Raw genomic sequence first — 57,671 nt, forward strand, 5'->3', positions numbered from 1 at the left:
GCTCCGTACATCGCGGATGTACATCGCGGATGTACGGAGCCCGGCCGCGCGGCCGTCCCCGGCGAGGGGGCCATCTGGCGGTGGCACGGACGACGGTCGTAGGGTCACGGACAAGCCCCCGGATGAGAAGGACCGAAAAACATGGAGCTCGACCACGAATTCACCGTCCCCGTACCGGTGGATCAGGCCTGGTCGGTGCTGCTCGACGTGGAGCGGGTGGCGGCCTGCATGCCGGGCGCCACGCTGGACTCGGTGGACGGCGAGGAGTACGCGGGTCGGCTCAAGGTGAAGGTCGGCGCGATGACCATCACCTATCGGGGGACCGCGCGCATCACCGCGGCGGACGAGAAGGCCGGCACGGTCACGCTGGAGGCCTCGGCGAAGGAGGCCCGCGGGTCGGGCACGGCGGCGGCGACCGTGGTGTCGCGGCTGCACGACGAGGGCGGCTCGACGCGGGTGACGGTGCACACGAAGCTGAACGTGACCGGGCGCCCGGCGCAGTTCGGCCGCAACATCCTGTCGGAGGTCGGCGGGAAGCTCATCTCGCGGTTCGCCAAGGCGCTCGCGGAGGAGCTGGAGAACCCCGCGTCCGCCGCCGCGGACACCGCGCCCGCGGACGCGGCGGCCGCCGGCACGGCCCCGTCCGACACCACGCCCGCCGACACGACGGCTCGCGACCCCAAGCCCACCGACACCGCGGCCACCGACACGGCGGGCACTGACACGGCGGGCACTGACACGGCGGGCACTGACACGGCGGGCACTGACACGGCGGGCACCGACGACGTCGTGAAGGCGGACGCGGGCGACGCGGCGCCGGGCGAGATCGCGGCGGCCGCCGCCGCGCCCGCCGAGCCGCCGTCGATCGCGCCGAAGGTGCCGCAGCAGCGGCCCGCCAGCCCGATCGAGTCGACGGCCGCGCCGGACGCCGTGGTCTCGCCGATCCGGCCGCGCCGGGACGCGGGCGACGACGACGCGATCGACCTGCTGGAGGTCGCGGGCCCGTCGGTGGCCAAGCGCGCCGTCCCGGCGGCCGGCGCGCTGCTGCTCCTGGTGCTGGCGATCCGCTTCCTCGTCCGGCGGCGCCGCAAGGGCTGACCAGGCGGAACGCGGGCGGAGCACGGGCGGCGGCCGGATCATGCGGACCGGCCGCCGCCGATGCGAAACGCAGGAAAAGGACCGGTCAACGATCCGATCGCGACCGGCGCAGCGACTGGCCCCGCGCGCCCGCGATGCAATCGGCTGTTCCCCGTGGACACGATCGAGATTCAGCGGATCGTCGAGGTCGAGGACGACAACTGGTGGTACCGCGAGCGCCGCCGCATCGTGGCCCGCGAGCTGCGCCGGACCGGCGGCCGCGGCCTGGCCGTCGACATCGGCGCGGCGGGCGGCGGCAACACCCGCGTGCTGAAGGACCACGGGTGGCGGGCCATCGCCGTCGACTCCTCCGCAACCGCCGTCGACCTCTGCCTGGCGCAGGGCATCGAGGCGTTCCACGCCGACGCGTGCTACCTGCCGCTGCCGTCCGGAGAGCAGGACCTGGCGCTGGCGCTGAACGTCCTGGAGCACATCGACGACGACCGCGCCGCCGTCGGGGAGATCGTCCGGGTGCTGCGGCCCGGCGGCGCCGCGCTGGTCGCCGTGCCGTGCGACATGGCGCTGTGGTCGGCGCACGACGTGGCGCTCGGCCGCGTCCGCCGCTACTCCCGCCGGGCGCTGACCGACCTGCTGGAGGAGGCGGGGCTGGTCGTCGACCGGATGTGGAGCTGGAACGTGCTGCTGCGGCCGCTGGTGCGGCTGCGCCGGCACCGCACCGCGCACTGCGAGGACATGGCGCACCTGCACCCGTACCTGAACGAGGCGCTGCACCTGGTGACGGCGCTGGAGCGGCACCTGCCGGTGAGGTCGTGGCCGGGCGTCACGCTCTTCGCCCGCGTCACCCGTCCCTGAGAAGCCGGACGCGGCGCGCACCCGGAGGTGTGCGCCGCGTCCGTCAGGCGGTCCGCCGTACCGTCAGGTGGCGGCGCGCGCCGCGACCGCCTCGGCGGGGTGGCCGGACGACTGCGGCGGCAGGTCGAAGCCGAAGTTGACCCGGCGGCCGGCCGCGAAGCGCCGCGCGCCCTGCCAGAACCGGAAGATCAGCGCGAGCTCGAACAGGAGCAGCATCCCGCCCGCGATGGCGACGGCCGGGATGACCTGGCCGGTGAGCGGGCCGATGATGAACGCGGCCATCTGGAACTCGATGCCGCTGATCAGGTGCATCCGGATCCGGCGGCGCAGCAGGAACGCGCGGATCCGCGCGTACCGGCCCCGCGGCCGGGGAGCGGGCTCCGGCCCGGCGTCCGCGTCGTTCTCGGCCTCCGCGTCCGCCTCCGCCTCGGCGTCGGCCTCCGCTTCGGCCTCGATGGCCGGGCCGGCGTCCGCGGCGCGCAGCACGATGTCGGGCGACTCCTCGGCGAGCGCCGCGGCGGCCTGCCGGGCGGCCTTCTGGCGCTCGGCGCGCATCGACCGGCGCGCCTTGGCGACCTGGGAGCTGTTGAGGTAGCGGAACATGTCGAGGCCGAGGATCGCGAAGCCCACCCACAGGTAGGCCTCCTGCCCGGTGGCCGAGTACATGCCGACGGCCAGCGCGATCGCGCACACCGCGTCCCGGACCCGGTCCAGCATGAAGTCCAGCCAGCCGCCGAACGGCGAGCCCAGCCCCTTGAGCCGCGCGATCTTACCGTCGCAGCAGTCGAGGACGAACCCCACGTGGTACAGCAGCGCCCCGGCGACCAGCCACCAGGTCGAGGCCTGGGCGAAGCAGACGGCCGCGCCGATACCGAGCGCGAACGCGACCATCGTGATCTGGTCGGGGGTGATCCGGGTGGCGGCCAGCCACCGCGTCAGGCGGATCGCGAAGGGATCCACGAGCAGCACGGTCCACCACGCGTCGCGCTCCTTGCAGACGGCTCGGACTTCATCCAGAGAGAACCTGCCCATGCGCGCCAGCATGGTGAGAAATCTTACTCGTACGGGTCCGCATCGCGCCTTACGGACCATTGCGAGACACAGACTTGACCTTCGCGTGATGCGGTCCCCGGCTACAAGATCGTCACTCGCCGCGACCGCGTACCCGCACTTCCGTCGCCGAGTCGCCGTCCACGGCGCTCCTTACCACGGCCGCCAGCGCCTCGAACTCGGCGGCGCGCGGCGAGCTGGCGCGGTAGCCGAGCCCGATGCGGCGGTACGGCGCCGGCGCCGCGAACCGGTGCGCCTCCAGTCCGGGCGCGCGGCGGGTCTCCACCGGCAGCGCCGTCTCTGGCACGAGCGTCACGCCGAGCCCGCCGGAGACCAGCTGGACGAGCGTGGCGAGGCTGGTGGCGTACGTCGCGGCGGCCGCGCGGGCGCCGACCTGGCGGCAGACGTCGAGCGCCTGGTCGCGTAGGCAGTGGCCCTCGTTGAGGAGGATCACGTCGAGGTCGTTCAGCGCGGTCCGGGGAAGGACGCCGGGCAGCTCGTACGAGCGCGGCGCGACCAGCACGAAGTCCTCGTCGTACAGGGTGAGTTCGGTCACCCCGGGGACCGGTGAGGGGGGCGCGAACACCACCACGTCGAGGCGGCCGGCGACCAGTTCGGCGATGATCGCGTCGGTCTGCTCCTCGTGCACGGTGAGCTCCAGATCGGGGAACTCCGCGGCCAGCCGGGGCAGCACGACGGGCAGCAGGTAGGGCGCCACGGTGGGGATCACGCCGAGCCGCAGCGGGCCGACCAGCGGGCCGCCGGCGGCCCGCACCTCCTCGACCAGCCGGTCGAGTTCGCCCAGTACACGCTCGGCGCGGCGGGCCACGCGCTCACCCGCCGGAGTCAGCAGGACCCGGCGTGTCGTACGCTCCACCAGCCGCGTGTTCAAAGTCTCCTCAAGAGCCGCCACGGCCCCTGACAGGGCGGGTTGACTCATCCGCAACGCGGCGGCGGCATCCCTGAAATGAAGGTGCTCCGCGAGGGCGAGAAACGCTCTGAGCTGGGCGACCGTCGGTCTACTGATAGCAAACCCCTATCACTCTCAGGAGATAGATCGATTTCTCATTTCACGCTACCCCGTGCCAACGTGATCTCTGCGCGGCCCCGGACACCACCCTCGTCCCGCCCGCGCCCCCGCCACAAGACCCATCACTCACGACACTCTTAGGAGCATGCGTGCTTACCGTCGGTGACCAGTTCCCCGAGTACGAGCTGACCGCCTGCGTCTCCCTGGACGCGGACAACGCGTTCGAGACGATCAACCACAAGTCCTACGAGGGCAAGTGGCGTGTCGTGTTCTTCTGGCCGAAGGACTTCACCTTCGTCTGCCCGACCGAGATCGCGGAGTTCGGCCGACTGAACGAGGAGTTCGCCGACCGCGACGCGCAGGTGCTCGGCGCCTCCGTCGACAACGAGTTCGTCCACTTCGCGTGGCGCAAGGACCACCCGGACCTGCGCGAGATCCCGTTCCCGATGCTGTCGGACCTGAACCGGGAGCTCAGCGAGGCCCTCGGCATCCTCACCGCGGACGGCGTCGCCCAGCGCGCCACCTTCATCGTCGACCCGAACAACGAGATCCAGTTCTCCATGGTGACCGCCGGCTCCGTCGGCCGGAACGTCAAGGAGGTCCTGCGGGTCCTGGACGCCCTCCAGAGCGACGAGCTCTGCCCCTGCAACTGGAACAAGGGCGAGGACACCCTGGACGCCACCAAGCTGCTGGCCGGCGCCGGCGCCTGAACGGGCTCCCGGGCCTCCTGGGGAAGAAGCACGACGGCGGCCGGTCGCACGCGCGGCCGGCCGTTCCGCATGAAGGGATGAGAACGTGAGCGTCGACGCGCTGAAGGACGCCCTCCCGGGCTACGCCAAGGACACCAAGCTGAACCTCGGCTCGGTGACGAGCACCTCCCAGCTGTCCGACCAGCAGCTGTGGGGCACCGTCCTGAGCTGCGCCATGGCCACGGGCAGCGCCCGGGTCATCGCGGAGCTGGCCGAGGAGGCGGGCGACTACCTGTCCGCCGAGGCGTTCGAGGCCGCCAAGGCCGCGGCGTCCATCATGGCCATGAACAACGTCTACTACCGGGCCACCCACCTGATCGGCGACGACACCTACGCCACCCTCCCGGCCAAGCTGCGGATGAGCGTCATCGGCAAGCCGGGCGTCGAGAAGATCGACTTCGAGCTGTGGTGCCTGGCCGTCTCGGCGATCAACGGCTGCGGCCGCTGCCTGGAGTCGCACGAGAAGGTGCTGCGCGACGGCGGCATGTCGCGCGAGCTGGTCCAGGAGGCGCTCCGGATCGCCGCGGTGGTGAACGCCACCGCCGCCACGCTGGAGGCCGAGGCCGCGCTGGCCCCCGCCGGCGTCTGAGCCGAGGGAAAGGCCCGGGTGGAGGACTCCACCCGGGCCTTCGCGCGTCCCTACCGGGGACTCACTCCCACTCGATGGTGCCGGGCGGCTTGCTGGTGACGTCCACCACGACCCGGTTGACCTCGCGCACCTCGTTGGTGATCCGGGTGGAGATCCGCTGCAGCACCTCGTACGGCAGCCGCGCCCAGTCGGCCGTCATCGCGTCCTCGCTGGTCACCGGGCGCAGCACGACCGGGTGGCCGTACGTGCGGCCGTCGCCCTGCACGCCGACCGAGCGGACGTCGGCCAGCAGCACCACCGGGAACTGCCAGATCTCCCGGTCCAGCCCCGCCCGGGTCAGCTCCTCGCGGGCGATCGCGTCGGCGTCGCGGAGGATGTCCAGCCGCTCGCGGGTGACCGCGCCGATGATCCGGATACCGAGGCCCGGCCCCGGGAACGGCTGCCGCCACACGATCTCGGCGGGCAGCCCGAGCTGCTCGCCCAGCGCCCGCACCTCGTCCTTGAACAGCGACCGCAGCGGCTCCACCAGCTGGAACTGGAGGTCGTCCGGCAGGCCGCCGACGTTGTGGTGCGACTTGATGTTGGCCGCGCCGGTGCCGCCGCCGGACTCCACCACGTCCGGGTAGAGGGTGCCCTGGACGAGGAACTCCACCGGCTCGTCGGCGGCCTCGCCCACGACGGCGCGGGCGGCCTCCTCGAAGACCCGGATGAACTCCCGTCCGATGATCTTGCGCTTCTCCTCGGGGTCGGTGACCCCGTCCAGCGCCGCCAGGAACCGCTCCTGCGCGTCCACCACGTGCAGGTTGACGCCGGTCGCGGCGACGAAGTCCTTCTCGACCTGCTCGGCCTCGCCCTTGCGCAGCAGCCCGTGGTCGACGAAAACGCAGGTCAGCTGGTCGCCGATGGCGCGCTGGACGAGCGCGCCCGCGACCGCCGAGTCCACGCCGCCGGACAGCGCGCAGATCGCCCGCTTGTGCCCCACCCGCGCCCGGACGGCCTCGATCGACTCCTCGGCGATGTTGACCATCGTCCAGTTCGGGCGGCAGCCGGCGCCCTCGTACAGGAACCGGCGCAGGATCTCCATCCCGTGCTCGGTGTGCAGCACCTCGGGGTGGAACTGGACGCCGTAGAAGCCGCGCTCGCGGTCCTCCATGCCGGCCACCGGGGTCACCTCGGTGCTGGCCGTCACGGTGAACCCGGCCGGGGCGCGGCTGACGAAGTCGCGGTGCGACATCCACACCGCCTGCTCGCCCGGCAGCCCGGCGAACAGCATCCCCGGCGCCGTCACGGCCACCGTGGCGCCGCCGTACTCGGCCACGTCGGAGTTCTCCACCGTGCCGCCGAGGGCCTGCGCCATCGCCTGGTGCCCGTAGCAGATGCCGAACGTGGGAACGCCCAGGTCGAACAGGCCGTCCGGGACGATCGGCGCGCCCTCCTCGTACACCGAGGCGGGCCCGCCGGACAGGATGATGGCCTTGGGCTTCTTCGCGAGCATCTCCGCCGCCGGCATGGTGGACGGCACGATCTCGCTGAACACATGGCACTCGCGTACCCGCCGCGCGATCAGCTGCGCGTACTGCGCGCCGAAGTCGACGACGAGAACGGTGTCAAAGGACTGGTCTACGGCCACCAAGAACGCCTTTCGCGGGACCTGAATCGGTGGAGAACCTCCAGTCTATGGGCGTCCCGACCCTGCTAGAGGAACCCCCTCTGCCTGCGGTGATGCAAGACACGCCCGCGCGGCGGTCACATTTTGCAACCGACCGGTAACGGTCCGCCTGCTTTTCGCCTGTCGGGGAACACGAGGCCGTGTCGTTCTGATACCAATCAGTCACGTTCTGTGTCCGCCATCTGCCCGCCACCTTTCCGGGAGTGCCGTGAAGCCGCTCGTCGCCGCCACGCTGATCGCCGCCCTAGCGCCCGCCGTACCGGCCACCGCCGCCGCTCCCGAGCCCGCCCCGGCACCCGCCGCCGCGCGGGTCGCGGGCCCGGACTGCCCGCCGGCCGCGGCCCGCGTCCGCCCAGGGTCCCACGTGCGCGAACGCAACGAGCTCACCCCCGCCGAGGCCCTCGGCGTCGAGCGCGAACTCCGCGCCCTCCTGGACCGGCTGGGCCTCTCAGCACCCGAGGCCCCCGCGCCCCGCGACCCGTCGCCGCGCCGGCCGTACCGCAGCGCCGGCCGGGTGAACGTCCCGGTCTACTTCCACGTCCTCCACGACGGCGCGTCCGGCAACGTGTCCGGCGCCGCCGTCAGGCGCCAGATCGAGGTCCTGAACCGTGCGCACGCGGGAGGGAGCGGCCGCGCCGCCCGGACCGGCTTCACGTTCACGCTCAGGGGCGTCACCCGTACGAACAACGCCGCCTGGTACCGCGACCCCGAACGCTACGAGTCCACGTTCAAGCCCCGCCTCCGCAAGGGCGGCGCCCGCACCCTCAACCTCTACAGCGCCGACATGGGCGAGGACCTGCTGGGCTGGTCCACGTTCCCCTGGAAGTACCGCGCCGAGCCGAAGATGGACGGCGTCATCGTCCACCCCGGCAGCCTTCCCGGCGGCACCATCCAGAACTTCGACCGGGGCCACACCGCCACCCACGAGGTCGGCCACTGGCTCGGGCTCTACCACACGTTCCAGGACGGCTGCGGCGGCGAGGGCGACCGCGTCGCCGACACCCCGGCCGAGCGCGACCCGGCCAACGGCTGCCCCGAGGGCAAGGACACCTGCCCCTCCCCCGGCAAGGACCCGATCCACAACTACATGAACTACTCCCACGACAGGTGCATGAACCAGTTCACCCGGGGCCAGGCCACCCGAATGCACCAGATCTGGACCGCCTACCGAGCCACCAACGGCACGGTCTGACGAGGATCTGACGAGGCTTGGTATGACCACGGTATGACCCCCGGGAGTACACTGTGAGCATGACCAAGAAGATCGGCATCTCCCTCCCCGACGACCTCCACGCCTGGATCGTCGGGGAGATCGAGGACGGCCGGGCCGATTCCGTGTCCGGCCTCATCGCCGACGCTCTTGAGGCCCTGCGCGGGCAGGACGCCCTCGAACAGCTCGTCAGCGGCATGGAGGAGGAGATCGGCGAGCTCGGCCCCGAGGAACGGGCCGACGTCGACGCCTGGATGGAAGAGGCCGGGCGTGCCGCGGAGGAAGCACGGCGCCGGCGCGAATCCCGCGAGCGGGAGAGCTCCCGTCGACCCGGCGAGGCCGCGTGAAGCCGTCGTCCCGCTCCGGCGGGCTCGACGGCTACACGCTCGACGCCGGGGCGCTCATCGCCCTCGAACGGCGGAGTCCCCGGATGCTCCGGCTGCTCGATCAGGCGCGGCAGGGGAAGGCGGAGATCTCGATCCCCCGTTCCGTCATCGCCCAGGTCTGGCGCGGCGGCCCCAAGCAGGCCCACCTGAGCAGGCTCCTCTACGCCGCCGGCACGCCGCATCCGCGAGTGGCGATCGACGAGCTCACCGCCGATCGGGCCCGGCAGATCGGCCGCACGATCGGGGAGAGCGGCCACTGCGACATCGTGGACGTGCACGTGGCGCTCCTCGCCCGAGAGCGGGGCCACGTGATCATCACCTCGGACCGGGGCGACATCGGCAAGGTCGATCCCATGCTTCCGCTTCTCCAGATCTGAAGATCTGACCGGCCGCCGGGCCGGCCGCCGGGGTTAGGCGATGCCGGCGATGGGGAGGTGGAGGGCGCCCGGGGCGTCGGCGGGGACGGCCGGGTGCTTCGGGGCCACGGCCGGGATCCGCCGGTACGCGGCGCCCGGTTCGGGGCGGGTGTCCTCGCCTCCCTTGTTGGGCCAGAACGACATCGCCCGCTCGGCCTGGGCCGTGATGGTCAGCGACGGGTTCACGCCCAGGTTCGCGGAGATCGACGAACCGTCCACGATGTGCAGGCCGGGATGGCCGTGGACGCGGTGGTACGGGTCGATCACGCCCTCGTCCGGGGATTCGCCGATGACGCAGCCGCCGAGGAAGTGGGCCGTCAGCGGGATGTCGAACAGGTCGCCCCAGGCGCCGCCCGGCATGCCGCCGGTCTCCTCGGCCAGCAGCCGTACGGCCTCGTGGCCCTCGGGGATCCAGGTGGGGTTCGGCTCGCCGTGCCCGCGGGTCGCGCGGACGTCCCAGCCGAAGGGACCCTTCTTCGGCTCCAGGGTGATGGAGTTGTCGCGGTTCTGCATGACGAGGGCGATGACGGTGCGTTCCGACCAGGTGCGCATGTCGAGGAGCTGCAGGAGGTCCTGCGGGCGGCGCGCGATGTGGCCGGCGAACTTCAGGATGCGCGGCCGGTGCTTCTCGCCTGGGCGGTCGCCGTCCACGAGGAGGGTCTGCAGCATCGCCATCAGGTTGGAGCCCTTGCCGTACCGGACGGGCTCGATGTGCGTGTCGGGCGCCGGGTGGAACGACGAGGTGATCGCGACGCCCCGCGAGAAGTCCGGGCCGGGACGGCCGTTGCGGCGGCCGGCGCCGAGGATCGCCTCGGAGTTGGTACGGGTCAGCGCGCCCAGGCGCGGCGACAGGTTCGGCAGCCGCCCGGTCTTGCGGAGCTTGTGGAGGAGCTTCTGCGTGCCGTACGTCCCGGCGGCGAAGACGACCTGCTCGGCCGTGAGCGTCTTGCGGTTCCGGCCGAACGACCCGGTGCGGACGATCTCGACCCGGTAGCCGCCCTCCGGCAGCGGCGCCACGTCCGTGACCCGGCTCAGCGGCATGATCCGGGCGCCGGCGCGTTCGGCCAGGTAGAGGTAGTTCTCGGTGAGCATGTTCTTGGCGCCGTGCCGGCAGCCGACCATGCACTCGCCGCACTCGGTGCAGCCGCGGCGGCGCGGCCCGGCGCCGCCGAAGTACGGGTCGTCGCTCTCGACGCCCGGCCCTGCGCCGAAGTGCACGCCGACCGGGGTGCGGACGTAGGTGCCGCCCTTGCCCATCCGCTCGGCCACCCGCTCGATCGCCCGGTCGGCGTCGGTGGTGGTCGGGTTCTGGACGACGCCCAGCATGCGGCGGGCCTGGTCGTAGTACGGGGCGAGCTCGTCGCGCCAGTCGGTGATGTGCGCCCACTGCCGGTCCTTGAAGAACGGCTCGGGCGGCACGTACAGCGTGTTGGCGTAGTTGAGGGAGCCGCCGCCGACGCCGGCTCCGGCGAGCACCATCACGCGGCTGGACTTGGCGCCGCGGATCAGGTGGATGCGCTGGATGCCGGTGAGGCCGAGGGCGGGCGCCCACACGTACCGGGAGATCTTCCAGTTGGTCGCCGGGAGGCCGGGGTGGCGGGCGCCGGGCCCGGTACCGGGTCCGGGCGTGTCGTAGCGGCGGCCCGCCTCGATCACCCCGACCCGGTAGCCCTTCTCGGTCAGCCGCAGCGCGGTGACGCTGCCGCCGAACCCCGATCCCACGACCAGGACGTCGAAATCGGTCATTTGATGCGCAGCCGCTTCATGGCCTTGATGCTCGACGCCATGACGTCGGCGAACTTCTCGTAGGACAGCGAGCCGGGCGGCTCCAGGTCCGCGATGTGCTGGCTGGCGATGGTCTGCGGCTCCGTGAACTTCAGCAGGCCCTCGGCTCCGTGCCGGCGGCCGACCCCCGACTGCTTCATCCCGCCCATGGGGGCGTCGTAGGAGGCGTACGCGGCGCCGAAGCCGTCGTTGACGTTGACGGTACCGGCCTGGATGCGAGCGGCGACGCGGCGGCCGCGGGCGGCGTTCTTCGTCCACACCGAGGCGTTGAGGCCGTACTCGGTGTCGTTGGCGCGCTCGATGGCCTCCTCGTCGGAGGCCACCTTGTAGATCGCCACGACGGGGCCGAACGTCTCGTTCGCGCACAGGTCCATGTCGCCGGTGACGTCGGTGAGGACGGTCGGCTCGTAGAACAGCGGGCCGAGGTCGGGCCTCGCCTTGCCGCCGGCGAGGACGGTCGCGCCCTCCTTGACGGCCTGGTCGACGTGCCGGGTGACGGCCTCCAGCTGGCGCGGGTACGTCAGCGAGCCCATCTCGACGGCGAAGTCCAGCTCCGTGCCGAGCCTCATGTTCCGGACGAGTTCGGCGAAGCGCGGGACGAACCGGTCGTAGATCGCCTCGTGCACGTACATCCGCTCGATCGAGATGCACAGCTGGCCGGCGTTGGTGAAGCAGGCCCGGATCGCGCCGCGGGCGGTGCGCTCCACGTCGGCGTCCGCCAGAACGATCATCGGGTTCTTGCCGCCGAGCTCCAGCGAGTAGCTCACCAGGCGGGGCGCGACCTTCGCGGCGATGGCCCTGCCGCCCCGGGTGGACCCGGTGAACGAGACGTAGTCGGCCTCCTCGATCAGCGGGTCGCCGATCTCGGCGGGCTCGCCGACGACGATCTGCCACAGGTCGCGCGGCAGGCCGAGCGAGACCAGCAGGTCGAGCACCCACAGGCTGGACAGGCACGTCTGGGTGTCGGGCTTGTGGATGACCGCGTTCCCGGCCATCAGCGCGGGGGCGATGTCGCTGGCGCCGAGCGCGAACGGGTAGTTCCAGGGCGCGATCAGGGCGACGACGCCCTTGGGGTGGCGCAGCTCCTGGACGCGGGTGAGGCCGGGCATCATGCCCTGGCGCCGCTTCGGCTTCAGCAGCCCGCTCGCGCGGCGCGCGTAGTACAGCGAGCACAGTGCGACGTCGAGGAACTCCTCCAGCGCGTGCCTGCGGGCCTTGCCGGTCTCGATCTGGATGATGTCGAGGATCTCGGCGCGCCGCTCGACCAGGGCGTCGGCGAGCCGCAGGAACGGCTTGACGCGCTCGCTGACCGGCAGCCTCGCCCAAGCGCGCTGCGCCTCCCGCGCGCGCTCGTGGGCGCGGCGCACGTCGTCGGCGCTCGACAGCGGGACGGTGGCGAGGTCCTCGCCGGTGAACGGGGTGGGGATCGTGGTGGTCTGGCCGCCGCCCGCGACGATGTGGGAGGTCAGCCGCTCGATCAGGGCCTGGGGAAGGCTGTGCGCCGCCGCGCCTCGGGCGGGGACCGTGGGGGATGCCATACCCGGCAGACTATGACCCCCCGGCCATTCATGACTACCCACCAGTAATACGGCACTTGCCGTGATGTGGGTCACCCGAGATTCGGCAAAGTTCCGGACTGACCATGCCCTGCCGGTGTATTCCGGATTGTGACGGAGACCAGCGCCGCCACCGCCGCCTTCCCCGGGCCCTCGCTGCCGCGTGCCCGGGCGGCCGGCGGAGGGCGCGCACGAGAGAGGTGACTTCATGATCGACGCCCAGAGCAAGGGCGCCGACCCGTACGAGGGCGGCAGCGGTGAGGACCACCACCGGAGGGCGAACGGCAGGAGCAACGGGGTACGGCGGGAACGGCGGGAGCAGACCAGGACGGCCCTGCTCGGCGCGGCCGAGCGGCTCTGGGCGGAACGCGGCATCCACGGGGCGTCGCTCGACGACATCGCGTCGGCGGCCGGGCTGACCAAGGGCGCCGTCTACTCCAACTTCTCCGGCAAGACCGACCTGCTCCTCGCGCTGCTGGAACGCTGGACGGCGCAGCTCAACGGCCCCGAGACCTACGCCGAGCTGCGCGATCCGGCCGTCCCGCCGGAGGAGCGGTTCGAGCGCGCCGGACGCGCGTACGCGCGCTGCCTCGGCGGCGAGAACGCCCGCCTGCTGGCCCTGATGCTCATGGAGTTCTGGCTGTACGGGATGCGCGACTACACGGCCGGGTGGCGGGTCGCGGAGTGGTACGCCGAGCGCCGCACCACCCTGGCCCGCAACCTCCGCGAGGTGGACGGCCTGCGCGCCCAGGAGCGGGCGACGCTCGCGGTCGCGCTGGACTTCGGCCTCGCCCTCCAGCACCTGCTGGACCCGGACCGCGCGCCCGCCGAGCTCTACTCCCAGGGCATGCGGATGGTGCTCGGCCGGGCCCTGACCTGACGGTGACACTGTCCTTACTGCGACCTGACGCACGACCCGACTGAGCGAGCACGAGAACGAGCACGCCGCGCGCCGCCACCGGCCCGGGGACCGCCGCGGTCCCCGGGCCGGTGCGCGATCAGCGCGTCACGGCGTGGCGGTCGGGACGATGTCGGGCGCCCCGCGGCGGCGGGCGTCGGCCTCCTGGTCGCCCTCCTGGCTCTGCGAGGCGCGCTCGGCCTCGATCCGCTTGCGGTAGTACTCGATCTCCCGGTCGCGCTGCTTCTTCGACCAGCCCAGCACGGGGGCGACCAGGTCGGCGGCCTCCTGCACGACGCCGAGGCCGCGGTCCCACGTCTCGATCGAGATGCGGGTCCGGCGGGCCAGCACGTCGTTCAGGTGCCGCGCGCCCTCGTGCGACGCCGCGTACACGATCTCGGCGCGCAGGTAGTCGTCCGCGCCGGTCAGCGGCTTGCCCAGGTCGGGCTGCTCGCGGATCAGCTCCAGCAGGTCGTCCACCAGCACCCCGTACCGCTGCAGCAGATGCTCGATCCGCGCCACGTGCAGCTTGGACACCGAGGCCAGCCGGTAGCGGGCGTTCCACATCGCCTGGAAGCCCTCGCCGCCGACCAGCGCGATGCCGTCCGTGCACGACTCGGCGACCTTGCCGTCCAGGCCGTGCGCGACCGCGTCGATGGCGTCCTTGGCCATCACCCGGTACGTGGTGTACTTCCCGCCCGCGACCAGCACCAGCCCCGGGACGGGATGCGCGACCACGTGCTCGCGCGACAGCTGCGAGGTCTCCTCGGTCTCCCCCACCAGCAGCGGCCGCAGCCCCGCGTACACGCCCTCCACGTCGTCGTGCGTCAGCGGCGTGTTGAGGATCGCGTTGACGTGCTCCAGCACGTAGTCGATGTCGGCGCGGGACGCGGCGGGGTGCGCCTTGTCCAGGTCCCAGGCCGTGTCGGTGGTCCCGATGATCCAGTGCCGGCCCCACGGGATCACGAACAGCACCGACTTCTCGGTGCGGAGGATGATGCCGGTCGAGGAGTGGATGCGGTCCTTGGGCACCACCAGGTGGATGCCCTTGGACGAGCGGACGTGGATCTGCCCGCGGCCGCCGACCAGCTCCTGGATGTCGTCGGTCCACACGCCCGTGGCGTTCACCACCTGCTTGGCGCGGACCTCGGCGGTGGTGCCCGCCTCCAGGTCGCGGATCTTGACGCCGGTCACCCGCTCGCCCTCGCGCAGGAAGCCCACGCACTGCGTCCTGGAGGCGATCTTCGCGCCGTACGCGGCGGCCGTGCGCAGCACCGTCATCACGTACCGGGCGTCGTCGACCTGCGCGTCCCAGTACTGGATGGCGCCGGCGAACGCGTCCTTGCGCAGCGAGGGGGCCAGCCGGAGCGCGCCGCGCCGGGTCAGGTGCCGGTGGTGCGGGACGCCCCGCGAGCTGCCCATCTGGAACGCGAGCGCGTCGTACAGCGCCACGCCCGCGCCCAGGTAGCCGCGCTCCCACACCCGGTGCGTGGTGGGGAGCAGGAACGGCACGGGGCGCACGAGATGCGGCGCGATCTGCAGCAGCAGCGCCCGCTCGGTCAACGCCTCGCGCACCAGGTCGAAGTTGTACTGCTCCAGATAGCGCAGCCCGCCGTGGATCAGCTTGGAGGAGCGCGAGGACGTCCCGGACGCGAAGTCCCGGGCCTCCACGACGGCGACCGACAGCCCGCGGGTGGCGGCGTCCAGCGCCGCGCCGGCGCCGACGATGCCCGCGCCGACCACGACGACGTCGAACTCCTCGCGCGCCATCCGGTCGAGGGAGCCCGCCCGCTCGGCCGGTCCCAGGCGTGCGCTGCCCAGTCCGGTCACCGGTGATCCCGTCATCGCGACTCCCCCTGTGCGGTCGGCTGTCCGAAGAGCTACCTACCCAACAGTAAGGACGCGTCCACACCGGGATTCACCGATTCGGCCAAGAACGCCCCCGCGGGGCGGTGAGACGCCCCACACCCCGGCGGGCGTCAGGCGGGCGGGGCCACCACGACCTGGACGCGCTGGAACTCCTTCAGCTCGGTGTACCCCGAGGTGGCCATCGCCCGGCGCAGCGCGCCGATGAGGTTCATCGAGCCGTCGGCCACGTGCGAAGGGCCGTGCAGGATCTGCTCCATGCTGCCGATCGTGCCCAGGTCGATCCGGGTGCCGCGGGGCACGTCCCCGTGGTGCGCCTCGCTGCCCCAGTGGAAGCCGCGCCCCGGCGCCTCGGTGGACCGCGCGAACGGCGAGCCGACCATGACCGCGTCGCTGCCGCAGGCGAACGCCTTGGCGATGTCGCCGCTGTTGGTCATCCCGCCGTCGGCGATCACGTGCACGTACCGGCCGCCGGACTCGTCCAGGTAGTCGCGCCGGGCCGCCGCCACGTCCGCGACCGCGGTCGCCATCGGCACCGCCACGCCCAGCACGGTACGGGTCGTGTGCCCCGACCCGCCGCCGAAGCCGACCAGCACCCCGGCCGCGCCGGTGCGCATCAGGTGCAGCGCCGCCGTGTACGTGGAGCAGCCGCCCACGATCACCGGGACGTCCAGGTCGTAGATGAACTGCTTGAGGTTCAGCGGCTCCGCCCGGCCGGACACGTGCTCGGCCGACACGGTGGTGCCGCGGATCACGAACAGGTCCACCCCGGCGTCGATCACGGCCTTGTGGAACTGCGCCGTGCGCTGCGGCGACAGCCGCGCCGCGACCGTCACCCCGGCCTCCCGGATCTCGGCGATCCGGCGGCCGATCAGCTCCTCCTTGATCGGCTCCTGGTAGATCTCCTGGAGCCGACGGGTGGCCGCCGCGTCGTCCAGCGAGGCGATCTCGGCCAGCAGCGACTCGGGCTGCTCGTACCTCGTCCAGAGCCCTTCGAGGTCCAGCACCGCGAGCCCGCCCAGCCGGCCGACCTGGATCGCGATCTCCGGGCTGACCACGCTGTCCATCGGCGCGACCAGCAGCGGCATCTCGAACCGGTAGGCGTCGATCTGCCAGGCGACGCTGACCTCCTCGGGGTCGCGCGTCCGCCGCGACGGGACGATGCCGATCTCGTCGAAGGCGTAGGCCCGGCGCCCGCTCTTGCCCCGGCCGATCTCAACCTCAGCAGCCACTGCCAGTCCCTCTTTCCATCGTGAACGTGCGGACTTCCTGCCCGCCCACGGCGGAGAACGGAGCCCCAGCGAGTTTACCCAGCCCGGAGGGGGACTAGCGGCCCTGGTAGTTGGGGGCCTCGACCGTCATCTGGATGTCGTGCGGGTGGCTCTCCTTGAGGCCCGCGGACGTGATCCGCATCAGCTGCCCGCGCTCCTGGAGCTCGGGGATCGTGCGGGTGCCCGCGTACCACATCGACTGGTGCAGGCCGCCGACGAGCTGGTGGGCGACGTTGGCCAGCGGGCCGCGGTAGGGGACCTGGCCCTCGACGCCCTCGGGGATCAGCTTCTCCTCCGACGACACGTCGGCCTGCGCGTAGCGGTCCTTGGAGAACGAGCCGCCGCGCTCGCGGTTGCGCATCGCGCCGAGCGAGCCCATGCCGCGGTACGACTTGTACTGCTTGCCGTGCACGAAGATCAGCTCGCCGGGCGACTCCTCGATCCCGGCCAGCAGGCTGCCCAGCATCACGGTGTCGGCGCCGGCGACGAGGGCCTTGGCGATGTCGCCGGAGTACTGGAGGCCGCCGTCGCCGATGACCGGGATGCCGGCCTCGCGGGCGGCGCGGGCGGCCTCGGAGATCGCGGTGATCTGCGGGACGCCGACGCCCGCGACCACGCGGGTGGTGCAGATGGAGCCGGGGCCCACGCCGACCTTGACGGCGTCCGCGCCGGCCTCGGCCAGCGCCTTCGCGCCCGCGTACGTGGCGACGTTGCCGCCGACGACCTGGACGGCGGAGTTGGCCTTGATCGCGGCGATCGTGTCGGCGACGCCCTTGGAGTGGCCGTGCGCGGTGTCGACGATGATCACGTCGGTGCCGGCGTCGATCAGCGCCTGGGCGCGGCGGATCGCGTCCTCGCCCACGCCCACCGCGGCGGCGACCAGCAGCCGGCCGTCGGCGTCCTTGGTGGAGTCGGGGTACTGCTCGCTCTTGGTGAAGTCCTTGACCGTGATCAGCCCGCGCAGCCGGCCCTCGGCGTCCACCAGCGGCAGCTTCTCGATCTTGTTGCCGGCCAGCAGCGCGAACGCGTCCTCGCGGGACACGTCCACCGGGGCGGTGATCAGCGGCATCGGGGTCATGACCTCGCGCACCGGGCGGGCCAGGTCGGTCTCGAACCGCATGTCGCGGTTGGTGACGATGCCCACCAGCACGCCGCGCACGTCGGTGACCGGGACGCCCGAGATGCGGTAGCGGGCGCACAGCTCCTCGACGTCGGCGAGCGTCGCGTCCGGAAGGCAGGTCACCGGATTGGTGATCATGCCGGCCTCGGAGCGCTTGACGCGGTCGGCCTCGGCGGCCTGCTCCTCGACCGGCATGTTCCGGTGGAGGACGCCGATGCCGCCCTGGCGGGCCATCGCGACCGCCGTGCGGGACTCGGTGACGGTGTCCATGGCCGCCGACACCAGCGGGATGCGCAGGTCGATCGCGCGGGTCAGGCGGGTCGTGGTGTCGGCCTCGCCCGGCTGCAGATCGGAGTAGCCCGGGAGCAGGAGAACGTCGTCGAAGGTCAGGCCCGTCGGGATGACGGCGGGCTCGGCGGCGGGATTCATGACTACCTTCCCCTTGGGCGTCTGGGTGTACGGCCAGGTCACGGCGGCCTTGCTCCATGGTAGGACCTGGCCCGGCGGCGGGACCGTCACTTGGGCGTACGGGGCCGAGTGGTGTTGGTGACACCCGTGGCGTCGTGACATGTGGGAACGTTCCGGCTGTGAACGGCATTCCCGGGCGGGTCCGGAACGCCCGGCGCGCCCGGGCACGGGGGTCGCCGGACCCGGCCGTTCCGGGGCGGATGCGGCCCGGGGGGTGCACCGGGACGGGGGCGGAGCAGTAGCGTGGGGGTGTGCACGACGATGCTCCGCTGGACCCGTTCGCCGGCGACCCGGAGGACCCGGCCGCCTCGCTCGGCGACCCGGGCGAGGACGTCGCGCCCCTCAGCGTGACCGAGCGGGAGGACGTGCTCGCCGATCTCGCCGACCTGGAGGTGTTCCGGGCGCTGCTGGAGCCGCTGGGCGTGCGCGGGCTGACCGTGGACTGCGGCGACTGCGGCAAGGTCCACTACATCGACTGGGACCTGCTGCACGGCAACCTGCGCCACCTGCTCGACCAGGGCCTGCCCAGGGTGCACGAGCCGGCGCTGGCGCCCGACCCGGTCGACTACGTCAGCTGGGAGTACGCCCGGGGCTACGTGGACGGCGTGATCGACAGCGAAGAGGGCCGCGAGGACTCCTGACGGCCGTGACGGCCGGGCGAGGCGGCGGCCCGGAAGTGGGCCCGGTGTGGCCCCAAGTCGGCCCTGATGCGGTCAGAAGCGGTCGCCGAGGTCGCGGTACGGCGGCTTGAGGCGCCGCTGGACCCGCTCGCGGACACCGTCCAGGCCGCGCGGGACGCGGGCCTTGCCCTCCAGGCGCGGCCGCGTGCCCCAGCCCTCGACGCCCGGTCCCGGCCACGATCCCGTTCCGGGGCGGCGCGGGCGCGTCCCGTGCTCGGCGATCTGGGCGATCCGCTTCTTCACGTGCTCCGGGGTGCGCCTGGCCTCCCGGTCGGGCCCGTCGTCCTCGGCGCGCGCCCGCGGCCTGGCGGGGACGGGGTCGGCGGCCGGTACGGTCCGCAGCGGCGACGCGGCGCGCGGGAGCAGCGTCGTGGCGGCCTCGACGGGCTCGGGAGCGTTCGGGATCTTCTCCTCGGCCGGGCCCATGGCGCGCTGGGGCGCGGGCGGGCCGCTCTCGCCGCCGCCGGCCGCGGCGACGCCGCCGCTGGCCAGCACGGCGCCGGCCACGCCGAGCGCGACGATCGTCCGGGAGCCGCGGCGGCGCGGGCCCGCGGGCGGTGCGGGAGGCACGGGCGACCGGTCGCCGTCGCCGGGGTCGGCGGGCGCGGGCTCCGGCGCGTCCTCGGGCGCCTGGGCCGGGCCCGGGGCCGGGGCGTGGCGGGCGGGGGCCAGCTCGTCCACGTCCCTGATCAGCGCGCGCAGCATCCGCGCGGCGGGGTCGTCGGAGCCCACCGCGCGGCGCGCGGCGAGGGCGTCGATGAGGGCGTCGGTGCGGCGCACCCCGCCCAGGTCGCCCGCCATGGCGGGGAAGGCGACCACGGTGCCCGGGGTCGGCGGCCCGGGGGTCGAGAGCTCGGCCGGATCCGGGGCGCCCTGGCTCCGTTCCGTCAAGCGATCGACTCCTCTCGGGCCATCGTGCGGAGCCGGGCCAGGGCGCGGTGCTGCGCGACCCGTACCGCTCCGGCGGTCATGCCGAGCACATTACCGGTCTCCTCGGCGGACAGGCCCGCCACGACCCGGAGCAGGACGAGCTCCTGCTGGTTCTCGGGGAGGCGGGTGAGCAGGTCGCGGGCGCGCTGGGCCTCGATGTGCCGCACCACGGTCTCCTCCGGCCCGGGCCGGTCGTCGGGCCCGTCGGGCAGGTCCTCGGTCGGCACGGCCGCCCGGACCGCGCTGCGCAGCGCGTCCGCGATCTTGTGGGCGGCGATGCCGAAGACGAACGAGGCGAACGGGCGTCCCATGTCGCGGTAGCGGGGCAGCGCCGACAGCACCGCGATGCAGACCTCCTGGGCCACGTCGTCGGCGATGTGGTACTGCCCGGACACCCGGCCGAGCCGGGCCCGGCAGTAGCGGACGACCATCGGGCGGACGTGCGCGATCAGCACCTCGATGGCGCCGGGATCGCCCTGGACGGCCAGGGAGGTCAGTTCCTTGAGGTCCCCTTCGTCGGCTCTCGCCATGCGCGGCGCCCGGCCCCCGCGGCCGGCATCGCGGGGTGGTCGAGGAGGGGTCGCCCCCTCGGAGGGCTCTCCGGTGCGCGCGGTCGTGGTCCCGGCGAAGCATCCCTCGGTCACGTTCAGCATGATGCCCAGCGGGCCGGGACCTGTCTCCACTGTCGTCGACAACGGAATGGTCACAGTGCGGGGACAGGGCTTCCAGGGACACTGGGCGTGTCCGGGCAGATCTGGAGCGTGACCTCGCTTTCCGAAATCCGCGTCATTAAACGATAAAGAGGGAGATTCCTGCGCACGAGGCAGGAATCTCCCTCTTGCGTCCCGGCCGGGGCCGGCCGGTGACGCGAGGTACCCGTCAGTACCAAGAAGTACCGAAAAGTACCGAGAAGTACCGTTAAGTACCGATCAGTGCCCGTGGCCGTGACCGTGGCCGTGACCGCCGCCGGCGGGCTCCTCGTCCTCCTCCGGCTTCTCGACGACGAGAGCCTCGGTGGAGAGCAGCATGCCCGCGATGGACGCGGCGTTGGTGACGGCGGAGCGGGTGACCTTGACCGGGTCGATGACGCCCTGGGCGATCAGGTCGCCGTACTCGCCGGTGGCCGCGTTGTAGCCGTGGCCCGCCTTCAGCTCCTGCACCTTGGAGACGACGACGTAGCCCTCCTGGCCGGCGTTCTCGGAGATCCAGCGCAGCGGCTCGACCAGCGCGCGGCGGACCGCCTCGGCGCCGGTGGCCTCGTCGCCGGACAGGCCGAGGGCGTCGAAGCCCTCCTTGCCCACGTGCACCAGCGCGCTGCCGCCGCCGGAGACGATGCCCTCCTCGATGGCCGCGCGGGTCGCCGAGATGGCGTCCTCCAGGCGGTGCTTCTTCTCCTTCAGCTCGACCTCGGTGGCCGCGCCGACGCGCAGCACGCAGACGCCGCCGGCCAGCTTGGCCAGCCGCTCCTGCAGCTTCTCGCGGTCCCAGTCGGAGTCGCTGTTCTCGATCTCGACCTTGATCTGGTTGACCCGGGCCTCGATCTCGGACTGCTCGCCCTCGCCGTCGACGATCGTGGTCGCGTCCTTGGTGACGGTGATCCGCCGGGCGCGGCCCAGGTCGTCCAGGCCGATGCTGTCGAGCTTGAGGCCGATGGCCTCGCTGACGACCTGGCCGCCGGTCAGGGTGGCCATGTCGCCCAGCATCGCCTTGCGGCGGTCGCCGAAGCCGGGGGCCTTGACCGCGACCGAGGTGAAGGTGCCGCGGATCTTGTTGGCGACCAGCAGCGCCAGCGCCTCGCCCTCGACGTCCTCGGCCACCACGAGCAGCGGCTTCTTGGTCTGGGCGACCTTCTCGGCCAGCGGCAGGAACTCCTGCACGTTGGAGATCTTGCCGTCCACGATCAGCACGTAGGCGTCCTCCAGGACGGCCTCCATGCGCTCGGGGTCGGTGACCATGTGCGGCGACAGGTAGCCCTTGTCGAACTGGAGGCCCTCGGTGAACTCCAGCTCCAGGCCGAAGGTGTGCGCCTCCTCGACGGTGATGACGCCGTCCTTGCCGACCTTGTCGAACGCCTCGGCGATCAGGTCGCCGATCTGGGCGTCCTGGGCGGAGATGGTCGCGACGTGCGCGATCTCGCCCTTCTCGTCGACCTCGCGGGCCGACTTCAGCAGCTGGTCGGAGACGTACTGCGCGGCCGCGTCGATGCCCCGCTTCAGGGCCATCGGCGAGGCGCCGGCGGCCACGTTGCGGATGCCCTCGCGGACCAGCGCCTGCGCCAGGACGGTCGCGGTGGTGGTGCCGTCGCCCGCGATGTCGTTGGTCTTGGTCGCCACTTCCTTGGCGAGCTGGGCCCCGAGGTTCTCGTACGGGTCCTCCAGCTCCACCTCGCGGGCGATGGTGACGCCGTCGTTGGTGATCGTCGGCGCGCCGAACTTCTTGTCGATGACGACGTTGCGGCCGCGCGGGCCGATCGTCACCTTCACGGCGTCGGCGAGGTGGTTCACGCCGCGCTCGAGAGCCCGGCGAGCGTTCTCGTCGAACTCCAGGATCTTCGCCATGCGGAAAACTCCAGTCCTGTACGGCGATCCGTGACGCAGACCGCCCCGGCCGCCCCTGAAATCGGGCGGGACCGGGGCGGAGCGTCACGTCTCGTGAGAGATCGGTGAGTTACTTCTCGATGACCGCGAGGACGTCGCGGGCCGAGAGGACGAGGTACTCCTCGTTGTTGTACTTGACCTCGGTGCCGCCGTACTTGCTGTAGAGCACCACGTCGCCGACGCTCACGTCGAGCGGCACGCGCGCGCCCTTGTCGTCGACGCGGCCCGGGCCCACCGCCAGGACGGTGCCCTCCTGGGGCTTCTCCTTGGCGGTGTCGGGAATGACCAGGCCCGACGCGGTGGTGGTCTCGGCCTCAAGCGGCTGGACGACGATGCGGTCCTCGAGCGGCTTGAGAGCAACCTTGGTGGCGGTCGTCACGATCTGACCTCCCCTTCGATTGGTCCTCGGCCGGCCATGACAGACCGGCCGGCACTGGTGGCAGAAGAGGCGACCCCGGACCGGCCTGTCGTCGCGGGTGCCAGACCGAACCTTGTCGCTGTGGTTGGCACTCTCACACTGAGAGTGCCAGTCATGGAGACTATTCCGTGACCGGTGGCCCGTCAACACGGACACGGCGCTCCGGGCGGGCGTACCGTCCGGAACGGAACCGGCCCCTGTACGGCACTAACGTCCACCCTATGGACATCCAGGCGTTCCGCGGTCTGCTCGCGCCCGAAGGCCAGGCCGTGCTGGCCGAGGCCGCCGGCTCGGACGTGTCCGAGGGCGGCCTGCTGGCCACCGCGTCCCGGCTGCGCGAGCGCCACCCCGCCGAACTCGTCTCGGCGGCGCTCACCCAGGTGCGGCTGCGCGAGCGGGCGCGCGCCAAGTTCGGCGCCGACGCCGCCCGGATGTACTTCACGCAGGCCGGGCTGGAGCAGTCCACGCGGGCGGGCGTCGCCGCGTACCGCGCCCGCCGCTTCGCCGCCCACCTGTCGCTACCCCGTGACCGCGTCCTCGAACTCGGCTGCGGGATCGGCGCCGACCTCCTCGCCCGGGCGCGCGCCGGGATCGGCGGGGAGGCCGTCGAGCTGGACCCGCTGACCGCCGAGGTCGCGCGGGCCAACGCCGCCGCGTTCGGCGCGGCCGGGCTGGTCGCCGTACGGCAGGGCGACGCGACGCTGGAGGACCCCGCCGGGTACGCGGCCGTCTTCGCGGACCCGGGACGGCGCGGCGCCCGCGGCCGCGTCTTCGATCCGCGGTCGTACGAGCCGCAGCTGGACACCGTCCTGGAGCTGGCGCGGCGCGCCCCGGCCGCCTGCGTGAAGGTCGCGCCGGGGATCCCGTACGAGGCGATCTGGACGGCGGGCCGCCCGGAGCCGGGCGACCGGGTCGAGGCCGAGTGGATCTCGGTGGACGGGGACGTCAAGGAGGCCGCGCTGTGGCTCGGCGGCCTGGCCGGCGCCGCCCCCCGGCGGGCCACGCTGATCCGCGGCGCGGGCGAGCCCGTCTCGCTGGTCCCCGATCCCGAGCTCGGCGAGCCGCCCGTCGGGGACTGGGGCCGGTACCTGTACGAGCCGGACGGCGCGGTGATCCGCGCGCACCTGGTGGCCGAGGTCGCGGACCGGGTCGGCGGCCGGCTGGCGGACCCGCGGATCGCGTACATCACCTCGGACGCGCTGGAGCCGACCCCGTTCGCCGCCGCGTACGAGATCGACGGCGTGCTGCCGTTCTCGGTGAAGCGGCTGCGGGCCGAGCTGCGGCGGCGCGGCGCCGGGGCGCTCACCGTCAAGAAGCGCGGCTCGGCGGTGGACGTGGACCGGCTGCGCCGCGATCTCGGCTTCGGCCGCCGGGGCGCGGGGTACGGCGACGGCGGCGAGGTGACGCTGGTGCTGACCCGGGTGGGCGACGACCCGGTCGCGCTGCTGACGCGCCCGGCGCCCGCCGCCGCGCCATTTCCGGACCGAAGATCTTCGTAGGCCGGAGAACGCCAAGGGCGGGCGCACGCCAGGCCACGGCAGAGCAAATCCCGAGCTATTCCCGGTAATCCGCGGGGCTGCCGAAACAACTCGTCCGAGAAACGAGTGATGCGGCCGGAATGGCGGGGCGGCGCCGGTGCCGCCGAGCGGCCCGCAAGCCCTGCCGGACAAGGCCGGACGCGCGCCAGGCCACGTCCGGGCGGGCGCCTCGTTCATCCGAATGGCGGCACATCCGGGAAATGTCGCACCGGCCCCGATCGCCCGCCTTTTTCCGGGGCCCGATAACGCGCGTCCCGGCTGGCCGCCGGTACCCGTTTTCGGCGGGCCCCGCCCCGCACTACAGTTGGCGCTTCACGATTTCACCGCCGCCCGCAATTTCGAAGGCGACGGCACAAGAGGGAGCATCGGGTGGAAACGAATCACAACTTCCTGCAGACGGGGGGTCAGCCGGTTTCGGACCGGATGCGGGAGTTGCTCGCCCGTGCGGCGCAGGACCACGTCTACGAACAGCGCTCACAGGGTCAGGTCCTCGACGAGATACGCCAGCGGCTGGAAGGCATGGAGTGGCTGCTCCGCGAGGTGCGGGAGCGGGAGCTGAACGGCCTCACCGGGCAGCTGGACGGCGTCCGGGGCCAGGTGGAGGAGCTGTTCGGCAAGCCCCCCGGCTGGGCCGAGGGGCTGGCCGAGCACATCGAGGCGGTCGGCGAGCGGGTCAAGCCGGTCGCCGAGCTGCCCGCGCTGTGGGCCGACGTGGGCGTGGTGGCCGAGAACGTCGACGAGACGCTCACGCGCATCCAGACCATGCTCGACTCCGCGCAGCACATCACCGACGCCACCGAGCAGGCGTCGCAGCGCATGGAGGACATGTCCCGTCGGCTGGACCGGCTCCAGGGCAGCATGGAGGCCTCCTCGGTCCGCTTCAACCGGCTGGACAAGTCGCTGGCGGAGCTGGGCCACCGGGCCGAGCTGCTGGACCACTCGGTCAACGGCGTCACCACCCGGGTCGACCAGTCCATCGGCGAGCTGGCCGAGCGGTTCGAGCAGGGCCTGGACGCGGTCAACGGCCGGGTCGAGGGCGTCGGCGGGCGGCTGGACGGCCTGGACGGCCGGCTGGAGGGCCTGTCGGGCAAGCTGTCCGGGCTGGACGGCCGGCTGGAGGCCGTCGACGACCGGATCGCGCGGCTGCCGGCCGTGCTGGAGGTCGGGCAGCTGCACAAGATGCTGGCCGAGCTGGTCGACCGGCCGGTGTTCGACCAGGGGCACCGCTTCGACGCGCTGGAGAAGCGGCTGGCCGACGCGGTCGACCCGCTGATCGACGAGCTGCGGGCGCGGCCGGACCGGCGCGAGATCGAGACGACGATGGAGCGGGTGACCCGGACCGCCTACAGCGACGTGGCCGAGCGCATGGACGAGCGCATGGACGAGTTCTCCCGCCGTTTCGAGGACGTGCACGACGGCGTGCGCAAGCGGATCGAGGGCATCCACGAGGAGGTCGCCCGCAAGGTGGACGGGGCACTGGGGGAGTTCACCGCGCAGGTCGACCTGGTCTCCCGCCGGGTCGAGTCGGTGCACGGCGACGTCAGCAAGCAGGTCGACGGCGTGCACGACGACGTCAGCAAGCGGATCGACGAGATCCGCACGGGGGTGGCCGAGCAGGTCGGCGGGCTGCACGACGACGTCAGGCGGCGGGTCGGCGACGTCCAGGAGGAGTTCGCGCGGCGGGTGGACGGGATGCGGGACGAGGTGGGCCGGCGGGCCGAGGCCGTGCAGGCGGAGGTCGGAAAGCGGTTCGACGGGGTGCAGGAGGAGGTCGGCAAGAAGGTCGACTCCGTGCACGACCACGTCACCAAGCAGGTCAATTCGGTCCACGAGGACGTGCTCAAGCGGCTGTCCACATTGGAGGAGACCATGCTGGCCCTGGCGGAGGCGCTGCTGCGTCCCCGGCGCGACGGCAAGGAGTGAACCGTTGGGGGCGCCATTAGGCGGCGCCCCCAACGGTCCGGAAATATGTCCGGCAATCCGGGGAAGCGCCCGAAATCATGATCCAAAGCCATGTCGATGACGTGCACTTTGTTACGTTCCGTCTTCGCAAAATCACTGCCAATACCCATCGGAATCCGTTTTCATGGATCTCGTGACCCAAGCATCGGCTCCCTGCGCGCCGCCCGGCGCCCCGCCCAGCCGGACCACCCTGCGGTGGGTGGAGGAGTGCCTCGGCCGGGGCGCCGAGGTGCGGATGGTCCGCCCCCTCGCCGGCGGCGCCGCGCACGCCAACCACGCGCTGCTGGTCGAGAGCCCCTCGGGCAGCGCCCACCGCCTCGTCCTGCGCCGCTGGACGCCCCGCGCCCGCACGGCCGGGCCGCCCGTCCCGCGCGGCACCGACGCCGACTTCTCCCCCGAGCGCGAGATCGCGGCGCTGGCCCTGCTCGCCGGCTGCGAGGTCCCGACCCCGTCGCTGGTCGCCGCCGACCCCGCCGGCGCCTACTGCGACGCGCCCGCGCTGCTCATCACCCGGCTGAAGGGGCACCCGCCCAGGCCGGCCCCCGACGACCTGCCCGAGTACCTCATCCAGCTCGCCGCCGCGCTGCTGGCGGTGCACGCGCGCGGCGGCGCGTCGACGATGCCGCCGTACGTCCCGTACAACCGGCTCGACCAGCGCCGGGCACCCCGGCACGCGCTGCGCCCCGGGTTGTGGGAGCGCGCGTTCGAGGTCGCGGCGGGCCGCTCGCCCGAGGCGGCCCACCGGTTCATCCACCGCGACTACCACCCCGACAACACGCTGTGGTCGTACGGCAGGCTGACCGGCATCGTCGACTGGTCCGACGCCTCGTACGGCCCGGTCGCCGTCGACATCGCGCACATGCGCCTCAATCTCGCGCTGCGCTACGGCCCACCGGCCGCCGAACGCTTCGTCGCCGCGTTCGACCAGGTCTCGGGCGGCTACCGGCACGACCCGTACTGGGACGTCCGCTGCCTCCTCGACCTGCTCCCGGAGGACGACGGCAGCGTCCTGGACGAGGCCACGATGCCCCTGATCGAGGACTACCTCGCCCGGCTCCTCGCCGCAGTGTGACCGCTACAGCGTGACCACTACAGCGTGATCGAGCCGATCGGCAGGCTGGAGTCCGCCGGGAGGGCCAGTTCCGAGGCGGGCAGGCCCGCGCCGACCAGCTCGGCGCCCAGGGCGGCCACCATCGCGCCGTTGTCGGTGCACAGCTTCGGGCGCGGCACCCGCAGCCGCACCCCGGCGGCGTCGCAGCGCTCCTGAGCCAGCGCGCGCAGCCGCGAGTTGGCCGCCACACCGCCGCCGATCAGCAGGTCCTTCACCCCGTTGTCCTTGCAGACCTGGAGGGCCTTGTGGGTCAACACGTCCACGACCGCCTCCTGGAACGACGCGGCGACGTCGTTCACCGGGACGGGCTCCCCCGCGCGCTCCTTGGCCTCGACCCAGCGCGCCACGGCCGTCTTGAGGCCGGAGAACGAGAAGTCGTAGGTGCCGTCGTTGTACTTCCCGCGCGGGAACGCGATGGCCGCCGGATCGCCCTCGCGGGCCCGGCGGTCGATGACGGGGCCGCCGGGGAAGCCGAGGTCGAGCACCCGGGCGACCTTGTCGAACGCCTCCCCCGCCGCGTCGTCCACGGTCGAGCCCAGCGACCGCACGTCGCTCGCGATGTCGGGGACGAGCAGCAGCGACGAATGCCCGCCCGAGACGAGCATCGCGACGCACGGCTTCGGCAGGGCGCCGTGTTCGAGCTGGTCGACGGCCACGTGCGCGGCCAGGTGGTTGACGCCGTACAGCGGCTTGCCGAGCGACAGCGCGTACGCCTTCGCCGCCGCGACCCCGACCATGAGCGCGCCCGGCAGCCCGGGACCCGCGGTCACCGCGAACGCGTCCACGTCCTCGAACGCCACCCCGGCGTCGGCCAGCGCCCGCTCCACGGTCGGCGTCATCGCCTCCAGGTGCGCCCGCGAGGCCACCTCCGGCACCACGCCGCCGAACCGGGCGTGCTGGTCCACGCTGGACGCGATCGCGTCGGCCAGCAGCGTGTGCCCGCGGACGATCCCCACGCCGGTCTCGTCGCAGGACGTCTCGATCCCCAGCACCAGGGGCTCGGAATCACGGATCACGGTGTCTGTCCCTCCCGGGAGAAGCCGATGGGCCGGGCGGTGGCGAGCACGCGGCGCATCACGATCGCGTCGACGCCCGACGGCTGGTAGTAGCGCTTGCGCAGGCCGACCCGCTGGAAACCGAACCGCTCGTACAGCAGCCGGGCCCGGTCGTTGTCGGCGCGCACCTCCAGGAAGACCGCCTCGCTGCCGCGGCGCGCCGCCTCGTCCAGCAGCTCGGTGAGCAGCGCCGCGCCGATCCCGGACCCCTGCCGGCCGGGCAGCACCCCGATGGTCTGCACGTCGGCCTGCCCGCCCGCGGCGGCCAGGCCCGCGTAGCCGACGAGCTCGCCGCCGGCCTCCTGCGCCACCACGTAGTGGCGGGTGCGCGGCTGGTCGGCCAGCTCGGCCCGGAGCATCTCCTCGGACCAGGAGTCCTCGGGGAAGAGCACCTCCTCCAGCCGCAGCACGCCCGGCAGGTCGGCCTCGCTCATCGTCCGCAGCGTGACGTCGCCCGTGCTCACCGGGGCGTCACCTTCTTGCGGGGGCCGGGCTCCTTCGCGTCCGGGCGGCGCATGTAGAGCGGCTCGGGCGGCAGCAGCTCGGGGCCGGGGCCGCCGGACAGCCGGGCCACCACCAGCTCGGCCAGCGCGTCCGCGGTGGGCAGCAGCGGCGCCGGGTCCCGCCCCGGGGCACCGAGGACGTCGGAGTACAGCGCCGCGCCCTCGCCGATCACCGGCAGCCCGGCCGCGGCCGCGTCGGCGGGCGGGCCGACGTACGGGCCGCCGGAACGCGCGCCGGCGGACTCGTACCGGGCCCAGTACACCTCCTTGCGGCGCGCGTCGGTCGCGACGGCGAACGGCGCGTCGCGGCCGGACGACCAGGCGATGACGTCCAGCGTGCAGACGCCGTGGACCGGCACCCGCAGCGCCTCGCCCATCGACCGCGCCGTGACCAGGCCGACGCGCAGCCCGGTGTACGGGCCGGGCCCGACGCCGACGGCGATCGCGCTCAGGTCGCCGGGGGCGGCGCCCGCCTCGGCCATCACCGCGGCGATGGACGGCGTGAGCAGCTCGGTGTGCCGGCGCCGGTCGACGGTCTCCGCCGCGCCGCGGCGCCGGACGCCCTCGCCCGGGGACCACTCGTACAGCGCCACGGTGACCGCGGCGGTCGCGGTGTCAAAAGCCAAGACCAGCACGGGTTGAAAGCGTACTGCAGGAGCGGCGCGGGCACTCCCGCGTCGGCCCGGTCCCGGGAGGTCAGCCCTGGTTCAGGCGCTCCGCGACGCTCCTGGCGGCCTCGGTCGCGCCGTCCATCGCGGCGGACGACCCGAGCGGCTTCCCGTCGTCGCCGCCCGAGTAGTGGATGGTGATCAGGACGTTCACCATGCGGACGTTGGCGATCGCCTCGCCCGAGCCCTGGCCCTCGTCCACGCTGTAGACCACGTAGCCCTCGTCGCCGACGCCGTCGAGGGACTCCTTGTCGGTCAGCTCCTGGCCGGCCAGCAGCGCCTGCCCCGACTCGTCGGCCTTGCGCTCGCTGCCGAACCGCTCCTTGGCGACGTCCGTCGGCGGGCGGCTCTGCGCGCCCTCGATCGCCCGCAGCTCCACCGTCAGCTGGCGCTTGTTCTCGCCGGTGTAGGCGCCCCACACGCACTGGTTCTGCCGGTCGCTGCTCTGGTAGTTGTCGGCCTGCGTACGGTCGGCGTTGGGCGCCAGCTTGTCCGCGACCTCCTTGCCGAGCAGCTCGCACGCGTCCGGGACGATCGCGCGCTCGGCCTTGTTGGTCGGCGAGCCGTTCGTGGCGCCGCTGCCGACGACCTGGCCGGCGTCCTTCTCGCCCACGCCGGCGCCGCTCAGGATCGCGAACGCCGCCAGCACGCAGGCGCCGACCCCGGCCGCCACGCCCGCCAGCACGAGCGTGAAGCGCCGCGCCGGCTTGGGCTCGCGCACGACCCGGTGGCTGCCCGTACCGGACCTGTAGCCGCCGCTGCCGGACGAGCGGCGCGGCGGCGGCTGCTGGGAGGCGCGGCCGTACTGGCCGCCGCGCGACCCGTACTCGCCGCTGCCGGACTCGTATTCGCCGCTGCCCGTCCCGTGTTCGCCGCTCTGGACGCTCGCCCGGCCCGGGATGCCGTAGCCGCCGGTCTGGCCGCTCCCGCCGCCGCTCCTGGGAGGGATCCCGTATCCGCCGGTGCCGGTGCTCGAACGACCGCCGAGGGCGCCGTACCCGCCGGACTCGGCGCTCCCGCCGCCGCTCATGGTGCCGTACCCGCCGCGCGTGCCGTACCCGCCGCCAGGGCTGCTGGTGCTGCCGGGGGAGGCGTAGCCGCCGCTGGCCGAGGTCCCGTACCCGCCGGTGTCACGGCCCGCGCCGTACTCGCCGCTCCGCGCCCCGGCGGCCCCCGGAAGCCCGTACCCGCCGCTCTGCGTCCCCGCGCCGCCCGCAGAGCCGTAGCCGCCGCTCTGGGAGGCCGCGCCGCCCGTGGAACCGTAGCCGCCGCTCTCGCGCGGAAGCCCGTAGCCGCCGCTCTGCGCAGGCGCGCCGCCCGCGGTGCCGTAGCCGCCGCTCTCGGAGGGGAGGCCGTAGCCCCCGGTGCCGGACGAGGGGGACGGGGATCCGTACGCGGTGCTTTGGCCCTCGGGGATGCCGTACTCGTCGCTGCCCGCGGCGTAGCCGCTGTCCACGCCGTACTGGCCGGTGGGGCCGTACTCGGCGGGCTGGACGGGGTAGGCGCCGCTCACGGTGCGGTACTCGCCGCTGCGCGGGTCGTACGCTGCGCCACTGTCCGGTACGCGACCGTAACCACCGCCGGTCGAGCCCGCGCCGTCCGCGGCGTCGTATCCGTCGGAGCGATGACTCCCACTGCGCTGGTTACCACTCACCGGAACCCACTCCCGAGGGAAAGCTGATATGTCGCGAAGGTGAGGTTCGTTCCGGCAAAGAGTATGACATCCAGCCGTAAAGTGGTCCTTCCCGCCTGCGGAAAAACGCGAGACTTTTTCGGATCAGTCGAGATCGCGATGCAGGCCGGCCCACCGGTCGCCGACCCCGGTGATCTTTACTTTCCGGGTCTCGCCGGGGCCCTCGCCGCGCGAAATGATCACTTCCAGCCGCGCTTCGGCCAGCCCTTCCGCGAGCCCTTCGCCCCATTCCACGACGGTCACGGATTCGGCCGCTTCGGCGTCGAGATCGAGATCGTCGAGTTCCGCGAAACCGCCCAGCCGATAGGCGTCCGCGTGCACCAGCGGGGGTCCCCCGGCCAGCGCGGGATGGACCCGCGCGATGACGAACGTGGGCGAGGTGATCGGCCCCCGCACCTTCAGCCCGTCGCCGATGCCCTGCGTCAGGGTGGTCTTGCCCGCGCCCAGCTCGCCGGTCAGCACCAGCAGGTCGCCCGCGCGTAGCAGGCCGCCCAGCCGCTCGCCGAGGTCCCGCATCTCCTCGGCCGTGGCCACCTCCAGGGTGACGCTCACACTCCGCTCCTCGCTCGTCTCGGGGCCGCCGTTGCGGCGGCCGTCGTCCCGTCCCGCGCGCCGCGCGGGCCCCTCCGGCCACATCCGGCCGCGCGGCCGGGCATGTCGCCGGGCCGGACGCCGCCTCAGGCCGAACGCTCCTCGCGCTCCTGGTGCTCCTCGTGCTCCTCGTGTTCCGCGCGCCCCTCGCCGACGCGGTCGAGCAGCCGGCGCACGCCGCCGGTGACCACGCCGGGGTATTCGAGCGGGAGGACGTGACCGGCCTCGCCGACCTCGACGTACTCGGCGCCGGGCAGCGCGTCGGCGATGCTCCGGCCGTGCTCGGCGGGGGTGAGGCGGTCCTCGCCGCCGGCCATGACCACGGCCGGGACGCGGCCGATGGTCTCCAGGGCGGCCGCCTTGTCGTGCGCGATCAGCTCCGGGTAGAACTCGGCGATCACGTCGATCGGGGTGGCCCGGATCATCTGCTCCAGGAAGTCGACCACGGTGGGGCTCACGTACTTGTCGGCGAACGCCATCCGCTTGGTCACCACGAACGCCACATCGGCGCCCAGCCCGCGGACGCGGTCGACGATGTCGGCGCGGCGGCCGAGGCCGCGCAGCGTGCCGGGGGCGAGGGGGCGCAGCACCTTGGCCAGGACGAGCGGGAGGCCCAGCGTCATCTCGGTCAGCTTGCCGCAGGAGGTGTTGACGAGCGCGACGCCGACGACGCGGGGGGAGTCGGTGGACGCCTCGAACAGCTCGGGGTGGTTGAGCGCCAGCGCCATGATCGACATGCCGCCCATGGAGTGCCCGACCAGGACGACGGGCGCGCCGGGGCTCACGGTGGCGCGCAGCACCGCGTACAGGTCGTCGCCGGTCTGGTCGATCGTCGCGCTGGTGGGGACGCTGCGGCCGGAGCGGCCGTGGCTGCGCTGGTCCCAGAACACCAGGCGCGGCCGGCCCGGCGAGTGCCGCAGGTCGCGGCGCTGGTAGTGCCAGGTGTCCTGGGTGAGCGCGTAGCCGTGGCTGAAGACGATCGTCAGCGGCGCGTCGTCCGGGCCGTCGATCTCCACGTGCAGGTCCAGCCCGTCGGAGGCCTCGACGGTCAGCGGCTTCCCGCGCAGCTCGCCGAACGGCTCGTCGGCGTCGGGGTCGGGGCGGAGCCTGACCCGCCCGACCGCCAGCCGGCGCAGCCCGACGGCGGCGCCGATCCCGGCCGCGCCGACGCCCGCCACGGCGCCGGCGATACCGACCTTCCTCCTGCCGCTAACCATCCTCGCCCCCTCCGGAGTACACCCGGGGCACCCGGGAACCGATCCGGGTGACGATCTCATACGAGATCGTCCGCAGCGCGTCCGCCCACTCCTGAGCGGTGGGCTCGCCGCGGTCGCCGGGACCGAACAGGACGATCTCGTCGCCGGCGGCGAGCGGGTCGTCCTCCAGGTCGATCACGAACTGGTCCATGCACACCCGCCCGGCGATCCGGCGCCGGCGGCCGCCCGCCAGGACCTCCAGCAGGTTGGAGCCGTGCCGGGGGACGCCGTCGCCGTACCCGGCGGGCACCACGCACAGGGTCGTCTCCCGTTCGGTGACGTAGGTGTGGCCGTACGAGACGCCGCTGCCCCCGGGCACCCGCTTGACCAGGGCGGCGCCGGCGACCAGCGTCATCGCGGGCCGCAGCCCGAACGTCCCCTCCCCCGGCACCGGGGACAGGCCGTACGTGGCGATCCCGGGACGGACCAGGTCGAAGTGCGCGTCGGGCAGCGTGAGCGTGGCGGCGGAGTTGGCCAGGTGCCGGACCTCGGGCCGGGCACCCGCCTTCTCCGCGTACTCGATCATGTCCTTGAAGACCGCGAGCTGGTTCGCCACCGAGGGGTGGCCGGGCTCGTCGGCGCACGCGAAGTGCGACATCAGCCCGACGACCTCGACGTGCCCGGCGGCCTCGGCGGCGAGCGCCGCCTGCACCAGCGGCGGCCACTCCGCCCCCCAGGCGCCGCCGCGGGACATGCCGGTGTCGGCCTTGAGGTGGATCCGCGCGGGCCGGCCGGCCCGCTCCGCGGCGGCGGCGATCTCCTCGACCAGCCAGGGCGCGCCCGCGGTCAGGTCGATCCCGGCGGTGACCGCCTGGTCGTACGGTTCGCCCGGGACGCCGAGGCAGACCAGGATCGGCACGCCGGCCACCCCGGCGCGGCGCAGCTCCAGGGCCTCGGCGAGCTTGGCGACGCCGAGCCACGTCGCGCCGCCGGCCAGCGCCGCGCGCGCGGCGGGCAACAGCCCGTGGCCGTACGCCTCGGCCTTCACCATGGCCATGACCGCGGCCCCCGCGGCGCGCTCCCGCAGCAGCGCGATGTTGCCGCCGATCGCGTCGAGATCGACGCGTGCCTCTGCTGGACTCCTCATGGTCACCCAGTGTGCCGCCCCCGAGGGCATGAACGTGCCTGCTCACGCGCCTTGCGGCCACTTCCCCGTCAACCGGTGAGCACCCGCGGTGCCCTCTACCCGATTTGGACGTATTCGTCCGCCGTGTGGTTCACCCCGGCGCTCACCAGACGGCGCGGAACGCCTCCGGAAGCGCCTCGACCACGTCGTACGCGCCGATCGGTGCCTCGGCGCCGTCCCCGCCCGTCCCGGCGGCGGCGAGGCGGCCCGCCAGCCCGTGCAGGTACGCGCCGGAGGCGGCGGCGTCCAGCGCGGACATCCCGCCCGCCAGCAGCGCGCCGATCAGCCCCGACAGCACGTCGCCGGTGCCGGCCGTGGCGAGCCGGGGCGTGCCGGTCGGATTGACCCGCACGGGCCGGTCCTCCTCCGCGACCAGCGTGGTGGAGCCCTTGAGCAGCACGGTCACCGGGAGCTCGGCGGCGGCGCGGCGGACGTGCTCCAGCCGGCGCGCCTCGATCGCCTCCCGGTCGGCGCCGATCAGCCGGGACAGCTCGCCCGCGTGCGGGGTCAGCACGGTCGGCGCCGGCCGGCGCAGCAGGTCGCGGCGGCGCGCCACGACGGTCAGCCCGTCGGCGTCCACCAGCACCGGCAGGTCGGTGCCCAGGGCGGCCTCGACGAGGACCTCGGCGTCCTTGCCGGTGCCGAGCCCCGGGCCCACCACCCACGCCTGGACGCGGCCGACGCGGTCGAGCGCGTCCGGCCGGGACTCGATCACGGTGGTGACGGCCTCGGGGAAGCGCTGCCGGACGAGTTCGACCGGATGCCGCACCGAGGCGAACCGCACCATGCCCGCGCCGCCGCGCACCGCGCCGCCCGCGCAGAGGACGGCCGCACCGGTGAACGCGTCGCCGCCCGCGAGGATCCCCACCACGCCGCGCCGGTACTTGTCGGACTCGGGTCCCGGCTCCGGCGGCTGCACGTCCTCGGGCCAGGCCGCGACGACGTCGGGGTCGGGCAGGTCGGGGCCGAGCCCGATGTCGACCAGTTCCACGACGCCGCAGCAGGCCGCGCCCGGATCGATCAGCAGGCCGGGCTTGTGCGTGCCGAACGTCACGGTGACGTCCGCGCGCACGGCGGGGCCCTCGACGCGCCCCGTTCCGGCGTCCACGCCGCTCGGGACGTCGCAGGCGACCACGATGCCGGTGGAACCGGTGGCCTGCCGGGCCAGGGTCGCGTGCGGCTCGCGCAGCCGGCCGGTGCCGCCGATGCCGGTGAGCCCGTCGATGATCAGGTCGGCGGTCCGGATCGGCCCCTCGGCCTCGCCCGCGGGGAGCACCCGGCCGCCCGCCGCGCGCAGCGCGGCCAGCCCGCCCTCGTGGACGCGCGTCCCCGCCGGGACGGCGCGGACGCGGGCGCCTCGCCGGGCCAGCCGGGCGCCGGCGTACAGGGCGTCCCCGCCGTTGTCCCCGCCGCCGACGAGCAGGATCACGTCGGCGCCGTACACGCTCTCCAGGAGCCGGGCGCAGACGGCGGCGAGCCCGGCGGCGGCGCGCTGCATCAGCGCGCCGTCCGGGAGCCGGGCCATCAGGGCCTGCTCCGCGGCGCGGACCTTGCCGACCTCGTGCGCGTACCTCATGCCCTACCCCTCCCCGGACCCCAGTAGATCAGTCCGACTCGGCGATCACCACCGCCGTGGCGATGCCGCCGTCATGGCTGAGCGAGACGTGCCAGCGGGCCACCCCGCGCGCGCCCGCCGCCGCGGCGACCGTGCCCGCGACGTGCAGGCTGGGGCGGCCGTCGTCCGCCCGCCGGATCTCGGCGTCGGTCCACAGCAGCCCGCGCGGCGCGCCGAGCGCCTTGGCCAGCGCCTCCTTGGCGGCGAACCGGGCGGCCAGCGACCGGCCGGCCATCCCCCGCTCGGCCTCGGTGAACAGCCGCGCCCGCAGCCCGGGAGTGCGCTCCAGCGAACGCTCGAACCGGGCGATGTCCACGACGTCGATGCCCACACCCACGATCACCCGTCCAGGGTGCCACGACCGCCCCCGAGCACCGTGCCGCGGCCTGTTCCAGGGGCTCTGCCGCGGCCCGAGTGCGGCAGGTTGCCGTGCAAGTTACAGTTTCAATCACCGCGGTTTTCCCGCACGCCGTTCCTTCGATTGATTCGCCCGGGCAGGAGAGGCCGCCGCGATGAGCGCATCCCCACGTCCTTCCGTACGGCAGCGCAGACTCGCCGCCGAACTGCGCCGGATGCGCGAGCAGCTCACCTTCACCGGCGACGACGTCGCCGACCGGCTCCGCTGGTCCACCGCCAAGGTCAGCCGGCTGGAGAACGCGCGTACCGGGGCCAAGATCGCCGACGTCCGGCTGCTGCTCGACCTGTACGGGGTCGACGGCGAGCGCCGCGAGGAGATCCTCGCCCTGGCCCGGGACGCCGCCGAGCGCGGCTGGTGGGAGGACTACCGCGATCTGCCGGGCCCGTACGCGGAGTTCATCGGAATGGAGGCCGAGGCCCAGGCCGTCACGGAATGGGACAGCATGGTGGTTCCGGGCCTGCTGCAGACGGAGCGGTACGCCCGCCAGGTGATCGAGGGCTGGAACGCCATCGCGACGCTGACGCCCGCGGAACTGGAGCGGCGGGTCGAGGTCCGGATGCGCCGCCAGGAACTGCTCGCCCCGCCGCGCCGGCTGGAACTCTCGGTGGTGATGGACGAGGCGGTGCTGTTCCGCCGGGTGGGCGACCGGGACATCATGCGCGAGCAACTGGACCACCTGCACCGCGTGACCGAACTTCCCAACGTGAAACTCAGAATCCTACCGCTCGATACACCGCACGAGGTCATCGCGGAATCATTCATTCTTTTGGAGTTTCCGCCTGCGTACGACACTCTCTTCCCTGATATTGTGCACACCGAAAGCCTGACTATCAGTCACTTCGTGGACGAGGCCGTGACCTACATGTACCGCCTCGCTTACGACACTCTCGCCGCGCGGGCACTATCCCATACCGAGTCGCGGCAGCGGATTCACCAAGCCAGGAACAACTGGTAAGAATCTTCATCGGTGTCACTCATCTTCAGGAAAGGTGTTAAGTGTCCCATATTTCCACTTCTATCCCGTCGTGGCGCCGAAGCCGGCACTGTGGTGCCAGCAACACCTGCGTGGAAGTGGCCCTCTTCGACGGCTCGGACCTGCCGATCGCGGCGCGTGACGCCAAGAACGGCCCCGAGGGGCCAACTCTGAGATTCTCACGAAGCGCATGGGGCGCCTTCGTCCAGCAAGCGAGAGAGGGCGCTTTCGACCTTCCCGGTTGATCGATCCCTCTCCGGCTGACGCAGAACCGCGAACCGAGTCTTGGCGCTCGTCGGGCTCGGTTCGCCTGCACGACCCTCCGCCACCCCCCTCACCCCGCCGCCATACCGGCCCATACCGGCCCGCACTGGCCCGCCCGCACCGGCTCGCACCGGCCTGCACCGGCCTGCACCGGCGCGCGCCACACCAGCCGTGCCGCGCCCGCCCCGCCTCCCCCGGCCGTCCCGGCGGGCCCCGCGAACCACGCGATCCCGGCGTTCTCCACCACTCTTCCCTTGACTGGGACATTTGCTACCTTATTCGGCGGAGCTTCACGGTGTGATTTGGAAAGGACACCGGCAACCCCGCCGAACGGGAGGTGAGCGGGTTGGAGACGCACGCACATTACTTCCGCTGGAAAAAGAGCAGCGCATGCGGCCCCAGCGCGGCATGCATCGAAGTGGCACGCCTCTCCCGGCATGCCGTCGGTGTGCGGGACAGCCGCCGGACGGAGCCGTCCGCGCCGGTCCTGAACGTCGCCGTCGCCGACTGGGCCCGCTTCGTGGCCCTGATCAAAAATGGAGACATGGATCGCCCCCGCTGATACAAAAATGTCACCGCGGATACGATGGACACGCAAGCGGGTTCGCTTGACCAAAACGCGGCGCCGGGCCCGGCGTCGCGGCCCGCGAACTATCCCCACCGGCCGTTCGCACTAACGCAGCCGATATGTTCCCCAACCGGCCGGCGACTCTCCTGTTTTTCCCTTCGACTTCTGCACGTTTCGCTGAGAATTGCAGAAGGGCCCGCGCCGCGGCGGCGCGGGCCCTTCCGAGCCTCTCTGAGCCTCGGCGGGCGGGCGGCCCGGACGCGGGCCCCGGTCAGGCGATGCGCGTCCCCGGGGCGACCGCGCGCACCGGCGTCCGCAGGCGGCGCGAGGCCGTCCAGAGCGCCCCGCCGGCCATCCCCAACCCGGCCACCAGCCCGTACGGCCACACCGGCCCGGCCCGGTCCTCGTCGGACGAGGCGGACCGGATCTCCCGGACCTGCTCCTGCGTGTCGCCGAGCGGGTCGAACGGCTCGGGCACGTAGTGGTCGTCGCCGTACCCGGTGCCCGTCTCCCGGGGTTCCGGAGGCGGCTGCCGGGGCGCCGCGTCGGCCAGGATCACCACCGGGTTGGGCGCCAGCAGCCACCAGACCCGCTCCGGATGGGTACGGGAGAAGCTCAGGTGCTCGGTCCTCACCTGCGTCTTGGTCAGCGGCAGCGCCATCGCGAACACCAGCGGCGTGCCGACCAGCAGCCCGAACACCGTGAGGTACGACAGCAGCACGGAGGTGATGCTGCGCGCCACCGCGGCCGACCAGCCGAGCGACACGGCGCACACGATCCCGATCAGCAGCCCCGTCACGGTGATCGTGACGACCGCGCGGCCCACCCCGATCTCCCCCTCCAAGACCGGGACGAGCGCGCACGGCAGCGTGAGCAGCAGCACCAGCAGGCCGGTCCCCCAGGCCGCGGCGAGCTTGCCCAGCACGATGTCGCCGGGGGCGAGCCGGGTGATCTGCAGCGCGGCGAGGGTGCCGCGCTCCCGCTCGCCGTTGATCGACTGGGCGCCGAGCGCGGGCGCCACCAGCAGGGTGAGGACGAGCACGCCCAGCAGCACCCCGCCGAACATGGGGACCGCGTTGCCGGCGGAGCCCCCGCCGTTCTCGCTCTCCAGGGCGATCCGGAACAGCAGGCCGAGGCCGTTCACGACGGCGAACCAGATCCCCAGCAGCAGCCTCCAGCGGCCGGTGCGCAGCCGGGTCCGGATCTCCTGCCTGGCCACCAGGCCGATTCCGTACAGGGTCATCGCCCACCTCCGTCATCGCACCCGTGCGCGTTCACCGGCGGTTCTCCGTCATCGCCATGTAGACCGACTCCAGCGCGCCGCCCACGGGCCCGAACCCGGCCAGCCGCAGGCCGTCCGCGACGAGCCCGGTCAGCAGGTCGGCGGCCGCGGCCTCGGTCAGCGGCCCCACCTCGGCGCCGCCCGGCAGCGGGACGACCAGGCCGGCCTCGGGACGCGCGGCGAGCGCGGCGGCGAGGGTGTCCGGGTCGAGCGCGCGGATCCGCCAGCGGGTACGGGCCGCAGCGGCCAGGTCGTCCATCCGGTGCTGGCCGACCGTGCGGCCGTGGTCGACCAGCACCACCCGGTCGGCCATCTCCTCCAGCTCGCTCAGGATGTGGCTGGACACCAGCACCGCGACGCCGTCGCCGGCGAGGGTCCGCAGCAGGTCGCGCAGCTCGACGCGGGACCGCGGGTCGAGCCCGGACGCCGGCTCGTCCAGCAGCAGGACGCGCGGTCTGTGGACGAGGGCGCGCGCCACGCCCAGGCGCTGCTTCTGCCCGCGCGACAGCACGTGCACCGGCCGCCCCTGGTAGTCGTCCAGGTGGACGAGGGTCAGCAGCGCCCTGATCCGGCGGGCCTTCTCGGCGGCGGGCAGCCGGTAGGCGTCGGCGAAGAACTCCAGGTACTCGTCGACGGTCAGCCGGTCGTACACGCCGAACGTGTCGGGCATCCAGCCCAGCGCCAGCCGGGCGCCCGCGGCGTCCGTCCGCAGGTCGTGCCCGGCCACCCGGACGAGCCCGGCGTCGGGCGCGAGCAGGGTCGCGAGGATCAGCAGGAGCGTGGTCTTGCCGGCGCCGTTGGCCCCGACCAGCGCGGTCACCTGGCCGTACGGGGCGGTGAGGTCCATGCCCTGGAGGGCGTGCGCGGCGCCGAAGCGCCGGGTCACGCCCCGGACCTCGACACCGAGATCGTCATGCGACGGCAACGCGCGCCACCTCCGCGAGAGTGAGGCCGGTCACCCCTTCGACGTACGGGGGCGGCGCGCGGTTCAGGCGTTATCCGATCATTATCCCGATCGCCCCGATCATTCGACCGTGACGGACTTGGCCAGGTTGCGGGGCTGGTCGACGTCGTGGCCCTTGGCGGTGGCCAGCTCGCAGGCGAACACCTGGAGCGGGACGGTCGTCACCAGCGGCTGGAGCAGCGTCGGCACGGCGGGCACGCTGATCAGCGTGTCGGCGTACGGCTCGACCGACGCGTCCCCCTCCTCGGCGATCACGATCGTCCGGGCGCCGCGGGCGCGGATCTCCTGGATATTGGAGACGATCTTGTCGTGCAGCACGTCGCGGGCGCGCGGCGGGACGACCACCACGACCGGCAGCCCCTCCTCGATCAGCGCGATCGGGCCGTGCTTGAGCTCGCCGGCGGCGAAGCCCTCGGCGTGCATGTACGCCAGCTCCTTGAGCTTGAGCGCGCCCTCGAGCGCCACCGGGAAGCCGACGTGGCGGCCGAGGAACAGCACGCAGCGCTCGCCCGACAGCGAGCGGGCCAGCTCTCGTACCGGCTCCATGGTCTCCAGCACCTTGTCCACCTTGTCCGGCATCTGCGCCAGCAGCTGGACCATGGCGAAGACCTCGTCGCCCCACTTGGTGCCGCGGACCTGAGCCAGGTACAGCGCGATCAGGTAGACCGCGACCAGCTGGGTCAGGAACGCCTTGGTGGAGGCGACCGCGATCTCCGGGCCGGCGTGGGTGTAGAGGACGCCGTCGCACTCGCGCGGCAGGGTGGAGCCGTTGACGTTGCAGATGCCCAGCAGCTTGGCGTGCTGCTCGCGGGCGTGCCGGACCGCCATCAGCGCGTCCATCGTCTCGCCCGACTGGGAGATCGCGATCACCAGCGTGCTCTTGCTGAGGATCGGGTCCCGGTAGCGGAACTCGCTGGCCAGCTCCACCTCGCAGGGCAGCCCGGCCCAGTGCTCGATGGCGTACTTGGCGATCAGCCCGGCATGGTACGAGGTGCCGCAGGCCACGATGATGATCTTGTCGACCTCGCGCAGCTCCTGGTCGGAGATGCGCATCTCGTCCAGGCTGAGCCGGCCGTCGGAGCCGATCCGGCCGAGCAGCGTGTCGGCGACCGCCCGCGGCTGCTCGGCGATCTCCTTGAGCATGAAGTAGTCGAAGCCGCCCTTCTCGGCGGCGGAGACGTCCCAGTCGACGTGGTACGCCTTGGTCTCGGCGGGGTTCCCGGCGAAGTCGGTGACCGTCACGCCGGCCGCCCGCAGCTCGACCACCTGGTCCTGGCCCAGCTCGATCGCGTCGCGGGTGTGGGCGATGAACGCCGCCACGTCGCTGGCCAGGAAGTTCTCCCCGTCGCCGACGCCGACGACCAGCGGCGAGTTGCGGCGCGCGCCGACCACCAGGTCCGGGTCGCCGGTGTGCACCGCGACCAGCGTGAACGCGCCCTCCAGCCGGGCGCAGACGGCCCGCATGGCGTCGGCGAGCCCGCCGCCGCCCTTGCGCAGCTCGTCCTCCAGCAGGTGGGCGACGGCCTCGGTGTCGGTGTCGGAGACCAGCTTGTGCCCGGCCTCCTCCAGCTCCGAGCGGAGCTGGGCGAAGTTCTCGATGATGCCGTTGTGGATGACCGCGACGTTCCCCGAGCAGTCGGTGTGCGGGTGCGCGTTGCGGTCGTTCGGCGGGCCGTGCGTGGCCCACCGGGTGTGCCCCATGCCGAGCGTCCCCGCCGGCGGGGGCTCCTCCTCCAGGGCCTTGCGCAGGTTGACGAGCTTGCCCGCGCGCTTGGCGGTGGCCAGCGCCCCGTCCGCCAGCAGCGCCACTCCGGCCGAGTCGTAGCCGCGGTACTCCAGCCGCGCCAGGCCCTCGACCACGACGTCCAGCGCCGGCTTCGAACCGACGTACCCCACGATTCCGCACATGGGCGCAAGCCTATTCGCTCCTCTCCGCGGGACCCACCAGCACATGCGCGAGCCGGGTGCCTATAGCGTGGCCAGCCGATGAAACGCCGGTGTCCTCCCGGGGCCGGTGACTACTGTTGTCGGCCATGACGAGCGGATGGGACAGCGTGCCGAGCCCTTACGTGGAACTCTCGCGGGAAGCCTGGCGCGGGCTGCGCGAGAACACCCCGCTGCCGCTGACCCCCGGCGAGCTGGACGCGCTGCGCGGGCTGCGGGACCCGATCGACATCACCGAGGTCGAGGAGGTCTACCTCCCGCTGTCGCGGCTGCTGAACCTGTTCTTCCTGGCCGACGGCGGGCTGCGGGACACCATCGGCGGCTTCCTCGGCGAGCCGGTCAAGCCGACGCCGTTCATCATCGGCGTGGCGGGCAGCGTGGCGGTCGGCAAGTCCACCACCTCCCGGCTGCTGCGCACGCTGCTGGCCCGCTGGCCCGAGCACCCCAGCGTGGAATTGGTCACCACCGACAGCTTCCTGTACCCGAACGCGGTGCTGACCGAGCGCGGGATCATGGACCGCAAGGGCTTCCCCGAGTCGTACGACCGCCGCGCGCTGGTCCGGTTCGTGTCGTCGATCAAGTCGGGCGCGGCGGAGCACTCCATACCGGTCTACTCGCACCTGGAGTACGACATCGTCCCGGGCGCGGCGCAGACCGTCCGGCGGCCCGACATCCTGATCGTCGAGGGCCTGAACGTGCTCCAGGCACCGCCGGCCGGGCAGCTCGGCGTGGCCGACTTCTTCGACTTCTCGATCTACGTGGACGCCCGGGTGGAGGACATCCGGCAGTGGTACGTGGACCGGCTGTTCGCGCTGCGGCGCACCGCGTTCACCGATCCCCGCTCGTACTTCCACAAGTACGCGCACGAGCTGGACGAGGACGAGACCGCCGCGTTCGCGCAGCGGGTGTGGCGGGACGTCAACGAGATCAACCTGGTCTCCAACATCCTGCCGACCCGCGCCCGGGCCACGCTGGTGCTGCACAAGGGCCGCGACCACAGCATCCAGCGCGTCCGCCTCCGCCGCATCTGATCCCCTTCCAGGGGACATACCGACGCGAGATGTCGCCGGGCTGCCCTACCGTGGCCCGACATGGAGATCAACGACGCCCCGCTCGACGCGCTCCCCCCGCTGGTCGTCGAGCCCCCATGGGAATGGGAGCCGATCGTCCAGGAGGGACTGGCGGCGCCGCAGGTGCCCGTCTCGACGGCTTGGAACGACTACAGCCGGTCGAGGCTCTGGCAAGAGGCGTCCTCGCGGGGCCGCAAGGACGCCGACTGGGAGGCGGCGGCGGAGCGGTTTCGCAGCGGCCGGGCCCTGACCGACCTCACGCCCAAGGGCCGCGCCCCGCTGTACACGGGCCTGCTGCTCCACGGCCCGGAGCACCTCGCGCACGAACTGCTGGACGACCGCCGCTACTGGGACGAGTTCGCCGACGTCCAGGCGCTCGGCGGGATCGTCGTCCGCCACGATGTGAAGGCGTACCCCCTCACGATGCACGTCGCGGCCAAGGGAGATCCGGAGGCGGCCGCTCTCCTCATCTGGTTCCTGAGCGCGGACGTGGCGGAAGCGATGATCGCCGGGACGGCCGAGGACGCCGACCGCCGCCCCCTCAGGCTGAGCTGGGCCCGGACGCAGGGGGCCGCGGCCGTGCCGCTGCTGGTCCCGGACGCGCTCGGCCGGCCCGGCCCCCGGCGCGCTCGCGCCGAATCGATGCTCCGGGAGATCATCGAAGCGTTCGGTGTCGAGGCCGCCCGCCGGGAGGCGGAGCCGTTCGGTGCCGAGGCCGTCCGGGCCATGGAGCGGCTGCGCTTTCCCGCGGAGATGCCGCCGACCGGCGGGGACCGGGCCCCGGACCGGCTGCCGCGGATCCTGCTGCGCGGCCGCGGCGCGGCCCTGCCCGCGTTCGCGACCCGGCACTTCACCGCGCTGCTGCTGCTGTCCCGGCCCGGCCGTCCGCACTCGTTCGTCGACGAGATCATCGAGATCTGCGACCCGGACTCGCTCGCGGAGTTCGCGTGGGGCCTGTGCCTCGCCACCGAGCCGAACCGGTACCACTGGATGCCCGACGGCGTCCTGTACGCGCTGGGCCGTCTCGGCGACGACGGGACCGCCCGCCGCCTCCGCGAGGCGATCAACCGGTGGGAGTACTGGTGGCCCGGCGGGCAGGCGGCGCGGAACGCCCTGGGGGTCTTCGTCGCCATCGGCACGGACGCCGCGCTCCGCACGCTGCACCGGATCGTGGAGGAGTCGCATCCGGCCAAGCACGTCCGGGAGTACGGGGAGTACACGCTGTACCTCGCCGCCAAGGAGCGCGGCCTGACCGTTCCCCGGCTGATCGACCGGCTCGTTCCCGACTTCGGGCTGGACGCCGAGGGCGGCATGGACCTCGACTACGGGCCGCGGACGTTCCGCGTCGGCTTCGACGAGCGGCTCGTCCCGTACGTCGTCGATCCCGCCGGCCGGCACCGCAAGTCGCTGCCCAAGCCCGGCCCCAAGGACGACCCCGCGCTCGCCGGCCCGGCCCATGAGCGCTTCGCGGAGCTGAAGAAGGGCGTCCGGGACGTCGCCGCCAAGCAGCGCGAGCGGCTGCACGAGGCGATGCTGTCCGGGCGTGAGTGGCCGCTGGAGGAGTTCCGCGCCCTGTACGTGGAGCATCCGCTGCTGCGGGAGCTCGCGCGGCGCCTGGTGTGGAGCGCCCGGCAGGACGGGACCGCCACCGCGTTCCGGATCGCCGAGGACCGCACGTTCGCCGACGTCGACGACAAGGAGTTCGTCCCGTCCCCCGAGGCGCGGATCGCGCTCCCGCACCCGATCCTGCTGGGAAGCGCGCTGGAGGCGTGGGGGGAGGTGTTCGCCGACTACGAGATCGCGCAGCCGTTCCCGCAGCTCGACCGGCCCGTCCACCGCGTCGCCGAGGCGGACCGCGCGAGCCTGCGGGTGCCCGGCTTCGACGGCGTCGACGTGCCGAACGCCGACCTCAACCGGCTCGCCCGGGGCGCCTGGAGCCTGCGGACGGCGCCCGGCGACTACCGCAAGCGGGCCCTGCTCACGTACCCGGCCGGCGGCGGCACGCGGGTGGAGGTCCGGTTCCAGCCGGGCATCGGCACCGGCCGGTCCGCCCCGGACGCCCTGCAGCGGATCACCATGGTCGAGTACGTCCGGAACGGCGACAGCCGCATCGACCGGGAGCCGCTGCCCCTCGGCGGGCTGGACGCGGTGGTCGCCTCCGAGTTCCTCGCCGACCTCACCGAACTCACCAGGAGGCAGGAGAAATGACGGAGACCCCCGCCCGCGTCGAGGAAGCCGCCGAGAGCTCCCTCCCCGACATCCTCGTCGCCCCGCCCTGGACCCGCGAGAAGCACGGCGCGGAACCGGCCGTCCTCAAGCTGAAGGCCCCCAAGGAGCCGCCCGCCCTGCACTGGGCGCCGGGCACCCGGGAGAAGTGGCGGGAGGCCGGCGACGGTTCCGGCTGGGTGCGCCTGCCCGAGGACACCGACTGGGACGCGGTCGCCGAGACCTTCGCCGGCGGCGCGGCGGCGGACCTCGACGCCAAGGAGCGCAGGACGCGCGCGGTCGCGCTGATCATGCAGGCGCCGCCGGAGTACGGCGAGCGCCTGCTGGCCGACGAGCGCTACTGGGACGACATCGGCGCCGGCAACTCGCTCTGCCAGGGCATCGCGGCCCGGCACGGCCTCGCGGCCCACGCGTTCCTGGTGCACAAGGCCACGGCGAACCGCCTCTTCTACTGGCTGGACCCGTACCTGAGCACGGACGTCGCCCAGATCATGATCAAGCACTTCGACGCCTACCCGAACCGCGACCGCGCGGTGATCTGGTACAGGCTGCATGGACGGGCCGCCGCGCGGCTGACCGTACCGGACGCGCTGCGCAAGCCCGGCCCCAAGCGCACCCGCGCCGAGGAGGCGCTGCGCCTGGTCGCGCAGACGCACGGCCACGACGCCATCGTGGCGGCCGCCGCCGAGTACGGCGAGGAGGCCGAACGGGCGATCGCGGCCCTGCGGACCGACCCGCTGGACCTGTACCCCGACCCGCTCCCGGAGCTGCCCGAGTCGCTCGACCCCGCGAACCTGCCGCAGCTGCTGCTGCGCGGGCGCGAAGAAGCGCTGCCGGAGTCCGCCACCCGGAACTTCATCATGATGCTCGCGATCTGCGAGGGGCCCTACAAGCCCCCGTACCCCGGCGTCCCGCCGCTGGCCGGGCTGTTCGACCCCGCCTCGCTCGCCGAGTTCGTGTGGGCCCTCCGCGAGAACGACTCCTTCCGGGGCAAATGGGCGCGGCCCGGATTCCAGTACGCCATCGCGGAGTTCGGCGACGACGCGACCGCCGACCGCCTCGCGCCGATCGTCGCCCGGTGGTCGAAGGCGTACGTCTGGGACATGGGCGGTACCAGCGCGCTGCGGCTGTTCTCCCGCCTCGGCACCGACACGGCGCTGCGCCACCTGGACCGGCTCGCGAAGAAGGCCGCGGACCAGGCGCGGATCCGGCCGGACGCCCAGCGGGTCCTCAACCGCGTCGCCGAGGAGCGCGGGCTCACCCGCGAGCAGCTCGGCGACCGTCTCGTCCCCGACTTCGGGCTGGACGCCGAAGGCGGCATGACGCTCGACTACGGGCACCGCACGTTCCGCGTCGGCTTCGACGAGCAGCTCAAGCCGTACGTGACCGACGGGGACGGCAAGGCCCGCAAGACGCTGCCCAAACCCGGCGTCCGGGACGACGGCACGCTCGCGCCCGCCGCGTACAAGCGGTTCGCCGACCTCAAGAAGGAGGTCAGGACCGTCGCCGCCGACCAGCTCAAGCGGCTGGAGAAGGCCATGGTGTCCGGGCGCGGCTGGACGGCGGAGGAGTTCGCCTCCCTCTTCGTCCGCCACCCCCTGATGTGGCACATCGCCCGCCGGCTGGTCTGGAGCGCCGGGACGGCCACGTTCCGCATCGCCGAGGACCGGACGCTCGCGGACGCCGCCGACGAGGCGTTCACCCTCCCCGCCGACGCCCGCGTCACCCTGCCGCACCCGCTGAACCTGTCCGCCGAGGATCTGAAGACCTGGTCGGACGTGCTCGCCGACTACGAGATCGTCCAGCCGTTCCCGCAGCTCGGCCGCCCCGTGTTCACCCTCGCCGACGAGGAGGCGAAGGCCGAGCGGCTCACCCGCTTCGAGGGCCTGACCGTCCACTTCGGGCGGATCATGGGGCTGACGGGCCGCGGCTGGGAACTGGGGCAGACCGAGGACGGCGGCTTCCGCCGGCAGGCCCTCCTCCAGGTCACCGAGGACCGGTGGGTAGAGATCGGCTTCAGCCCCGGCATCCGGGTGATCGCCCCCGACGAGTACCCCGACCAGGACATCCGCTGGGTCGTCCTCGGCGAGCGCCGCCACGGCCGGGGCCTGGCGTTCGGGTCCCTCGACCCGGCGGCCGCCTCGGAGGTCCTCGCCGAACTCGACCGCCTCACCGAGGCCGCCCGGAGCTGACGGAAGGGGCCGCCGTCCCCGGCGGCCCCTTCCGTCAGTAGTCCTTGATCGCGTACGAGCCCACGACCGCGGCGAACTCCTCGATACCCGTCTCGGCCAGCGCCTCGGCCGCCTCCGCGTCCCCCGCCGCCTCCTCCGCGAGCTGCGCCCGGCGCGCCTTCATGTTCTCGACCGCGATCCGCTGGTTCGCGCCCGCGTACCCCCGCAGCTCGCTCTCGTACGCCGCGAACGCCCGCACATGGTCGCCGCCGGCCGCCTTCAGCTCGCCCGCCAGGACGTACGCGCCGACCATCGCCATGCTCGTGCCCTGCCCCGACAGCGGGGACCCGCAGTACCCGGCGTCGCCCAGCAGCACCACCCGTCCCTTCGACCAGGAGTCGAGCCGGACCTGCGCCGCCGGGTCGAAGTGGAAGTCCGGCGCCGTCCACATGTGCTCCAGCAGCGCCGGCATCACCCAGCTGTCGCCCGCCAGCTCCCGCGCCACCAGCTTCTTCTGCGCCTCGATGTCGCGGTGGTCGTACACCAGCGGCCCGTCCGGGTCGAACATCAGGTAGGCGCGCGCCTCGGTGCCGTTCCGGACGCTCATCACCATCCCGCCGCGCAGGCCGCCGCCCGGCATCTGGTGCATGATCTGCCAGCCGTCCAGCCCGAGGAAGTTGGGGACGCTGAAGACGGCCATGCACGTCCCGAGCTCCCGCAGCGCCACCGGCCCGAACGCCAGGCGGCGGGTGTTGGAGTGCAGCCCGTCCGCGCCCACGACCAGCCCGAACGACCGCTCCAACCCGCTGTCGAACGTCACCCGGACCCCGTCCGGGCCCTCCTCCAGCGCCGCGATCGAGTCGTCGAAGAGGTACTCGATCCGGTCCCCGGCCGCCGCCGCGATGATCCGCGCGAGGTCGTCCCGCAGGATCTCCACGTCCGGGCTCGCCAGATCGCCGCCGCTGACCGTCCGCTCCTCCGACCGGTAGACCTCGTTCCCCTCGGCGTCCACTACGGACATGCCGCGCATACCGGTGCCGTGGGCGCGCAGCTCGTCCAGGACGCCCATCCGCTCCGCCACGTCCAGCGCGGGCCCCCGCACATCGACCGCCTGCCCGCCGGGCCTGATGCCGTTCCACCGCTCCACCACGGTCACGTCGAAGCCGTACCGGTCCAGCCAGTACGCGAGAGCGGGTCCGCCGATGCCGGCGCCGGAGATGAGAATGCTCGTGTTCGTCATGCTCCGAGACTCGCCGCCCCCGCTGACGACCCCCTGACCACCCGCTGACGCCCCATGCCCAGCCGGCGGTCAGCCGCCCGGGGCCCGTCCGGCATGCCGGACTTCCTGTAGCCTGCCGCAGCCCGTCTTTCGATGGGCCGCGCAGACGACCGGGAGGTCTCGTGGACGAGCCGTCCTTCCTGCTGCTCGCCGCAGCCTGCTTCGTCCTGCCCGGGATCGTCCTGCTGGTCAGAGCCCGGCTGTTCCGCGCCCGCGCGGTACGCGTCCCCGGCCGCATCACCGACGTCCACTACATCCCGGGCGAGAACGGGCAGAGCGTCTGGGAGGCGACCGTCGAGTTCGTCACCGAGGACGGGCGGGAGATCACGACCAAGGGCGGCGACATCGGGACGCGGCGCCTGCGCAAGGGAAGCCCGGTCAAGGTCCACTACGACCCCAGGAAGCCCACCGTGGCCTACGTCGAAGGCACGGCGATGCGCGGCGGCTGGGTCGGCGGAATCCTCATCTGCTTCGGGCTCTGCCTGCTGCTCGCCTACGTCCTGTCCCTATAACGGTGGCCGGGGCCGGGCCGCGGAGGGGCTTCATTTCAGGGCCTGGCGGACGCGGGCGTACTCGTGGCGGTACGCCTCGCCGTCGTCGCCGAAGTACGACCAGGGGTGGTCGTCGCCGCGGCCGCCGCCCGCGGCGAACTGCTCGGCGGCGGCCGCGAAGTCGTTGGCCTGCGCGAACGCGAACGCGAAGACGTTGTGGAAGCGCATCCCGTCCGGGCCGGGGTTCCAGGCCGGTGAACGGACGGTGCGGTCGGCGGCGGCGCGCACCTCCGCCCGCGCGCCGGGGTGCTCGAAGTAGGCGTCGTGTTCCGCTTCGGTGTCGAGGGCGAACCAGGCCTCGATCTGCGCCTCGACGACCAGGGCGGCGATCGGGCTCCCGGCGGGCGCGGCCAGGGCGCGCTCGCGGGCGAAGTTGAACATCAGGGCGGTGGATCCGCCCCATTTGGGGGCGAGGCCTTGGAGCATCTGGGAGTGGGCCCGCATGTGCCAGGGGTGCCGTTCGATGACGTTCTTGAAGCGGCGCGCGAGTTCCTCCTTGCCGAGTTCCAGGCCGCGGGCGCAGGTCACCAGGTGCGCCCAGGGCTCGGGGTCGCCGGGGGCCAGTTCGGCGGCGCGCCGGAGGTCCTCGTCGGCGAGGGCGAGCCGTTCGTGGAAGCTCTGGAACTGCTCGCGGCTGGTGTGCTCGGCCTGGGCGCTGCCGCGCGCCTCCCAGGCCCACTTGACGCCGTGCGCGCCGCGGATCAGGTACGCCTCGGCGCACGGGTCGTCCGCCACCCAGGCGTCCAGCCAGGGTGGGCGGCCCGGCTGTTCCGCTATGACCTCGACGTAGAAGGCGCGCAGGTCCGGGTCGGTGGTCGTGGCGAGGAGGCGCCGGATGGTCGTGGACGAGTCGTCCGCCAGGAGCCGTTCTGCGGTCGGGTCGCCGAAGGTGACGTCAGACACGGGCGGCCTCCGCCAGTGAGGGCAGCGCACGGAGCGGGGCCGATGGCGGGAGGTCGAGTTCGGCGCGTACGGACGCGATCCCGTCCGGGCCGGTGAGTGCGCGGCCCGCCAGCTCGGCGACGGGCGTGCCCGGCCAGTCGAGGCGGGCCTGCTCCGTCCAGGAGGTCGTCCAGGTGCCGCCGTGGCGTTCGGCGATCTCGGCGGCCAGCAGCACCCGCAGCCGGCCCTCGGGCGAGCCGGACGGGCCGGCGAGTTCGGCGGCGCGGCCGGCGGCGAGGAGTTCGAGGGCCTGGTCCAGGCCCGGGCGAGGCGGGCGCGGGGGCCGCCTCGGCCTCGATGAGGCGGATCCGCTCGCCGATCGACGGGTGCGAGTCCCAGCGGCCGGTCTCCTCGGCGAGGACGGCGGCGCGGACCTCGGCCAGGACCTGCGCGGCGAAGAAGTCGCGGAAGCCGCCGTACAGGTCCTCGGGACGGTGGCCGCACCGCCACAGCGGGACGACGTACCGGTCGGCGAACGCGTCGAACGCGAGGTCGGCGACACCGATGGTCTCCAGCGCGCGGGCCGCGGCGGCCGGGCCCGCGATCCGTACGGAGGCGCGGTCGGCGGCGCGTTCCTGGGCGCGGGAGACGGCCATGGTGGAACGCGCGTACAGGCGGAAGTAGGCGCTGAAGAGGCGGACGAGGAGCTTCTGGACGGGCTTGTCCTTGCGCCGCAGGACCTCCACGGCCCGCATGATCGCGTGCTGGGCCCGGTACGCCAGCGGCCCGAGCCGGGTGTCGCCGCCGGAGATGTGGCCGAACTCGTGCGCCAGCACCGAGCGCAGCTCCGCACGGTCGAGCACGCTCATCAGCCCGATCCCGAGGCCGAGCACCACCTTGCCCCGGACCAGCCCGAGCACCTTGGAGTCCTGGTGGATGAACGCGGTCACGCCCGGCACCAGATGGATCTCGGCCGGGACGGGCGCGCCGGTCGCTGCGGCGAGGTCGCGGACCTCGGCCCACAGCCCCGGCTGCGACTCCGGCGTGGCGCGCACGCCCTCCGGTGCCTGGTGGCCGGGGATCCAGACGCTCCGCACGACGGCGTCGAACGTGACCACCGCGGCGCCGAACGCCACGCCCACCACGAACACGCTGCCCGTCGGCAGGTCCGCCTTCTCCAGGATGAGCAGCGCGACCACCAGGACGCAGAACGCGAGCAGCCCGGCGATCAGCGCGAACGCCAGGACGTAGAAGCCGATGAGGAGGGCCAGCGCCAGGCACGCCCGGAGGGCGAGATCGGGGGCGCGACCGCGGGGGCGGGACGACACGAGCGATGATTGTGGCGCGCTTCACGCCCGTCCGGAAGATCATTTACGATCACGAAAATCGTGACCGGCCGGTCAGGGCCATCGCGTCAACCGGGGCCCTGACCTGCGCGTCCGGGGCTACTCCGCGCTCGCCACCGACAGTGACCGGAGCCGTACGACGGCCAGCATCGCGGCGGCGAGGGTGGTGAGGGCCAGCAGCGGGAGCGCGACGCCGAGGGCGACCGTGGACGTCACGTACGAGGTCCCGGTCAGCGCGTCGGCGACCGAGACGGCCCACTGCTGGATGGAGGCCGACTTCGCGCCCGGCGCGAAGTTGCCCAGAAGCGACTCCCAGACCAGCGCGTACAGCAGGCCGATCGTCACGGCGTTGCGGCTGACGACCGCGAGGGCGACGAAGACCGCGCTGTACGCGATGCCGCCGGCGAGGACGCCCACCGTGAAGGCCGGGGTCATCATCTCGGTCGTCCCCGCCAGGATCAGCCCGGCCAGCAGCGTCGGCACCGCCGCGAACAGCGTGACCAGCACGATCGCCACGGCCAGCTTGGTCAGCACCACGACCTGCCGCGGGATCGGCTTGGTCAGCACGTACATGATCTGGCCGTCGTCGATCTCCGGGCCGATCACGCCGGTGCCCGCGATCAGCGCCAGCAGCGGCAGCAGCGTCGCGACCCCGAAGCGCTGCAGGACGTTCGCCGCGACCTCCAGGTCGTTCTCGCCGATCAGCCGCAGCGCGGCCGACAGCATGACCAGCGCCGCGGGCAGCAGCAGGAGCAGCAGCGCCCGCCGCCGGCCGAGCATCGACCGGAACGTGATCATCGCGATCGTCGCGTTCATGCCTGCATCACCGGGCCACCAGGTAGGAGAAGACGCTTTCGAGGGACTCGTCGGACGGGGAGACCTCCCAGAGGCGGACGTCCGCGTCGCGGGCGATGCGCGGGAGCACCAGGGTGAAGCGCTGGAAGTCGGTCGCCTCGACGCGCAGCCCCTTGTCGGTGAGCTCGACGCCGCGCGCCGAGCCGTCGGCGATGATCTCGGCGGCCAGCCGGCGGTCGTCGGTGGAGCGCACCAGGAACAGGTGCGGGCGGTCGGTCATCAGCCGGCGGATGCGGCGGTAGTCGCCGGACGCGGCGTGCCGGCCGGCCACGACCACCTCGATGTGCCCGGCGAGCCGCTCCACCTCTTCGAGGATGTGCGAGCTGAACAGGATCGTGCGGCCCTCGGCGGCCATCCTCCTGATGAGGTCCATCAGGTGGAGGCGCTGGCGCGGGTCCATGCCGTTGAACGGCTCGTCCAGGAGCAGTACGGGCGGGTCGTGTACCAGCGCCGAGGCCATCTTGATGCGCTGCTTCATGCCCTTGGAGTAGTTGCCGATGGCGCGGTCGGCCGCGTAGTGCATCTCGACCAGGCCGAGGGCGCGCTCGGCGGCGGCGCCGGGCTCGGGGAGCTTGTGCAGCTTGGCCATGGCGAGGATGAACTGGCGGCCGGTGAGGAAGTCGTACGCGGCCTCGCGCTCGGGAACGAGCCCCAGGCTGCGGTAGACGTCGGGGTTGTGCCAGATCGGCGCGCCGTCGAGCGTGACCGTCCCGGACGACGGCGGCAGGAAGCCGCCCATCATGTGGATGAGGGTCGACTTGCCGGCGCCGTTGGGCCCCAGCAGCCCGGTGACGCCGGGGCCGATCGTCATGGAGACGCCGTTGACGGCGACGACGTTCCCGTACCACCGGGACACCTGCTCCAGCCTCAGCTCGCTCATGAGAGCCCCGCCTTCCGGAAGCGCGCGTACAGGACCAGGACCGACCCGGCGACCAGGGCGGCGCACAGGCCCAGCGCGACCCCGCCGCCGAGGACGCCGGGCGCGATGGCGATCGACGAGCTCCGCGCGCCGAGCAGCCGCACCTGGACGATGTCGATGAGGTTGAACGGGGTGAACAGCCCCGCCCAGCCGGCCACGGCGAACTCGGTGCGCATCTCCGCCAGCCCCTGCACGATCGCGACGAACGCGGTGCTGAGCATGAAGACCGCGATGACGGCGGCCACCCCGAAGCCGCGGCGCGGCGTGAACGCGGCCACCACCAGCCCGATCGCGGCGAGGACCAGCGCGAACAGCGCGCAGCCGGCGAGCCCGGCGAGGTAGTCCAGCAGGTGCTCGCCCGACTTCGGGATCTTGGTGATCAGGCCGCCGAGGTACAGCACGGTGATCGGCGCCGCGGTCAGCGCGAACAGCGCGGTCGCCATCGCCGCCATCTTGGCCAGCACGAAGTCCAGATGCCCGACCGGCCGGGAGAAGTACAGCGGCACGACATGGAAGCGGATCTCCCGGGACGCCAGCACCGGCGCCTGGGTGGCCACGAAGATCGAGATGATGACCTGGAGCGTCGGCGCGTACGACGAGTAGCGCATCAGCATCTCCGGCTCCTTGGAGATCGCGAAGACCGCGACCGAGCCGGCGGCGGGCAGCAGCATGATCGCGCCCAGCAGGAACGGCATCACCTTGGCGCGGGCGGGCCGGCCGATGCCCCACGCCGCCCGCAGGTTGTGGACGTACAGCGACCGCAGCACGTACCCGCGGCCCGCACGGCGGCCCTCGTAGTTCCGGTAGCCGATGTCGTGGATCGTGCTCGTGCTCATGCTCGTGCTCATCGGACGACCCCCTGCGCCTCGTCGGCCGCGAAGACCTCTTCGATGCGGTGCCGGCGCTGCTCCATCCGGATCAGCCGCAGCCCGAGATCGGCGACACCGTCGCGGACGAGGTCGTACGTGGCCTCGCCCGCGATCTGGACGACCAGGAACCGGCCCTCGGGCTGGACGGCGGCGCCCGCCTCGTGCAGGAGCCGCCCGAGCTCGTCGCGGCCCTCCTCCACCTCGACGGTGAGGACCCCACTGGCGGCGGTGTACGCCTCGACCGCCTGCGACCGCAGCAACTTGCCGCCGTCGATGATGACGACGTGGTCGCAGACCCGTTCCAGCTCGCCGAGCAGGTGCGAGGTCACCAGGACGCTGATGCCGAACTCGGTGCCGATCCGCCGGATCAGGTCGAGCATCTCGTCGCGGCCGGCCGGGTCCAGGCCGTTGGTGGGCTCGTCCAGGAAGACCAGCTTCGGGTCGTGGACGAGGGCCTGCGCGAGCTTCACGCGCTGCCGCATGCCGGTGGAGTAGCCGCCCATGGGGCGGTAGCGCTCCTCGTACAGGCCCACGTGCCGCAGCGTGTCGGCGGCGCGTTCGCGGGCCGCGGTCGGCGGCAGCCCGCACATCCGCGCCATGTGGACGACGAACTCGGTGGCGGACACGTCGGGCGGCAGGCACTCGTACTCGGGCATGAACCCCACGCGCTCGCGGATCCGCTCCCCCTCGCGGGCGATGTCGAGCCCCAGCACGGCGGCGCGGCCGGAGGTCGGCGGCAGCAGCCCGAGCAGGATCTTGATGAGGGTCGACTTGCCGGCGCCGTTGGCCCCGACCAGCCCGACGACGCCCGGTTCCACGGCCACGGTGAGGGCGTCCAGCGCGGTCACCCTCGGGAACCTCATCGTGAGGCCTTCGGTGGCGATGATCGGCATGTTCACGAACCTAGCCCTTCGCCGGGCCCCGGGCGTCCCCCTGGAGGCCTACCACTCGGAGATGACCGTGCCTTCCCGCGCAGTACGTACGCCCAGATCCAGCGCTGGACGAGCAGCGTCAGCGTGCCGGCGATGATCATGCCGGCCAGGTTGAGGCCGAGCTGGAGCAGCGACCCGTCGATCTCGCTGCCGTGCCGCAGCGCCAGCGCCACCGCCAGGTTGCCCGCCGCGGGCACGGTGGTGACCGAGATGAACACCCCGACCAGCGCCGACGACTTCCCGGCGGTGAGCGACAGGACGCCGCCGGCGCCCGCCAGCAGCGCGACGATGAACGACCAGCGGTCCGGGCTGTAGATGAACGCGGTCATCGGCCGCGAGTCCGGCAGCCGGTCCAGCTCGATCACCCCGATCCACCGGCTGACCAGCGCGCACACGTAGGTGACCGCGATCGCGATGGCGAACCCGATGGTCAGCGTGCGCAGCGCGGCGCCGATGCGCCGCGCGTTCCCGTGCAGGATGCCGAAGCAGATCGCCGCGATCGCGCCGAACTCCGGGCCGAGCACCATCGCGCCGACCACCAGGATCGGCGAGTCGATCAGCGCGGCGATCCCGGCCAGCTGCGTCGCCAGCGCCAGGAACACCACGAACGACCAGGACAGCACGCTCTCGCCGGCCGTACGGCGGGCGAGCTCCTCCCAGACGACCGCGTCCTCGCCGTACCCGGGGGCGCGCTCCTCGGCCCGCTCGGCGGACGTCGACAGCGTCAGGTCGATCTGCTCGATCCCGATCCCGCCGTCGCGGTCGATGCCGAGCTCCCGCAGCGCGGCGATGATCTCGTTCGCCGACTCGCGGGCGATGTCGGCGGTGACCAGATCGCCCGCCGGGGACCGCGCGGCGCCCGGCACGACGACCACGTTGGTCGCGCCCGAGGAGTCGGCGAGGGCCGCGCAGGCCGCCTCCGTACGGTCGGCGGGCACGATCGCTCTCAGGTGCAGCACCCTCCACATCGTGCCGTATGGGCGGGTACGGCGGGGGCGCCGTCCACGGGGTGGCGGTCGAGACAGGAGAGGGTGACAGTGAGTAATTTTCGCGGTAGCCCCCGGCAAAGCGGGCATAAATGCTTCCGACATGGACGCAAAGTGATTGGACGGTTACGATATGGCGCGATCGCGCCGGACGATCCTCGGCCTCGGCCTCACCACCGCGCTCCTGGCCACCGGATGCAGCGCGGAGGTGGGCCTCTCGAACCCCTCCCCCTCGTCCTCGTCCTCGGGCCCCAAGTCCACGTCCACCGGCGGCGGCGACGCCCGGCAGGCCGAACGCGACCTCGCCCGGCTCCGCACCGCCGCCGAGGGATCGGGCGGCGGGTACGAGCGGGACCGCTTCGGCACCCGCTGGAAGGACATCGACCGCAACGGCTGCGACCAGCGCAACGACGTGCTGGCCCGCGACCTGGAGAGCATCCGCAGGCCCGGCGGCTGCGTCGTCCTCGGCGGGCTCCTGCACGACCCGTACAGCGGGAAGGACATCACCTTCAGCAAGTCGGACGCGGCCGAGGTGCAGATCGACCACGTCTACCCGCTCGCGCTCGCCTGGCGCATGGGCGCCGCCGGCTGGGACGAGGAGCGCCGCGAGCGCTTCGCCAACGACCACGCCAACCTGCTCGCCGTCTGGGGCGTGCCGAACCGGCAGAAGAGCGACAAGGGCCCCGGCGAATGGAAGCCGCAGAAGGCCTACCAGTGCACCTACGCCACCAAGTACGTCGCGGTCGCCGCGAAGTACTCGCTTCCCGTCACCGGCGCCGACCGTACCGCCCTCCAGGGCTTCCTGGAGCGCTGCTGATCGCCGCGGCATAGGCTGGCGCCATGAGCACCGAGCCGAACGAGCCGAACCAGCCCGACCTGCCGGACGAGAGCGCGCACGCCGCGCGGGAGCGGCCCCGCGTCCGTACCGAACGCGGGATCGGGGCCCGCGCCACCGGCGCCGAGGTGACCGGCGCCTCCGCCACCGGCCTCACCCTCCGCGCCGGCAACGCGTTCGGCTCGCTCGCCCTCGGCTCGATGGCGCTGGGCGCCCTGGCCGTCGGCGCCGTCGCGATCGGCAAGCTGGTCGTCAAGCGCGCCGTCGTCCAGCACCTGGAGGCCGGCACGGTCGAGATCAAGCACCTCAAGGTCGGCAAGCTGGAGATCAGCGACGCCGGCTGACGGCGGAACGGCCGCCCCGCGCGGTCAGCCCAGAGCCGTCCGGACGACCCCGGCGAGCCGGTCGGCGATCTGCTGGGCCCGCGCCTCGGAGGCCGCCTCGACCATCACGCGGACCATGGGCTCGGTACCGCTCGGGCGGAGCAGGACGCGGCCGGTGTCGCCCAGCTCGGCCTCGGCCTCGGCGACGGCCGCGGTCAGCTCCGGGGCGGTGTGGGCGCGCGACTTGTCCACGCCCTT

53 protein-coding genes (1 of these 53 running past the window's edge) are annotated in these 57,671 nt (G+C 72.9%); 21 read left to right on the forward strand and 32 right to left on the reverse strand.

From position 1 onward, the window contains the following. The first annotated feature begins 141 nt into the window (after positions 1-141). On the forward strand, positions 142-1,098 hold the full coding sequence (locus AB0881_RS15245; protein WP_366617442.1) for an SRPBCC family protein: 957 nt from the start codon (positions 142-144) through the stop codon (positions 1,096-1,098). Between the two features lie 153 nt (positions 1,099-1,251). After that, positions 1,252-1,950 (forward strand): class I SAM-dependent methyltransferase, encoded by a 699-nt coding sequence (locus AB0881_RS15250; protein WP_366617444.1) that lies wholly within the window; start codon positions 1,252-1,254, stop codon positions 1,948-1,950. Between the two features lie 63 nt (positions 1,951-2,013). Here AB0881_RS15250 and AB0881_RS15255 read toward each other — a convergent pair whose 3' ends face one another. Further along, positions 2,014-2,982, reverse strand: coding sequence for a CDP-alcohol phosphatidyltransferase family protein (locus AB0881_RS15255; RefSeq protein ID WP_366617445.1), 969 nt, complete (start codon positions 2,980-2,982; stop codon positions 2,014-2,016). 112 nt (positions 2,983-3,094) lie between these two features. Next, entirely contained in the window at positions 3,095-4,027 is a 933-nt protein-coding gene (locus tag AB0881_RS15260) for a LysR substrate-binding domain-containing protein (RefSeq protein ID WP_366617654.1), read from the reverse strand. Between the two features lie 152 nt (positions 4,028-4,179). Here AB0881_RS15260 and AB0881_RS15265 point away from each other — a divergent pair, with 152 nt between their 5' ends. Further along, on the forward strand, positions 4,180-4,740 hold the full coding sequence (locus tag AB0881_RS15265; protein WP_366617447.1) for a peroxiredoxin: 561 nt from the start codon (positions 4,180-4,182) through the stop codon (positions 4,738-4,740). A gap of 85 nt (positions 4,741-4,825) precedes the next feature. Then, the gene (locus AB0881_RS15270; RefSeq protein WP_366617449.1) at positions 4,826-5,368 is read left to right on the forward strand and encodes a carboxymuconolactone decarboxylase family protein; all 543 of its coding nucleotides are present in this window, start codon (positions 4,826-4,828) and stop codon (positions 5,366-5,368) included. 61 nt (positions 5,369-5,429) lie between these two features. Here AB0881_RS15270 and guaA read toward each other — a convergent pair whose 3' ends face one another. Next, complete coding sequence (guaA, locus tag AB0881_RS15275; RefSeq protein WP_366617450.1) at positions 5,430-6,998, reverse strand: glutamine-hydrolyzing GMP synthase; 1,569 nt, start codon at positions 6,996-6,998, stop codon at positions 5,430-5,432. 247 nt (positions 6,999-7,245) lie between these two features. On the opposite strand from guaA, the gene AB0881_RS15280 reads away from it, so the two are divergent. The 3 genes from AB0881_RS15280 to AB0881_RS15290 are packed head-to-tail and all read left to right on the forward strand — an operon-like array spanning position 7,246 to position 9,010. Continuing rightward, positions 7,246-8,229 (forward strand): zinc metalloprotease, encoded by a 984-nt coding sequence (locus tag AB0881_RS15280; RefSeq protein ID WP_366617452.1) that lies wholly within the window; start codon positions 7,246-7,248, stop codon positions 8,227-8,229. Between the two features lie 59 nt (positions 8,230-8,288). Continuing rightward, positions 8,289-8,594, forward strand: a complete 306-nt coding sequence (locus tag AB0881_RS15285) for a hypothetical protein (protein ID WP_366617454.1) — start codon at positions 8,289-8,291, stop codon at positions 8,592-8,594. After that, positions 8,591-9,010, forward strand: coding sequence for a PIN domain-containing protein (locus AB0881_RS15290; RefSeq protein ID WP_366617456.1), 420 nt, complete (start codon positions 8,591-8,593; stop codon positions 9,008-9,010). The genes AB0881_RS15285 and AB0881_RS15290 overlap by 4 nt, the downstream gene beginning before the upstream one ends. Before the next feature lie 33 nt (positions 9,011-9,043). Here AB0881_RS15290 and AB0881_RS15295 read toward each other — a convergent pair whose 3' ends face one another. After that, complete coding sequence (locus tag AB0881_RS15295) at positions 9,044-10,795, reverse strand: GMC family oxidoreductase (protein WP_366617457.1); 1,752 nt, start codon at positions 10,793-10,795, stop codon at positions 9,044-9,046. Beyond that, complete coding sequence (locus AB0881_RS15300; RefSeq protein WP_366617459.1) at positions 10,792-12,372, reverse strand: succinic semialdehyde dehydrogenase; 1,581 nt, start codon at positions 12,370-12,372, stop codon at positions 10,792-10,794. The genes AB0881_RS15295 and AB0881_RS15300 overlap by 4 nt, the downstream gene beginning before the upstream one ends. Positions 12,373-12,598: 226 nt before the next feature. Between AB0881_RS15300 and AB0881_RS15305 the strand changes: the two genes are divergently transcribed. Next, positions 12,599-13,270, forward strand: a complete 672-nt coding sequence (locus AB0881_RS15305; protein ID WP_366617461.1) for a helix-turn-helix domain-containing protein — start codon at positions 12,599-12,601, stop codon at positions 13,268-13,270. 126 nt (positions 13,271-13,396) lie between these two features. Here the strand turns inward: AB0881_RS15305 and glpD are convergent, their stop codons facing one another. The 3 genes from glpD to guaB form a co-directional block, all read right to left on the reverse strand. Continuing rightward, complete coding sequence (glpD, locus tag AB0881_RS15310; protein ID WP_366617463.1) at positions 13,397-15,133, reverse strand: glycerol-3-phosphate dehydrogenase; 1,737 nt, start codon at positions 15,131-15,133, stop codon at positions 13,397-13,399. A 134-nt stretch (positions 15,134-15,267) separates the two neighbouring features. Continuing rightward, entirely contained in the window at positions 15,268-16,386 is a 1,119-nt protein-coding gene (locus AB0881_RS15315; protein ID WP_366617464.1) for a GuaB3 family IMP dehydrogenase-related protein, read from the reverse strand. A gap of 94 nt (positions 16,387-16,480) precedes the next feature. Further along, entirely contained in the window at positions 16,481-17,974 is a 1,494-nt protein-coding gene (guaB, locus tag AB0881_RS15320) for an IMP dehydrogenase (protein ID WP_366617466.1), read from the reverse strand. 290 nt (positions 17,975-18,264) lie between these two features. Here guaB and AB0881_RS15325 point away from each other — a divergent pair, with 290 nt between their 5' ends. Further along, a complete protein-coding gene (locus AB0881_RS15325; RefSeq protein ID WP_366617467.1) occupies positions 18,265-18,654 on the forward strand; it encodes a DUF5319 domain-containing protein in 390 nt (129 codons plus the stop codon). Between the two features lie 72 nt (positions 18,655-18,726). Here the strand turns inward: AB0881_RS15325 and AB0881_RS15330 are convergent, their stop codons facing one another. From AB0881_RS15330 to groES, 4 genes are all read right to left on the reverse strand, one after another. Further along, positions 18,727-19,584, reverse strand: coding sequence for an anti-sigma-D factor RsdA (locus AB0881_RS15330; protein ID WP_366617469.1), 858 nt, complete (start codon positions 19,582-19,584; stop codon positions 18,727-18,729). Beyond that, on the reverse strand, positions 19,581-20,153 hold the full coding sequence (locus AB0881_RS15335) for a sigma-70 family RNA polymerase sigma factor (protein WP_366617470.1): 573 nt from the start codon (positions 20,151-20,153) through the stop codon (positions 19,581-19,583). The genes AB0881_RS15330 and AB0881_RS15335 overlap by 4 nt, the downstream gene beginning before the upstream one ends. A 399-nt stretch (positions 20,154-20,552) precedes the next feature. Continuing rightward, entirely contained in the window at positions 20,553-22,181 is a 1,629-nt protein-coding gene (gene groL, locus AB0881_RS15340; protein ID WP_366617471.1) for a chaperonin GroEL, read from the reverse strand. Positions 22,182-22,290: 109 nt separating this feature from the next. Continuing rightward, positions 22,291-22,602, reverse strand: coding sequence for a co-chaperone GroES (gene groES, locus AB0881_RS15345; protein WP_366617655.1), 312 nt, complete (start codon positions 22,600-22,602; stop codon positions 22,291-22,293). 257 nt (positions 22,603-22,859) lie between these two features. On the opposite strand from groES, the gene AB0881_RS15350 reads away from it, so the two are divergent. The 3 genes from AB0881_RS15350 (at position 22,860) to AB0881_RS15360 (ending at position 27,210) form a co-directional block, all read left to right on the forward strand. Then, positions 22,860-24,137, forward strand: coding sequence for an SAM-dependent methyltransferase (locus AB0881_RS15350; protein ID WP_366617473.1), 1,278 nt, complete (start codon positions 22,860-22,862; stop codon positions 24,135-24,137). A gap of 408 nt (positions 24,138-24,545) precedes the next feature. Further along, on the forward strand, positions 24,546-26,099 hold the full coding sequence (locus AB0881_RS15355) for a hypothetical protein (protein WP_366617475.1): 1,554 nt from the start codon (positions 24,546-24,548) through the stop codon (positions 26,097-26,099). A 163-nt stretch (positions 26,100-26,262) separates the two neighbouring features. Beyond that, positions 26,263-27,210 (forward strand): aminoglycoside phosphotransferase family protein, encoded by a 948-nt coding sequence (locus tag AB0881_RS15360; RefSeq protein WP_366617476.1) that lies wholly within the window; start codon positions 26,263-26,265, stop codon positions 27,208-27,210. A 17-nt stretch (positions 27,211-27,227) separates the two neighbouring features. Here AB0881_RS15360 and tsaD read toward each other — a convergent pair whose 3' ends face one another. The 9 genes from tsaD to AB0881_RS15405 all read right to left on the reverse strand — a co-directional run bounded on the left by tsaD (position 27,228) and on the right by AB0881_RS15405 (position 36,099). After that, on the reverse strand, positions 27,228-28,265 hold the full coding sequence (tsaD, locus tag AB0881_RS15365) for a tRNA (adenosine(37)-N6)-threonylcarbamoyltransferase complex transferase subunit TsaD (protein ID WP_366617478.1): 1,038 nt from the start codon (positions 28,263-28,265) through the stop codon (positions 27,228-27,230). Further along, complete coding sequence (gene rimI / locus AB0881_RS15370) at positions 28,262-28,768, reverse strand: ribosomal protein S18-alanine N-acetyltransferase (protein WP_366617480.1); 507 nt, start codon at positions 28,766-28,768, stop codon at positions 28,262-28,264. The genes tsaD and rimI overlap by 4 nt, the downstream gene beginning before the upstream one ends. Beyond that, positions 28,765-29,442, reverse strand: coding sequence for a tRNA (adenosine(37)-N6)-threonylcarbamoyltransferase complex dimerization subunit type 1 TsaB (gene tsaB / locus AB0881_RS15375; protein ID WP_366617482.1), 678 nt, complete (start codon positions 29,440-29,442; stop codon positions 28,765-28,767). Before tsaB ends, rimI begins: the two co-directional genes overlap by 4 nt. Before the next feature lie 61 nt (positions 29,443-29,503). Beyond that, positions 29,504-30,988, reverse strand: a complete 1,485-nt coding sequence (locus AB0881_RS15380; protein ID WP_366617484.1) for a hypothetical protein — start codon at positions 30,986-30,988, stop codon at positions 29,504-29,506. Between the two features lie 264 nt (positions 30,989-31,252). After that, entirely contained in the window at positions 31,253-31,720 is a 468-nt protein-coding gene (gene tsaE, locus AB0881_RS15385) for a tRNA (adenosine(37)-N6)-threonylcarbamoyltransferase complex ATPase subunit type 1 TsaE (protein ID WP_366617485.1), read from the reverse strand. Positions 31,721-31,845: 125 nt separating this feature from the next. Further along, complete coding sequence (locus AB0881_RS15390) at positions 31,846-32,976, reverse strand: alpha/beta hydrolase (protein WP_366617487.1); 1,131 nt, start codon at positions 32,974-32,976, stop codon at positions 31,846-31,848. After that, the gene (alr, locus tag AB0881_RS15395) at positions 32,969-34,102 is read right to left on the reverse strand and encodes an alanine racemase (protein WP_366617489.1); all 1,134 of its coding nucleotides are present in this window, start codon (positions 34,100-34,102) and stop codon (positions 32,969-32,971) included. Before alr ends, AB0881_RS15390 begins: the two co-directional genes overlap by 8 nt. Positions 34,103-34,244: 142 nt before the next feature. Beyond that, the gene (locus AB0881_RS15400; protein WP_366617491.1) at positions 34,245-35,717 is read right to left on the reverse strand and encodes an NAD(P)H-hydrate dehydratase; all 1,473 of its coding nucleotides are present in this window, start codon (positions 35,715-35,717) and stop codon (positions 34,245-34,247) included. Positions 35,718-35,745: 28 nt separating this feature from the next. Then, positions 35,746-36,099, reverse strand: coding sequence for a holo-ACP synthase (locus AB0881_RS15405; RefSeq protein WP_366617494.1), 354 nt, complete (start codon positions 36,097-36,099; stop codon positions 35,746-35,748). A 169-nt stretch (positions 36,100-36,268) separates the two neighbouring features. Here AB0881_RS15405 and AB0881_RS15410 point away from each other — a divergent pair, with 169 nt between their 5' ends. The 3 genes from AB0881_RS15410 to AB0881_RS15420 all read left to right on the forward strand — a co-directional run bounded on the left by AB0881_RS15410 (position 36,269) and on the right by AB0881_RS15420 (position 37,973). Then, on the forward strand, positions 36,269-37,129 hold the full coding sequence (locus tag AB0881_RS15410; protein WP_366617495.1) for a helix-turn-helix transcriptional regulator: 861 nt from the start codon (positions 36,269-36,271) through the stop codon (positions 37,127-37,129). Positions 37,130-37,170: 41 nt separating this feature from the next. Further along, positions 37,171-37,392 (forward strand): DUF397 domain-containing protein, encoded by a 222-nt coding sequence (locus tag AB0881_RS15415; protein ID WP_366617497.1) that lies wholly within the window; start codon positions 37,171-37,173, stop codon positions 37,390-37,392. 365 nt (positions 37,393-37,757) lie between these two features. Then, complete coding sequence (locus AB0881_RS15420) at positions 37,758-37,973, forward strand: DUF397 domain-containing protein (protein ID WP_366617498.1); 216 nt, start codon at positions 37,758-37,760, stop codon at positions 37,971-37,973. 277 nt (positions 37,974-38,250) lie between these two features. Here AB0881_RS15420 and AB0881_RS15425 read toward each other — a convergent pair whose 3' ends face one another. The 3 genes from AB0881_RS15425 to glmS form a co-directional block, all read right to left on the reverse strand. Beyond that, on the reverse strand, positions 38,251-39,222 hold the full coding sequence (locus AB0881_RS15425) for an ABC transporter permease subunit (RefSeq protein WP_366617499.1): 972 nt from the start codon (positions 39,220-39,222) through the stop codon (positions 38,251-38,253). A 31-nt stretch (positions 39,223-39,253) separates the two neighbouring features. Further along, positions 39,254-40,186, reverse strand: coding sequence for an ABC transporter ATP-binding protein (locus tag AB0881_RS15430; protein ID WP_366617500.1), 933 nt, complete (start codon positions 40,184-40,186; stop codon positions 39,254-39,256). Positions 40,187-40,285: 99 nt separating this feature from the next. Next, on the reverse strand, positions 40,286-42,133 hold the full coding sequence (glmS, locus tag AB0881_RS15435) for a glutamine--fructose-6-phosphate transaminase (isomerizing) (protein ID WP_366617501.1): 1,848 nt from the start codon (positions 42,131-42,133) through the stop codon (positions 40,286-40,288). A gap of 125 nt (positions 42,134-42,258) precedes the next feature. Between glmS and coaA the strand changes: the two genes are divergently transcribed. The 3 genes from coaA to AB0881_RS15450 are packed head-to-tail and all read left to right on the forward strand — an operon-like array spanning position 42,259 to position 47,657. Then, positions 42,259-43,200, forward strand: coding sequence for a type I pantothenate kinase (gene coaA / locus AB0881_RS15440; RefSeq protein ID WP_366617502.1), 942 nt, complete (start codon positions 42,259-42,261; stop codon positions 43,198-43,200). A gap of 60 nt (positions 43,201-43,260) precedes the next feature. After that, a complete protein-coding gene (locus AB0881_RS15445; protein WP_366617504.1) occupies positions 43,261-45,447 on the forward strand; it encodes a DUF4132 domain-containing protein in 2,187 nt (728 codons plus the stop codon). Continuing rightward, the gene (locus AB0881_RS15450) at positions 45,444-47,657 is read left to right on the forward strand and encodes a DUF4132 domain-containing protein (RefSeq protein ID WP_366617505.1); all 2,214 of its coding nucleotides are present in this window, start codon (positions 45,444-45,446) and stop codon (positions 47,655-47,657) included. The genes AB0881_RS15445 and AB0881_RS15450 overlap by 4 nt, the downstream gene beginning before the upstream one ends. 34 nt (positions 47,658-47,691) lie before the next feature. On the opposite strand, the gene AB0881_RS15455 is transcribed toward AB0881_RS15450, so the two are convergent. Continuing rightward, on the reverse strand, positions 47,692-48,876 hold the full coding sequence (locus AB0881_RS15455; protein WP_366617506.1) for an FAD-dependent monooxygenase: 1,185 nt from the start codon (positions 48,874-48,876) through the stop codon (positions 47,692-47,694). 161 nt (positions 48,877-49,037) lie between these two features. Here AB0881_RS15455 and AB0881_RS15460 point away from each other — a divergent pair, with 161 nt between their 5' ends. Beyond that, the gene (locus tag AB0881_RS15460) at positions 49,038-49,427 is read left to right on the forward strand and encodes a DUF3592 domain-containing protein (protein WP_366617508.1); all 390 of its coding nucleotides are present in this window, start codon (positions 49,038-49,040) and stop codon (positions 49,425-49,427) included. Between the two features lie 812 nt (positions 49,428-50,239). On the opposite strand, the gene AB0881_RS15465 is transcribed toward AB0881_RS15460, so the two are convergent. From AB0881_RS15465 to AB0881_RS15490, 6 genes are all read right to left on the reverse strand, one after another. Further along, positions 50,240-51,676 carry a M48 family metallopeptidase gene (locus tag AB0881_RS15465; protein ID WP_366617510.1) on the reverse strand — a complete coding sequence of 479 codons (1,437 nt, stop codon included), beginning with the start codon at positions 51,674-51,676 and terminating at the stop codon, positions 50,240-50,242. 117 nt (positions 51,677-51,793) lie between these two features. Beyond that, complete coding sequence (locus tag AB0881_RS15470) at positions 51,794-52,510, reverse strand: ABC transporter permease (RefSeq protein WP_366617512.1); 717 nt, start codon at positions 52,508-52,510, stop codon at positions 51,794-51,796. A 7-nt stretch (positions 52,511-52,517) separates the two neighbouring features. Beyond that, positions 52,518-53,429: an ABC transporter ATP-binding protein gene (locus AB0881_RS15475; protein ID WP_366617513.1), complete on the reverse strand. Its 912-nt coding sequence runs from the start codon at positions 53,427-53,429 to the stop codon at positions 52,518-52,520. Continuing rightward, a complete protein-coding gene (locus AB0881_RS15480; RefSeq protein WP_366617515.1) occupies positions 53,426-54,304 on the reverse strand; it encodes an ABC transporter permease in 879 nt (292 codons plus the stop codon). The genes AB0881_RS15475 and AB0881_RS15480 overlap by 4 nt, the downstream gene beginning before the upstream one ends. An 8-nt stretch (positions 54,305-54,312) precedes the next feature. Then, on the reverse strand, positions 54,313-55,230 hold the full coding sequence (locus AB0881_RS15485) for an ABC transporter ATP-binding protein (protein ID WP_366617517.1): 918 nt from the start codon (positions 55,228-55,230) through the stop codon (positions 54,313-54,315). Positions 55,231-55,232: 2 nt separating this feature from the next. Continuing rightward, entirely contained in the window at positions 55,233-56,228 is a 996-nt protein-coding gene (locus AB0881_RS15490) for a DUF389 domain-containing protein (protein ID WP_366617518.1), read from the reverse strand. Positions 56,229-56,388: 160 nt separating this feature from the next. Here AB0881_RS15490 and AB0881_RS15495 point away from each other — a divergent pair, with 160 nt between their 5' ends. Then, positions 56,389-57,072, forward strand: a complete 684-nt coding sequence (locus AB0881_RS15495; protein WP_366617520.1) for an HNH endonuclease family protein — start codon at positions 56,389-56,391, stop codon at positions 57,070-57,072. 23 nt (positions 57,073-57,095) lie between these two features. Then, positions 57,096-57,434 carry a hypothetical protein gene (locus AB0881_RS15500; protein ID WP_366617521.1) on the forward strand — a complete coding sequence of 113 codons (339 nt, stop codon included), beginning with the start codon at positions 57,096-57,098 and terminating at the stop codon, positions 57,432-57,434. Between the two features lie 24 nt (positions 57,435-57,458). Here AB0881_RS15500 and glmM read toward each other — a convergent pair whose 3' ends face one another. Further along, on the reverse strand, positions 57,459-57,671 hold the end of the coding sequence (glmM, locus tag AB0881_RS15505) for a phosphoglucosamine mutase (protein WP_366617522.1). Its footprint extends 1,131 nt past the window's final position; 213 of the gene's 1,344 nt are visible here — the last part of the coding sequence; its start codon lies beyond the right edge, outside the window; the stop codon is at positions 57,459-57,461.

Origin of the sequence: Spirillospora sp. NPDC029432, assembly GCF_040703975.1 — a bacterium.
In the GTDB taxonomy this organism is placed as follows: domain Bacteria; phylum Actinomycetota; class Actinomycetes; order Streptosporangiales; family Streptosporangiaceae; genus Spirillospora.

Coding starts and splice junctions, on each gene's coding strand:
- AB0881_RS15245 (WP_366617442.1), top strand. CDS start 142: ATGGAGCTCGACCACGAATTCACCGTCCCCGTACCGGTGGATCAGGCC.
- AB0881_RS15255 (WP_366617445.1), bottom strand. CDS start 2,982: ATGGGCAGGTTCTCTCTGGATGAAGTCCGAGCCGTCTGCAAGGAGCGC.
- AB0881_RS15285 (WP_366617454.1), top strand. CDS start 8,289: ATGACCAAGAAGATCGGCATCTCCCTCCCCGACGACCTCCACGCCTGG.
- AB0881_RS15295 (WP_366617457.1), bottom strand. CDS start 10,795: ATGACCGATTTCGACGTCCTGGTCGTGGGATCGGGGTTCGGCGGCAGC.
- AB0881_RS15300 (WP_366617459.1), bottom strand. CDS start 12,372: ATGGCATCCCCCACGGTCCCCGCCCGAGGCGCGGCGGCGCACAGCCTT.
- AB0881_RS15305 (WP_366617461.1), top strand. CDS start 12,599: ATGATCGACGCCCAGAGCAAGGGCGCCGACCCGTACGAGGGCGGCAGC.
- glpD (WP_366617463.1), bottom strand. CDS start 15,133: ATGACGGGATCACCGGTGACCGGACTGGGCAGCGCACGCCTGGGACCG.
- guaB (WP_366617466.1), bottom strand. CDS start 17,974: ATGAATCCCGCCGCCGAGCCCGCCGTCATCCCGACGGGCCTGACCTTC.
- AB0881_RS15335 (WP_366617470.1), bottom strand. CDS start 20,153: ATGGCGAGAGCCGACGAAGGGGACCTCAAGGAACTGACCTCCCTGGCC.
- groL (WP_366617471.1), bottom strand. CDS start 22,181: ATGGCGAAGATCCTGGAGTTCGACGAGAACGCTCGCCGGGCTCTCGAG.
- AB0881_RS15350 (WP_366617473.1), top strand. CDS start 22,860: ATGGACATCCAGGCGTTCCGCGGTCTGCTCGCGCCCGAAGGCCAGGCC.
- AB0881_RS15360 (WP_366617476.1), top strand. CDS start 26,263: ATGGATCTCGTGACCCAAGCATCGGCTCCCTGCGCGCCGCCCGGCGCC.
- AB0881_RS15390 (WP_366617487.1), bottom strand. CDS start 32,976: ATGGTTAGCGGCAGGAGGAAGGTCGGTATCGCCGGCGCCGTGGCGGGC.
- alr (WP_366617489.1), bottom strand. CDS start 34,102: ATGAGGAGTCCAGCAGAGGCACGCGTCGATCTCGACGCGATCGGCGGC.
- AB0881_RS15400 (WP_366617491.1), bottom strand. CDS start 35,717: ATGAGGTACGCGCACGAGGTCGGCAAGGTCCGCGCCGCGGAGCAGGCC.
- AB0881_RS15410 (WP_366617495.1), top strand. CDS start 36,269: ATGAGCGCATCCCCACGTCCTTCCGTACGGCAGCGCAGACTCGCCGCC.
- AB0881_RS15425 (WP_366617499.1), bottom strand. CDS start 39,222: ATGACCCTGTACGGAATCGGCCTGGTGGCCAGGCAGGAGATCCGGACC.
- glmS (WP_366617501.1), bottom strand. CDS start 42,133: ATGTGCGGAATCGTGGGGTACGTCGGTTCGAAGCCGGCGCTGGACGTC.
- coaA (WP_366617502.1), top strand. CDS start 42,259: ATGACGAGCGGATGGGACAGCGTGCCGAGCCCTTACGTGGAACTCTCG.
- AB0881_RS15445 (WP_366617504.1), top strand. CDS start 43,261: ATGGAGATCAACGACGCCCCGCTCGACGCGCTCCCCCCGCTGGTCGTC.
- AB0881_RS15450 (WP_366617505.1), top strand. CDS start 45,444: ATGACGGAGACCCCCGCCCGCGTCGAGGAAGCCGCCGAGAGCTCCCTC.
- AB0881_RS15455 (WP_366617506.1), bottom strand. CDS start 48,876: ATGACGAACACGAGCATTCTCATCTCCGGCGCCGGCATCGGCGGACCC.
- AB0881_RS15470 (WP_366617512.1), bottom strand. CDS start 52,510: ATGAACGCGACGATCGCGATGATCACGTTCCGGTCGATGCTCGGCCGG.
- AB0881_RS15475 (WP_366617513.1), bottom strand. CDS start 53,429: ATGAGCGAGCTGAGGCTGGAGCAGGTGTCCCGGTGGTACGGGAACGTC.
- AB0881_RS15480 (WP_366617515.1), bottom strand. CDS start 54,304: ATGAGCACGAGCACGATCCACGACATCGGCTACCGGAACTACGAGGGC.
- AB0881_RS15485 (WP_366617517.1), bottom strand. CDS start 55,230: ATGCCGATCATCGCCACCGAAGGCCTCACGATGAGGTTCCCGAGGGTG.
- AB0881_RS15495 (WP_366617520.1), top strand. CDS start 56,389: ATGGCGCGATCGCGCCGGACGATCCTCGGCCTCGGCCTCACCACCGCG.
- AB0881_RS15500 (WP_366617521.1), top strand. CDS start 57,096: ATGAGCACCGAGCCGAACGAGCCGAACCAGCCCGACCTGCCGGACGAG.